This is a genomic window from Nocardia sp. NRRL S-836 (assembly GCF_001279525.1).
Lineage (GTDB): Bacteria > Actinomycetota > Actinomycetes > Mycobacteriales > Pseudonocardiaceae > Lentzea.
In genome coordinates this window covers 57,672-115,342 of record NZ_LGDY01000047.1, presented here as the reverse complement: position 1 = coordinate 115,342, position 57,671 = coordinate 57,672, and the positions used below count along the sequence as shown (strand labels likewise).

The 57,671-nt window shown below is 66.2% G+C and carries 41 protein-coding genes and 1 pseudogene (1 of these 42 only partly in view); 15 read left to right on the top strand and 27 right to left on the bottom strand.

Annotation, left to right across the window (positions count from 1 at the left end; translation table 11 throughout):
- Window positions 1-638 precede the first annotated feature (638 nt).
- Window positions 639-2,375: a hypothetical protein gene (locus ADL03_RS06700; RefSeq protein WP_053732480.1), complete on the bottom strand. Its 1,737-nt coding sequence runs from the start codon at window positions 2,373-2,375 to the stop codon at window positions 639-641.
- Window positions 2,376-2,680: 305 nt separating this feature from the next.
- Here ADL03_RS06700 and ADL03_RS06695 point away from each other — a divergent pair, with 305 nt between their 5' ends.
- Both ADL03_RS06695 and ADL03_RS06690 read left to right on the top strand, forming a co-directional pair.
- Window positions 2,681-3,694 (top strand): hypothetical protein, encoded by a 1,014-nt coding sequence (locus ADL03_RS06695; protein WP_157528185.1) that lies wholly within the window; start codon window positions 2,681-2,683, stop codon window positions 3,692-3,694.
- 164 nt (window positions 3,695-3,858) lie between these two features.
- Window positions 3,859-4,041 (top strand): hypothetical protein, encoded by a 183-nt coding sequence (locus tag ADL03_RS06690; protein ID WP_053732478.1) that lies wholly within the window; start codon window positions 3,859-3,861, stop codon window positions 4,039-4,041.
- Window positions 4,042-4,552: 511 nt separating this feature from the next.
- Here ADL03_RS06690 and ADL03_RS06685 read toward each other — a convergent pair.
- The 3 genes from ADL03_RS06685 to ADL03_RS06675 form a co-directional block, all read right to left on the bottom strand.
- Window positions 4,553-4,888, bottom strand: a complete 336-nt coding sequence (locus ADL03_RS06685; RefSeq protein WP_053732477.1) for a hypothetical protein — start codon at window positions 4,886-4,888, stop codon at window positions 4,553-4,555.
- Window positions 4,889-4,998: 110 nt separating this feature from the next.
- Window positions 4,999-6,123: a pentapeptide repeat-containing protein gene (locus ADL03_RS06680; protein WP_053732476.1), complete on the bottom strand. Its 1,125-nt coding sequence runs from the start codon at window positions 6,121-6,123 to the stop codon at window positions 4,999-5,001.
- Window positions 6,124-6,427: 304 nt separating this feature from the next.
- Window positions 6,428-7,975 carry a M3 family metallopeptidase gene (locus tag ADL03_RS06675; RefSeq protein ID WP_053732475.1) on the bottom strand — a complete coding sequence of 516 codons (1,548 nt, stop codon included), beginning with the start codon at window positions 7,973-7,975 and terminating at the stop codon, window positions 6,428-6,430.
- A gap of 275 nt (window positions 7,976-8,250) precedes the next feature.
- Here ADL03_RS06675 and ADL03_RS46660 point away from each other — a divergent pair, with 275 nt between their 5' ends.
- From ADL03_RS46660 to ADL03_RS06660, 3 genes are all read left to right on the top strand, one after another.
- A complete protein-coding gene (locus ADL03_RS46660) occupies window positions 8,251-9,531 on the top strand; it encodes a triacylglycerol lipase (protein ID WP_157528179.1) in 1,281 nt (426 codons plus the stop codon).
- 1,154 nt (window positions 9,532-10,685) lie between these two features.
- Window positions 10,686-11,243, top strand: a complete 558-nt coding sequence (locus tag ADL03_RS06665; protein WP_157528176.1) for a hypothetical protein — start codon at window positions 10,686-10,688, stop codon at window positions 11,241-11,243.
- Window positions 11,244-11,302: 59 nt separating this feature from the next.
- Window positions 11,303-11,764 (top strand): hypothetical protein, encoded by a 462-nt coding sequence (locus ADL03_RS06660; RefSeq protein WP_053732472.1) that lies wholly within the window; start codon window positions 11,303-11,305, stop codon window positions 11,762-11,764.
- Between the two features lie 109 nt (window positions 11,765-11,873).
- Here ADL03_RS06660 and ADL03_RS06655 read toward each other — a convergent pair whose 3' ends face one another.
- From ADL03_RS06655 to ADL03_RS06645, 3 genes are all read right to left on the bottom strand, one after another.
- Window positions 11,874-13,382, bottom strand: coding sequence for a hypothetical protein (locus ADL03_RS06655; protein WP_157528173.1), 1,509 nt, complete (start codon window positions 13,380-13,382; stop codon window positions 11,874-11,876).
- Window positions 13,383-13,715: 333 nt separating this feature from the next.
- Window positions 13,716-14,126: a hypothetical protein gene (locus ADL03_RS06650; protein ID WP_053732470.1), complete on the bottom strand. Its 411-nt coding sequence runs from the start codon at window positions 14,124-14,126 to the stop codon at window positions 13,716-13,718.
- Window positions 14,127-14,342: 216 nt separating this feature from the next.
- Window positions 14,343-14,699, bottom strand: coding sequence for a peptide deformylase (locus tag ADL03_RS06645; protein WP_053732469.1), 357 nt, complete (start codon window positions 14,697-14,699; stop codon window positions 14,343-14,345).
- Window positions 14,700-14,795: 96 nt separating this feature from the next.
- Here ADL03_RS06645 and ADL03_RS45115 point away from each other — a divergent pair, with 96 nt between their 5' ends.
- Window positions 14,796-15,350: a hypothetical protein gene (locus tag ADL03_RS45115; RefSeq protein WP_082372935.1), complete on the top strand. Its 555-nt coding sequence runs from the start codon at window positions 14,796-14,798 to the stop codon at window positions 15,348-15,350.
- 103 nt (window positions 15,351-15,453) lie between these two features.
- On the opposite strand, the gene ADL03_RS46655 is transcribed toward ADL03_RS45115, so the two are convergent.
- The gene (locus ADL03_RS46655; RefSeq protein ID WP_157528170.1) at window positions 15,454-15,606 is read right to left on the bottom strand and encodes a hypothetical protein; all 153 of its coding nucleotides are present in this window, start codon (window positions 15,604-15,606) and stop codon (window positions 15,454-15,456) included.
- Window positions 15,607-15,644: 38 nt separating this feature from the next.
- The gene (locus tag ADL03_RS48200) at window positions 15,645-16,271 is read right to left on the bottom strand and encodes an RHS repeat domain-containing protein (RefSeq protein WP_082372943.1); all 627 of its coding nucleotides are present in this window, start codon (window positions 16,269-16,271) and stop codon (window positions 15,645-15,647) included.
- A 1,100-nt stretch (window positions 16,272-17,371) separates the two neighbouring features.
- Between ADL03_RS48200 and ADL03_RS06635 the strand changes: the two genes are divergently transcribed.
- Together ADL03_RS06635 and ADL03_RS06630 are read left to right on the top strand one after the other, a co-directional pair.
- On the top strand, window positions 17,372-17,572 hold the full coding sequence (locus ADL03_RS06635; RefSeq protein WP_053732467.1) for a hypothetical protein: 201 nt from the start codon (window positions 17,372-17,374) through the stop codon (window positions 17,570-17,572).
- 135 nt (window positions 17,573-17,707) lie between these two features.
- Window positions 17,708-19,177, top strand: coding sequence for a hypothetical protein (locus ADL03_RS06630; protein WP_053732466.1), 1,470 nt, complete (start codon window positions 17,708-17,710; stop codon window positions 19,175-19,177).
- Window positions 19,178-19,739: 562 nt separating this feature from the next.
- On the opposite strand, the gene ADL03_RS06625 is transcribed toward ADL03_RS06630, so the two are convergent.
- Both ADL03_RS06625 and ADL03_RS06620 read right to left on the bottom strand, forming a co-directional pair.
- Window positions 19,740-21,251 (bottom strand): hypothetical protein, encoded by a 1,512-nt coding sequence (locus tag ADL03_RS06625; RefSeq protein ID WP_157528167.1) that lies wholly within the window; start codon window positions 21,249-21,251, stop codon window positions 19,740-19,742.
- Between the two features lie 887 nt (window positions 21,252-22,138).
- Window positions 22,139-24,994 carry an NACHT domain-containing NTPase gene (locus ADL03_RS06620; RefSeq protein ID WP_053732464.1) on the bottom strand — a complete coding sequence of 952 codons (2,856 nt, stop codon included), beginning with the start codon at window positions 24,992-24,994 and terminating at the stop codon, window positions 22,139-22,141.
- Window positions 24,995-25,522: 528 nt separating this feature from the next.
- Between ADL03_RS06620 and ADL03_RS06615 the strand changes: the two genes are divergently transcribed.
- The gene (locus ADL03_RS06615; RefSeq protein WP_053732463.1) at window positions 25,523-26,539 is read left to right on the top strand and encodes a hypothetical protein; all 1,017 of its coding nucleotides are present in this window, start codon (window positions 25,523-25,525) and stop codon (window positions 26,537-26,539) included.
- A 427-nt stretch (window positions 26,540-26,966) separates the two neighbouring features.
- Here ADL03_RS06615 and ADL03_RS06610 read toward each other — a convergent pair whose 3' ends face one another.
- Window positions 26,967-27,653 (bottom strand): tetratricopeptide repeat protein, encoded by a 687-nt coding sequence (locus ADL03_RS06610; RefSeq protein WP_053732462.1) that lies wholly within the window; start codon window positions 27,651-27,653, stop codon window positions 26,967-26,969.
- Window positions 27,654-27,892: 239 nt separating this feature from the next.
- The gene (locus ADL03_RS46645; protein ID WP_157528164.1) at window positions 27,893-28,048 is read right to left on the bottom strand and encodes a hypothetical protein; all 156 of its coding nucleotides are present in this window, start codon (window positions 28,046-28,048) and stop codon (window positions 27,893-27,895) included.
- A gap of 596 nt (window positions 28,049-28,644) precedes the next feature.
- Between ADL03_RS46645 and ADL03_RS06605 the strand changes: the two genes are divergently transcribed.
- Both ADL03_RS06605 and ADL03_RS46640 read left to right on the top strand, forming a co-directional pair.
- A complete protein-coding gene (locus ADL03_RS06605; protein WP_053732461.1) occupies window positions 28,645-28,836 on the top strand; it encodes a hypothetical protein in 192 nt (63 codons plus the stop codon).
- A 320-nt stretch (window positions 28,837-29,156) separates the two neighbouring features.
- The gene (locus tag ADL03_RS46640) at window positions 29,157-30,056 is read left to right on the top strand and encodes a hypothetical protein (RefSeq protein WP_157528161.1); all 900 of its coding nucleotides are present in this window, start codon (window positions 29,157-29,159) and stop codon (window positions 30,054-30,056) included.
- A 272-nt stretch (window positions 30,057-30,328) separates the two neighbouring features.
- On the opposite strand, the gene ADL03_RS06600 is transcribed toward ADL03_RS46640, so the two are convergent.
- The 3 genes from ADL03_RS06600 to ADL03_RS06590 all read right to left on the bottom strand — a co-directional run bounded on the left by ADL03_RS06600 (window position 30,329) and on the right by ADL03_RS06590 (window position 32,143).
- On the bottom strand, window positions 30,329-31,282 hold the full coding sequence (locus ADL03_RS06600; protein ID WP_157528158.1) for a hypothetical protein: 954 nt from the start codon (window positions 31,280-31,282) through the stop codon (window positions 30,329-30,331).
- A 122-nt stretch (window positions 31,283-31,404) separates the two neighbouring features.
- On the bottom strand, window positions 31,405-31,596 hold the full coding sequence (locus tag ADL03_RS06595; RefSeq protein WP_053732459.1) for a hypothetical protein: 192 nt from the start codon (window positions 31,594-31,596) through the stop codon (window positions 31,405-31,407).
- A gap of 346 nt (window positions 31,597-31,942) precedes the next feature.
- The gene (locus ADL03_RS06590) at window positions 31,943-32,143 is read right to left on the bottom strand and encodes a hypothetical protein (protein WP_053732458.1); all 201 of its coding nucleotides are present in this window, start codon (window positions 32,141-32,143) and stop codon (window positions 31,943-31,945) included.
- Window positions 32,144-32,386: 243 nt separating this feature from the next.
- On the opposite strand from ADL03_RS06590, the gene ADL03_RS06585 reads away from it, so the two are divergent.
- The gene (locus ADL03_RS06585) at window positions 32,387-34,903 is read left to right on the top strand and encodes a hypothetical protein (protein ID WP_053732457.1); all 2,517 of its coding nucleotides are present in this window, start codon (window positions 32,387-32,389) and stop codon (window positions 34,901-34,903) included.
- A 181-nt stretch (window positions 34,904-35,084) separates the two neighbouring features.
- Here ADL03_RS06585 and ADL03_RS50705 read toward each other — a convergent pair.
- Window positions 35,085-35,279: pseudogene (locus ADL03_RS50705) on the bottom strand (IS481 family transposase); the annotation flags it as partial.
- A 268-nt stretch (window positions 35,280-35,547) separates the two neighbouring features.
- Between ADL03_RS50705 and ADL03_RS06575 the strand changes: the two are divergent.
- Both ADL03_RS06575 and ADL03_RS06570 read left to right on the top strand, forming a co-directional pair.
- Window positions 35,548-36,288: a DddA-like double-stranded DNA deaminase toxin gene (locus ADL03_RS06575; protein ID WP_157528156.1), complete on the top strand. Its 741-nt coding sequence runs from the start codon at window positions 35,548-35,550 to the stop codon at window positions 36,286-36,288.
- A complete protein-coding gene (locus tag ADL03_RS06570) occupies window positions 36,285-36,908 on the top strand; it encodes an Imm1 family immunity protein (RefSeq protein ID WP_053732454.1) in 624 nt (207 codons plus the stop codon). The genes ADL03_RS06575 and ADL03_RS06570 overlap by 4 nt, the downstream gene beginning before the upstream one ends.
- Window positions 36,909-37,071: 163 nt before the next feature.
- On the opposite strand, the gene ADL03_RS06565 is transcribed toward ADL03_RS06570, so the two are convergent.
- Window positions 37,072-38,811 (bottom strand): hypothetical protein, encoded by a 1,740-nt coding sequence (locus ADL03_RS06565; RefSeq protein WP_053732453.1) that lies wholly within the window; start codon window positions 38,809-38,811, stop codon window positions 37,072-37,074.
- 2,202 nt (window positions 38,812-41,013) lie between these two features.
- Here ADL03_RS06565 and ADL03_RS06560 point away from each other — a divergent pair.
- On the top strand, window positions 41,014-42,495 hold the full coding sequence (locus tag ADL03_RS06560) for a pentapeptide repeat-containing protein (protein WP_157528153.1): 1,482 nt from the start codon (window positions 41,014-41,016) through the stop codon (window positions 42,493-42,495).
- Between the two features lie 342 nt (window positions 42,496-42,837).
- On the opposite strand, the gene ADL03_RS06555 is transcribed toward ADL03_RS06560, so the two are convergent.
- The 9 genes from ADL03_RS06555 to ADL03_RS06525 all read right to left on the bottom strand — a co-directional run.
- Window positions 42,838-43,227 carry an OB-fold nucleic acid binding domain-containing protein gene (locus tag ADL03_RS06555; RefSeq protein WP_053732451.1) on the bottom strand — a complete coding sequence of 130 codons (390 nt, stop codon included), beginning with the start codon at window positions 43,225-43,227 and terminating at the stop codon, window positions 42,838-42,840.
- Entirely contained in the window at window positions 43,224-43,562 is a 339-nt protein-coding gene (locus tag ADL03_RS46635; RefSeq protein WP_157528150.1) for a hypothetical protein, read from the bottom strand. Before ADL03_RS46635 ends, ADL03_RS06555 begins: the two co-directional genes overlap by 4 nt.
- Window positions 43,563-43,975: 413 nt before the next feature.
- Window positions 43,976-46,198, bottom strand: a complete 2,223-nt coding sequence (locus tag ADL03_RS06545; protein ID WP_053732449.1) for a tetratricopeptide repeat protein — start codon at window positions 46,196-46,198, stop codon at window positions 43,976-43,978.
- Between the two features lie 334 nt (window positions 46,199-46,532).
- Window positions 46,533-48,341, bottom strand: coding sequence for a pentapeptide repeat-containing protein (locus ADL03_RS06540; RefSeq protein ID WP_053732448.1), 1,809 nt, complete (start codon window positions 48,339-48,341; stop codon window positions 46,533-46,535).
- A 983-nt stretch (window positions 48,342-49,324) separates the two neighbouring features.
- On the bottom strand, window positions 49,325-51,733 hold the full coding sequence (locus ADL03_RS06535; protein ID WP_082372932.1) for a caspase family protein: 2,409 nt from the start codon (window positions 51,731-51,733) through the stop codon (window positions 49,325-49,327).
- Window positions 51,723-52,856, bottom strand: coding sequence for a hypothetical protein (locus ADL03_RS46630; RefSeq protein ID WP_157528147.1), 1,134 nt, complete (start codon window positions 52,854-52,856; stop codon window positions 51,723-51,725). Before ADL03_RS46630 ends, ADL03_RS06535 begins: the two co-directional genes overlap by 11 nt.
- Complete coding sequence (locus ADL03_RS45110) at window positions 52,853-53,659, bottom strand: hypothetical protein (protein ID WP_197288151.1); 807 nt, start codon at window positions 53,657-53,659, stop codon at window positions 52,853-52,855. Before ADL03_RS45110 ends, ADL03_RS46630 begins: the two co-directional genes overlap by 4 nt.
- A gap of 1,212 nt (window positions 53,660-54,871) precedes the next feature.
- The gene (locus tag ADL03_RS50700) at window positions 54,872-55,075 is read right to left on the bottom strand and encodes a transposase (RefSeq protein WP_197288150.1); all 204 of its coding nucleotides are present in this window, start codon (window positions 55,073-55,075) and stop codon (window positions 54,872-54,874) included.
- 132 nt (window positions 55,076-55,207) lie between these two features.
- On the bottom strand, window positions 55,208-57,671 hold the 3' portion of the coding sequence (locus ADL03_RS06525; protein WP_053732445.1) for a tetratricopeptide repeat protein. It continues 374 nt past the right edge of the window; 2,464 of the gene's 2,838 nt are visible here — the last part of the coding sequence; its start codon lies off the right edge, out of view; the stop codon is at window positions 55,208-55,210.

Sequence of the window (57,671 nt, the reverse complement as noted above, 5' to 3'; positions counted from 1 at the left end):
ACCATCAGCACGACCAGCCCATCGCGGGGCTGGCAGTGGTTGACGCTGTGGCCGAAGGTGAAGATCCCGGTGCAGGTGATCGCCGGTCAGCTCATCGGCTGGGCGCTGCGCAAATGGCTCGGATAGGTGGCCCGTTTCGGCGCGGCTGGAATTGCTTCAGCCGTGGGACGGGACACGTCACCGCGGTAGCGCGGCGCACCGATCGAACCGGAGGACCATTGCGGTAGGCCTGAGCCGTGGGGGTGCTCGTACGTGCGGCATCCTCACGCCGTACTCGGCGGCCGTGGTTGTCAACGTGGGCTGATGGCCAAGTTCAAGAACGCGATCGCGGCCGCAGCGGCGCCGGCTCCGACGAAAGTGCCTGGGCGATGTGCTGCCCCGCCCCACGTGGTGAGCGCGATCGCGGCGTCGCCCGCCAGGAGGGCGAGCAGAGGATGAGCGATCATCGTCCTATGTGGATGAGATGGGCCCACGACACCCCAACTGCAGGTGCGACAGGACGGTGACCCAGTTCGGTATCGACCCGAACAGCGCCGTGCCGGTCTGCGTGAGCACTCTTTGCGTGGTCAACACAGCGACCATGGATCTGCCTTGCTGTCGAGCATGAGCATCAACCAGGGCTCAGCGGGTGTTTTCCGTCAAAGATGGATCAATCTGGAGGACTCGGCTGTCGTGCTCGTCTCCGAACGCGTGCGTTTGGTGAAGTCCGGCGATCGCAAATACGCCGTGCTGAAGGCCAAGACCGAGGACCAGGAAGTCGCCGCTCCTATCAGCACTGCTCCCGCCGGTTGGACCCCTTGGTAGAGGGCGAACACAACAATGAGGATCGACATGAGCACTTGAACGATGCCCATCGCAGGAAGCAATGCACTCCTGCGTCGAGATATTCTCACGTCACACGAATGAGCGCCTGCGCTTGTGAGAACGTTTTCTCGCGGCATGACGAGCACGGTGCCCACCGCTGGAGATTCCCGCGGTGGGCCAAACCGCACTGCGGAGTCCTCGCTGCTGGTCGCGTCGTGTCCGGAACTCACGGCGGCTTGATCGAGTTCTGCTTCGTCGCCGGCCAGGTCGAACTCGCATGCTTGCGCGTTTGCGGCAGTGCAGATCGCAAGCCAATGCTCGTGCAGATCCGCTTTCTGAGCGCTTGACAGGGTCCGAACAACGGTGACGGAGGTCCCCGTCAGGTCGGGAATGAGCCCGTCTTCACGGAGCAGCGCAACCAGATCCTGCGGCGCGACTGCCGTCATCGGCGGTACTGCTTGGATCTCCGTCTCGTCGGGCAGCACGACGACATGGTCCGGACGGCGGACAGTGCCGAACCCGGTAAGGCCCTCGACCAATTCCACCCAGCGCGCAACAGGGTCGCTGCATGACGGGTACTCGGCGCTTACCGGATTCCTGCCCAACGCCTCCACCTGACGCTCGAACTGCATGAGCGCGGCACCAAGCCATTCAGCCGGTTCCGCTGGCGGCAGGTCGCCTTGCCTCACCGGTGGCATCAGCTGGATCGGATCCGTCAGCACTCCGCCGGACGGGGAGACCGCCATCGCCGTGCACGCCTCCTGGGCCATGCCGTGACTCATCGCCTTCTCGAACAACACTCGGCGGGCCCGCAGCAGAGTCATCGCTGTGCAGGTCTTGCCGGACTGCTGTGCGCCCACCAGGACGACGATTGAGCGGTCGCGGTGCGCACCGTCCACGAATCGGGGCGTGCAGTAGTCGTCGTCCTCGATCAGCGCGGCTGCTGCCCGCTCGGCGTCCCACGCGTTCGTCAAAGTTCCAGCGACAGCGGATTCGGCGCGCGCAGGTTCCTGCTCACCGAAGAAGAAGACCTCCAGAGCATCCGCGGTGGCGAGGTCGAGCAGCTTCCTTGCGGCAGTTGTCACCTCGTCCAGCTTGGCGATCATCACCGCGCGCTCGACGGTCTGACTTACCGCAGTGGCGAGTTCGACTTGAGCAGCCAGCTCAACGCTCTCGCCCACCAGGAATGTGCCGGCTTCGACGAGCAGCCGGGCCACGGCGTCCCGACTCAAGCGTGACGCGGCCGCCAGCGTTGTCCGGAGTTCGAGAGTGAACTCCGGCGTGAAGAAGTCGCCGGGTACGGCTCCCGGCAGCAGGCTCGACCTGAGTGAAGGTGTTGGCCACGAGGCACGATCGATGTCGATCAACGTGTTGATGAGCTCGGACCAGCGGCGCGTCGGAGGCTCGGATGCCGGAGAGTACCCGGAGCTGGTGTAGTCGATTCCCAGGCGGAAATGGACGTCGTTGAGGGCGAGCAGCGCAGCGCGACTGTAGATGGCGATGCTCTGGTGCGCCGCACGGGCAAGGCCCGTCTCGATGGAGCCCATGAGTGTCACAGTCAGATCGGCCACGCAGCACACTATTCATCCTTCACACGCGCGAGCGCAATCCGGGGTGCGTTAATGTGCGTTCGGGATACGTTAACGAGAGCACGCGGCAGCACACATGCATAGAATCTCCTTGTCGTCAAGGTTCGATACGTTAATCTGCTCGACGTGAGCATCGGATTCGTTGATCGGCAAGTCGAACGGTCCCGAACGCACAGATCTTGCCTGCCGTCAAGGTCTATTACGTTAATGTGCTGCTGACGCCCCAGCGGGTTCGTCAATGAATGACCTCGCGGAGGAGGCTCGGTGATTGGCCCTACACTTTCCGCATGAGCGGCAGCGGTGAAACGCCCACCACTGGAAATGCGCAGCAACCGACCTACCCCGGCGCGGTGACCTACACGAGGGTGCCCTGGCTCCTCGTCTACACCCATGGACCGGGCTCGGAGGAGGTCGCCGACCAGCTCAGCGAGCAGTGCGCCGGCCGAGGCGTCGACCTCGTCGACGTCCGGCCCGTGGACGAGATCCGCTCAAACGACGACGTCGACGGGTACGCCGTCGCCGTCTTCGTGGTGTCCGCGCGGAGCGCCACCAGCCGGGACGCGAAGACAAAACGGCTCGTCGAGGACGCCATGGACCTGTACCGACGTCGCCGCCTCGACGGTCTCAGCGACGTGATCGCGGGCCGGCAGCGGTACGCGTGGGCGGGCGTGATCCTCCTGGTGGTGCTCGATGACCCGACAGCCACCGAGCCGGGGACCGCGCTGACGGCGCTGATGGACAAGGCGTGCGACGTACGCCACATCCGGGCTGGAGACGCCGAGCTCCCCGACCTGTTCGAGGTTTTCGAGGGCAAGGCGGAGGTGCCGCCTCATGCGTCACCCACGCTGCGCCAGATCGACCACGTCGAGGCGCTGTGGGCCGAGGCGCGCGCGTGGGGCGTCGCGACACCGGAGGAGGTGCACCACATCATCCGCCTGATCGACAAGAGGCGCCTCTACTACCGCTCCAAGAAGCACCACGCGGTCGGAGCCCAGCACCCCGACCACCCTGACCGGGGAGCGCTGGACCTGGCGCTCGACCACGTCGACGTCTGGGACGTGTGCCCCGAGGGCATGTCAGAGGCCGACTACGAGCACCGCAAGAGCAACTTCGTCATCACGGGCAGCCGCGCGGTGCGCAAGACCATCGAGCACGTGCAGGCGCAGTACCCGAACTTCAGCCGTCCCGCCGGGCGCGCGGGCACGAAGTACAACCGGCCCGCCTTCCGTGCCATCTACGTCACGTTGCGCGCGCTCCAGCGGCGGCTCGATGCCCGCGACGCCGCTACGCGCGCCGATTAACGTTCCGCCGGGCCCGTTGACGAATCTGTTGACAAACTGGACTGCGTGAATTAACGAGATGGTGAACACTCCGCCCGGCGACGTTGATAAATCCATTGACGCGCCGCCGCTGCGTTCACTTTCGGGATTGTTCACGTGTCGATCGCGCGTGTTAGTAATTGGGTATGACGAAGTGGAACAAGCGCGAGATCGCCCTTTCGATCACGGCGATCGTGCTTTTCGTGGCGACGCTGGTGTTCACCATCATACAGCCGCTGTCCGCACTGGCGATCCCGCCGGTGCTTTACGCCATCGCGAAGCTCATTCAGGCGATCCGGGGCGACGGCGGCAAGGGCACGCCCGCCTGACCTCCAGGGTCACGACCCCTTCAACGCAAAAGCCGCGTGCCTCTCTTCGACGAGCGGCACGCGGCTTTTGCGTGCCCGGCTCCGCCCGCCGACGCCGCGTCTACATCCGATCGATGACCAGTGGCTCTACCCTGCGTCGCTTACCAAACCTGGCGGTCGCGAGGGCCTTGAGCTGCTCGGTGCCGAGCTCGGCGCGGCGGGCCAGGTTGGCGAGGTCGACGAACGGACCGTCGTGGGCGCGGGCGTCGACGATGCGCTAGGACAGCGCCGAGGACATCGGCGGGACGCTGAGCCCGCCGGAGAAGCGTCGAGCCCGACCCGGCCAGCGCCGGCGGGGTCGCCGTGCGCCTCGGGCTCGACGTTGTCCGCATCATCACCACTGACACCGCCCGCGCGATCGTGGTCGTCACCGCGTCGGTCGTGGCGGGCACGGTGGTACCGAACCGGCCTACAGCAGGCTTTCGCCTGCGGGCAGCCGCGCCCGCGGGCCACGTGGTGCACGCGCCAAGCCCTACTTGCCGATCATGTCGTCGCTGTCGTCGTCCCAGATCGACCTGCTGAGGCGCGTTTCCAGTATCTCCACGACCTCATCCAGCCCCGGTGTCCGGGTCGGACGGGGGAGAGCTGCCGCTGGCTCATCCAGACCGGGCCCCGTAGGCAGGTATTCCTCGTCGGAGGCGGTGAAGCCGAGCCGCAGCAGAAGGGGTGCCGGATGGAGATATCCGCCCACCAGTGGGAGGTACCCGGCGGGGTCGGTGCTGCCGTGCGCAAGAACTTCGCGCAGGACCGTGCCGACGGCGCGGGTGGGGCCGTTGAGGCCGAAGTTGGCGAAGAACGCGACTGGCAACCAAACGGTGTTCGGACTGCGCGCAATTCTCAGGAGCGAACGATGCGGTGCCAGGTGCCCTCTCGGTCATCGATCGGTCCGTGGTCGTCGGATATTGCCCAGCCAGCGGGCTAGGCCGAGTTCCCGACCGGATGCTGCACGACTGCCTGTTCGAGCTGGGCGATCTTGTTGAACGTCGCCCCACCGAACCAGGTGATCTTGCCGAACGCCGTCCCGTCGAACCGGGCTTTCCCGGTGAACGTCGCCCGATCGAACCGGGCGGCCCCGGTGAACGTCACCCCGCGGAACCCGGCGGTCTCGGTGAACGTCGCCCCGTCGAACCCGACGGTCTCGGTGAACGTCGCCCGATCGAACCGGGCGGTCTCGGTGAACGTCGCCCCGTCGAACCAGGCTTCGCGAACGTGGCAGCCGTTGAGGTCGAAGTCGATGAGGGTGGCTCCGGTGAGGTTGAGATCGGTGTCTGGCCAGAAGGTCTGGACCGGGTCGTCGCGGCTCGGGCCGGGCTTGAGGTGGAGGGCGAGGATGTGTTGGGCGGTGAGGCGGACCTCGCGCTCTTGCAGGCTCGTGTCGTGACGGGTGCGGGTGGCCTCGTCGGCGTCGTTGGCAGGCCGGTCGCCGGGCAGGATGTAGGGCATACGCAGATAGGCGCACAGCACGTTGACCACGGTGGGGCGTTGGTGGGGGTTGTCCTGGGCGAGGCGTTCCAGGGCGTACAGGCCGGCCAGGCGAACCGGGGCCTTGTCCGACCCGAGCTGTTCGGAGGCCTTGGTGTAGAGCTCGGTGACTCGTCGGTCAGCGGCGTCTTTCTCGGTAGCCGCGGCGACGCGCTCGGCGTGCAGGCGGGTGTGGTCGGCGACGTCGCGTTGGAGTTCGTAAGCACGGGCGACATCGGCCTGGTCGCGTTCTTTCTGGACCAAGCCGACCTCGGTGGCGTGCTGGCGGCGCCAGGCCAGGTAGAGAGCGAAGATTCCGCCGCCGCCGATGCCGATGCTCAGCCCGGTGCGCAGGGCATCGAACCGGGCGGTCACGAGGGCCTGGCCGCTCAGACCGGCGGTCCCAGGCCACCACAATGCCAGCACCACCGCGGCGGTGAACACGAAGATTCCTGCGGCGACCAGCGCGATCGTGCGCGTCGGCATCGGCTGCAGCGGTTGCCGTGTCGAGGACGGTGCGGGCACCGGCAACGCTCCGGGCACCGGCGGCCGGGGTGGCAGGGCGGGAGGTTCGTCGCTCACAGGGTGATCATCGCTGCCAGGGCTGCGCATGTGACGCCCGCACTCGAACACGCGACAGGCCCGGTCGCTCGGGACCGGGCCTGTGCTGCGGAAACCTAGTCGGCAACCCCGAGGGTCGCCAGGAACGGGGCCGGGTCCGGGACGGGGAACCGGTCGGCTCCAAGAGCGTCCAGCGCCATGGTTTCCTTCAGCCAGGGAACACATTCATCCCATTTGAGGAACTGGGCGGCGAGGACGTCGGACCACACGTAGGCGTAGTAGGTCGCGTTGTAGTCACCGGTCAGGGAGTGGCGGAAGAAGCTGCTCAGGTAGCGGGGCGGGAGGCTGTCGGCCAGGCCGGCGGCGGCCAGGACCCGCTGCCGAACTCGTCCACGCTGCCGGTCTCGTCGTCCGGGCCGATGCTGTGCCAGGCAAGATCCAGCAACGCGGTGGCGACGTCTTGGACCATCCGGTAGCCGACACCGTGGCGCGTCGGGATGAGCTCGGTGATCCCGAGGCCGATGGGGATCGGCTCGCCGGTGAGGTGGTGGCGGGCGTAGTGGGTCAGGACGTGGGGGTGTAGCGCCCACATCTCGTGAATGACCGCGGGTGCTTCCACGATGTCGTGGGGAAGGTGAGCGAATCCGCTGTGGGAGGGGTAGCGGACATCGGAGACCATCGCGTGCACGACGTGGCCGATCTCGTGGAACACGGTCACGGCCTGGTCCACGGTGAGCACGACGTCGCCGCCGCCGGGCGGTATCGGGGGCAGGTTCAGGGACATGCACACCAGGGCACGCCGGCCGAGCAGCTGGGACTGGGCGGTGATCTCGGTGGTCCATGCCCCGGCTCGTTTGCCGTCTCGCTGGTGCAGGTCGACCAGGACCATGCCGAGGTGCCGACCGTCCTCGGCAACCGCTTCCCACACGCGCGCACTGGGGACGTGGACGGGAAGGTCGGTGCGCTCGGTGAGGTGCACTGCGTGCAGGTGCTGCACCAGTTTCCGCGCACCGGTCAGGACCGCGGCGAGTGGCAGGTACTCGCGGGCATCACCGGAGTGCCGGTCGGGACGACGGTGGCGTTGCCGGGCCTGCTGGGCCAGGTAGAGCCGGTCGGCGGCGATGCGGCTGTCGGTGAGGACGGCGTCCTCCTCGGCGGCTTTGCCCGCGGCCAGGGGCGCCAGCGCGTGCAGCAGGGCGGTGACGGTCTCGGCTGATCCGGCGGTCTGCCGCGACAGCACCGCCTCGGCGTGGTGAGCGAAGCCCCGCAGCCGGGCGCGGGTCGCCCGCAGCCGGTACAGCTGCACCAGCAGCTCGCGGGTGTCGTTGTCGCCGCCTCGTGAGCACCGCGAGATCGACGCCTCGTGGACGCGGTGCCGCAGGCCTCGGTGCGCGAGTCGGGCCAGGATCGGCTGCACGGTGGGCGCGGCCAGTGTCAGTACCCAGCCGGGAAGGCCACGGTCGGTGGCGGCCGCGGCCGCCACGGCGATCTCGTCGTCGTCCAGGCCTGCGAGTTCGGCGCGGTCGGTGACGTGCACGGCCGCGGCGTGCAACCCGGCCGACATCCGGGCGTCCAGGGCGCGTTCGAGCTCGGCCTCACGGACGTCGAGCACCCGCAGTTCGTGCTGCGCCGCGGGGTCGAGGTGCGCGCCTGCGTCGACGAAGCGGTCATGGATCCGGGTCAGCAGCGCGGTGTCGTGCTGGTCGAGGTCGAGCTTGTCGCGTCGGTCGTGCACGACAACCACGCGCTGATAGAGCTGGGGATCCACCCACGCGGCGGTGTCCTCCGCGGCGAGCAGCGGCGTGATCACCGCGGCCAGTTCCCGACGGGCCGGGGTGATCACGGTCTGCAGCAGCTTCTCTGCACTGATCAAGCCGACACACCGGAGCGGGCTGTGGGCTGCTGCACCGCTCGCAGCCCTCAGGTGGTCGGCGATGCAGCCTCGGAGCGTTCCTACCGCACCTCGGATCTGCTCATCACCTGTGATGTGTTCCGGAACCTCCGGTCATGCCGATGAGCAGACAGGTCAGTATCCCGTCGATGCATGGAAGACCCAAACGCTAAAGATCCACTCCCAGTAACATTCGCGCCAGTAGTCCGATCTACACCTAGGATGGACACCTTTGCAATGACGACAGGAAGTGCGCCATGGCCGGAGTTGTGGTCGTATTCGTACATGGTTTGTTTTCCAGTCCGGCGGTGTGGACGCCTCTCGCCTCCCTGATCGCACTGGATCCAGATCTCGATGACATAGATGTGAAGTACTTTCAGTATGATTCACCCGTGATTAGGCGGTGGCCGACAAGGCGAATACCGAGCATCGACACGCTCGGACTAAGGTTGCGAACCTGGCTATCCAACAATGTGTCCGAGGGCAGTCAAGTCGTGCTTATTTCACACAGCATGGGCGGCCTGGTCGTACAAAACTACTTGGCTAGCGAAGTCGCAGAAGGTAGAGCGAAAGATCTCCAGCGAATATCTTCGGTTGCCATGATCTCTTGCCCGAACGAGGGTTCGGAATTTCTCTCCCTTTTAAGGAAGATGATTCCGCTTTGGAGGCAGCCGCAGGAGCGCTCGCTACGCCCTCTTGAAAAAGAGATAGACAAAACCAGAAGAATAGTCCTTCAGTACGTGGCGTACACACATAAGCTAACGGACAACTCGTGCCCGATTCCAATCTGGGTTTACACGGCAGAGTCAGACGGTATAGTGACACGCAAGTCGGCGCTGAGCATGTTTGATAGTGGCTATTATGGCGCGCTTCCCGGAGACCATAGCAGCGTCATTCAAGTGACAGATCAGACGCATGAAACGTATCGCGCGATCAAGTCAAGGCTGGTAGAGGCTCTTGCATTCGCGACGGCGGCAGATCTCGGAATGTACGCGCGGATGACGCCGGAGCAGATACTTAACGCTCTTCGCGGCCTGCGTGAACGCTGGCAAATAGCGCCCGAGATCAAGTTGTTTCTCGGCTGCGAGTACACCGATCTTCGGCATGCAGTCGACCAGCTCAATCTTCGACCTCAACTTTCAAAGGAAGACTACGAATGGCTATTGCTAGGTGCCCTTCACGATGGCTACCTACCGCAGTCGCTTGTGCCGGAACCAAACAATGCTGCAACACTCACGGCAGCAGAGTTTTGGCTGCGCCGAACGAGTCCCAGGTTTCCGCGGTATCGCGCCGCATTGCTCCTGGAGAGAAGTAGTCTCATCGAGAGGTCGTCCGTCGCTCGGAGCGCAATTTTAGAATCACACGCACTAAACGGCGAAGCCCTTTTGGGGGCTATTGAAACGAGGACGGTAATCGGCCTTATCAACAACGCCATTCGACAACCCGAACTCATGCCAGACTTGAATCTGAAGGCTGAGCGCGACGATCGCGAGCGTCGCAGGTTGAACGACTTTTGGCATGCACTGAATGGCCAGTAGTTGACGCAGTCGCGACTGTGTCGTGTTGATGCGCTCTAACAAACATCGTTATTAAATCAGCTGGGATGCCCCGTGACCGCACTATGCAGTACGCTCACCCAGCGGCCTTGATCAACCTCCCGACCGCCTAACACGACCCGAACGGTCCACAAACCGACCGCACTCTCATTCGGCGAGGCGCGTCCTCTAGATTTGATGTCCAGGAAGGTTGGTCGCGCTCGGTGAGCACTAAGCCGCGCGAACTCGACGAAGACACCCTGACCCGGCGCCGTCGCGTCCTCGGCGTAGACCACCCAACGCCCTGCGCACAGCGCGCAACCTCGTTGCATGCACTCGTCCCGTGCCCGCATACGTGCCCGTTGGATCTGCGCGTACTCCGCCGGGGTCAGTTCGAAGCCTTGCAATGGCAGCGCTACTTGTCCTACGAGCACCGGTGGCTGCTCCTCCGCGCGGCATACGGTTGTGATCAGGAAGAGCAATACCGGCAATGATCTGACGAGCATCGGGCTCCCCAACGAGCGGGTGGCGGGCCCCCGACGAGAACCCGCCACCGTGCCGGCCTCAGATGTAGACCTTGCTGGTGTTGAACACGTAGCCGCTGACGCGGTCAGCCTCCTTCTGGCGAACGCCCAGTTCACCTGACTGAACGGCGCAGCCGAGGTGAACGCCGACGCGCTGCCTACGGGACCGTGGATGACGTGAGCCATCCGTCGCCGTACTTGCCGCACCTGACTACGCAGGTCAGAACCGACTGCGGATTTCGGTATTGCGTAAACGTGAAAGCCCCGCACGGGATCCCAGTGACCGGAAGACTTTCCACGGAAGGCTTTCCACAGAAGGGGGTCTACAGGTTGACCCAAGCGGAGCAGCCCACCCGGTCCTCGCACACCCGGAACTTGGTGATCCGGGATCCGTTTCCCGACCACGGCCCCCAGTTTCCGTCTGCGCCGTTTCCGTCCCACACCGAGTAGTGCCCGCCGTTGAGGGTGTACACGTCTGCGTAGACCCCGTTGTTGTCGTACTCGCCGTCGTAGGCTCGGGCCTGCGTGTCACTGGCTTCCGCCTTGTCAGAACCATGTGAGATCGTGGCGGCGGATGCTGACGTGGAAACCGTGACAACCACTAGCGCAGCCACCCCCAACGCAGTCCCCAGCTTGACCCGTCCGGCGCTGTTCGACGCCCTGACCGTGGCGGTGTGCGTGCTGTCACTGGTGCCACTGCTCTCATTGGCGCGTAAGGAACTGTGCGCCGAGCGCCACGTCACTCCAGCTATGGAGACGAGGTACTTCATGCTGTCCCGGCTCTTTGAGGGTGCTGGTGCAGGCGACGTCCTCGTCAACGCCGACGAGGGTGTCGCGATCATGCTGGTGGGCAACCGCGGCAAGGACGGGGTCGCACGACGGTCGGTCCTGCGGTTCGACCACGCGGAGTTCGACGCGGCCGGACTGGGTGGGACGGCGACGCCGGTGGTGTTCGAGCAGTTCTTCCTCGATCCGGCCCGCCCCGTGGTGCGACACCGGGTCAGCGTGCTCGCCATCAGCCGCACGGAGGGCGGCACAGTCTGCATCGCCGCCATGCCGGCGCGGCGGCGCAAGCGCCGCGACGTCGCGAAGACGGACCGGATGGTGGACCGCCTGGCGGCCGACATCCCGCCGGTGACCGACCTGGACGTACTGATCGACCAGGTCCAGTCGAGCACCGCCCGCGCCTAGACCCTCAAGCGCTGTGTACGGTCGACGGGAGATCAACACGAACGCTGGGGGGCGTCGTCATGTACGAAGATCGGGATCAGCTGCTGCGCATCGCACGGGACGTGGTGGTAACGGCGATGGAGGTTCCGGTCGGTGAGGACCGGATGCTCGTGGCGCTGGAGGCGATCGTGCGGCAGGTCGGTCCGTCGCGGATCGATGCGTTCTGGGTGGCGCTGATCGAGCACAGCATGGAGGCCGTACGGCCGTTCCTCGCCGTCTACGGCGACGAGCTGCTCGCGGCGCAGAAGCACGACGACGACCCGGAAGAGCCCGCGTCGCTGGGTCGGCCGGTGGACATGCTCAACGGGGCGCTCGCCTACGCCACCAAGGGAGACTACGAAGCGGTCGAGGGCGTGATCGAGTGGATGCTCGCACTTGAGGAACACGAGCGGAACACCGCGCTGGCCAACATCGTCCACGCGGCACTGACGCTCGGCCAGATGATGCGATCCCACCACTCAGGCCAGGCGTCTGCCAGTTGACGGCCCGACCCGAGGGCATGAGTGAGCACAGTCGTGGACGAGCGGCGTGATCTGCCACCTGACCGGAAACCGCCGTGTCCCCCCGATCGGGGTAACGCCGTCACCGAGATCATCGCTGCGGTGTTCGCGGAGCTTCGCCGGAACGTCCCCACAGAGCGGCGATCCGGACCAGCAGGGCCCGGTCCAGCACGGCCACCGTAGCCGTCCGGTCTTGGCCCAGCCGGTGGGCCGCCGCGAGCCTCTCCAGATCGCCCATGGCCGCCTGGACCGCCCGTGAAGCTGGGTGTCCCTTGTCGCGAAACTGCCCGCCGCCCCAGGGCAACGCCGTTGCCATCGCGTCTCGAAGTGTCTTGCGAGAAACCAAGTCCGTGGTCTGTGGAGCGAGTTGGAGCAGCAGCGCGGCGACGACGCCCGCGTACTCGTTGAGCTCGAACACGTCGCCGTCGATGTCGATCTCACGCAGGTCCACAAGTGACCTCGTATGTGTAGGTGAGCTGGTCGTGGACGGTGCGGGTGCGGGTGCCTGCAGCGAGCAGTGCGCGGACGCGCGCCACCAGCTCGACATCGGTGGTGACCGCCTCGGTGGCGACATAGTCGTCCTGGAAGCCGGGGTGGTGCCACACCACACGGCCGTCGGCGGTGAGCACCACCGTGCCGACGCTGAACGATGAGACGCCCGGCGTTCCGGGTCGAGTATCCTGGCGGGCCGGCCCTCGACGTGACGGCCGAGCCTCCCCAACTCGGCGAACACCGCGGCGATTTCCAGGGCGTCAGCGCGAACAGCAGCGGCCTCGGCGTCGGCGCGGACCTCCTGCGCGGTCGGCTCGACGATCTCCAGCGTGTACCGGAAGTTCCAGTGCGCCTGATCGGGTGCGTCCCGGTGCCAGTCGAGGTCGCAGGCGTCGTGCTCACTGGTGAACCAGATCTTCCGGCCGACGATCAGGCCGCGACGTCCGTCGCGCAATGTGCGTACGGTGCCGATCCTGCACGCCGCGCTGTTCGCGGTGACCGTGTTCATGTAGGCCGTGCTGACCTCGTGCTGCTGCACGGTGTCGCCGGTGAGGATGCGGCCGCTGTCGGCAATGACCCGGGCGGTGGCTGCTGCTTGTGCCTCGGCTGCCGCGCGGGTCTGCTCCTGCGCCTCGAGGCGCCGCTGCTCGGCCTGCTCGGCCTCGGTGCGTTCCTGTTCGACCCGCTGTTGCTCCACCCACGCGTCCAGCTCGTGCTGCAGAGCGGCGCGGCTTTCCTCACTGGGCAGCGCGAAGCCGTATCTGGCCTGATCCCAAACTGCTCCGAGCTCGCCGGCGCGCTCGAAGAACACGGCGGCGCGGTGCTTACGTGGCACCAGCACCCATCGCCCGGCGTCGAGCACCTGCTGCCTGGCCTCGACGCTGATCCTGTGACGTTCCTGGTCGGCAGTGACCAGTTCCCGTACCCGGTCACGCTTGGCCGGTGTGCCGACCCAGCGGGCGCGCTGGTCCCAGTCCCATCTCGCGCCGAGCGCGATCAGCTCCTGGTCGAGCTGGGAGCCCTTGGGGCAGCGCACGTACGTGCGCCGGCCGATGAGCCACGCGTGGTCGAGCGGAACATCGTCGTGCAGCGGTTTCTCAGTGGACACAGCGGAGGTACTCCTCATGGTCATGGCGGCCGCGCTCGACGCAGGCCTGCCCCGCATGTGCGGGGAGCGATCGGAAACGGATGTCCGTCCGAACACCGATGCGTAACGGAGAACGAGAACACCCCGCTGAAGCGGGGAAAGCAGACGCGCGTGGCGATACACGCGGCGCGCTGTCGACCATCTGTGCAACACCCCCGCGGCAGCGGGGAAGAGCGCCCAGCTTAGCACCAGTCAGTGCGAGCGCGACGCACTGGAGCCTGTCGAGCAGGGCAAGGTCGAGCGGGACTCCGTCCGCCGAGATGAACGCGACGCGGCGATCATCGCGGTGATGCCCTACGCCCACGCACGGGTCGAGGAGTGCGAAGTGCTCGACCTCGACGACGTGGCCATCACCTCGCGCACCGGCGCCATTCGCCTGCGCGGCACCGGGAGACGAGGTCCACGACGTCCCGTTGTCCGCGATCGCCCGGCCTCGGCGTGGTCGCCCAGGCTGAGGTAGCCGGACGCGGCGCGCAGGTGCGCCATCGCCGTGGCCAGCGGACCGGTCGGCTTGGCCGCGCCACCGGGCAGCGCCGTTACCGGGTGGCGGGTTTCGCCTGTACCGGGGGACACGGTGGCGGTGAAGGTGGTCAGCACCGCGTCGGCCGCCTCGTCGGCCCGCTGGTCCGGCGCGGCCACCGCGGTGTCGGCCGCGGCTGCCAGCATCGCGATCGAGTCGGCGTCCTTGGGCGGTTCGGTGGTCACGGTCAGCTACGCCAGTTGAGCGCCGGTGACTCGTGGCATGCCTGGTCTCGGGCGGGCACCGGCGTTGCCGGGTTGAGGATCGTTCGTGACAACTGCGTCGTCCCGGACGACGGAATCGCCGGTGCCCACGCTGATCGTCGACGCGGCGCGGTGTGACGGCGACCGCCTGACCGGTGGACCGGTCGTGCGTGTGGCGGTGTGCCTGCGCGAGTTCGGTCAGTATTTCCAGGTCGTGCCGGTGCCGCGGTACTGCTCGACCGGGATCGGGGTGACGCCGGCGCGCATCCGGTCGGTGTAGAGCAGGCCGTGCAGGTGGTCGACCTCGTGGCGCACGAGGCGTGCGACACCGCGGTGGAAGACGGTGATCTTAGTGTCGCCGTCGACGGTGGTGTGCTCGACGTGGATGATGTGCGCGCAGGGGACCTGGCCGCGGACGTCGAAGAACGACAGGCACCCTTCGTAGTGCTCGTCGACCTCGCCGGCGGACTCGATGATGGTGGGGTTGAGCAGGGTGATCGTCTCGCCGTCAGGGGTGCGCACGATCGCGGCGGCCCGGTCGACGCCGATCGCCATTTTGTACCGACCCAAAAGAACAGTCGGCGGTACGCCAGAATGGCCATCGAGAGCTGTGATCGTTCGCGGCGGTCGATCTTGGAAGAGGGGAAACCGGTGAGGGTCAAGGACGTCTACCTGCTTGCGTTGCACGAACCGTATGTGTCACCGCAACATCCTGTGCCGATCAACGCAACGATCGTGCATGCGTTGACCTTGCTGCACCCGGCGGTGCCACAGCCCGACGGTGGCAGGATCTACCGATGCCTCACCGAGTTTCCTGGTCGCACATCCGGCTGCCTCGTTCCGTTGTCGACATTGACCTTCGAGCTCGATGGCGGACGCCTCTGGTCGCAGGTCGGTGATTGGGAAACCACCGTGGACGCGGTGGTCGGTCTCGCCCGCAGCCAAGGCTGCGATGCGATGCCACTGGGGCTGCCTCAGCTGACGGCTCTGCTCGTAGGCAGCGGACCGAACACTGTTCACGAGCTGTACCACCCTGACGGCTCACGTTCCCAGGCAGGACCAGACGACCGCCAGCAGCACTTGGACGAGCTGACCGGACATATTCGCCAGTTCGTCGCGGAAGGTCCCTTCTGGCCGGGTGAACCGCTCGTCTCGCCTCCAGCCGAACCGCGGGCAATGCCATACCTGCCCTACAGCGGCAGATAGGCGGCAATGGGACGATTCGTCTTGCGCGAAGTGCGGCCGAGTTCGGCGAGCACGATGAGGTTGGCACGGTTGTCGTAGCCATCGGCGGGAACCTCGAGGACGCTTACGTGGCCCGGCATTGGGTATTGGACAACATCACGGCCGGGTCGAAGGCGACTTCGACCGGCTCGGTGACAGTCGCCGTGCCCGCGACCAGTACGGCCGGGCCGATCGGCGGGGTGATCCGCGGGTGGGCCTGCTCGTCGAGCGAGTCCACCCGCGGCACCTTAACCGCCCTGGATCAGCGCAGCGCGGTTAGTGGGGCGGCTTCATGAACCACCCCCTGAGGAAGCCGCCGACGAAGGTGCCGATCGTGCCGAGCAGGCCGCCGTTCCCGGGTTGCATCCGGTAAGTGCCCTGGGCAAGGCCGTTGGTCAGCCTCAACCGCCAGTTGTGCCGCCAGGATGCCACCTCGAGAACGCCTCGCCAGAACAGCTTGATCGTCGTCTTGCGCAGCCACACCGCCCCGTTGCCGATGCCGCGGATGACCGTCTTGGTGGCCCTGGCCACGGGACCGATCATTCTGCGGATCCAGCCCCACCGCTTGCCATCGAGGTCCTGCTTGTTGAGCGGGTCAGCGACGACGTAGTCGTAGTCGTTGGCGGAGCCGCCCTCGATCGGGTCCACCGACAGGAACCGGCCGAGCAGTGGCAGGTAGGGCCGGGCGCCCATCTGCACCAGGGCCAGCGCACCGGCGTGTTCGTAGGGGCGTTGGTGCTGGCCCAGCCACCCGTTGTCCAGCTGGCCCGGCTGGTTGTCGGGAACGTTGTCCGGGGCGGCGGTGCCGTCGGCTGCCAGCGGTTCGCCGAACGGGCTGTACTCATGCACCTGACCGGTTCGCTTGCCGGCCGCATCCGTTTGCAGGAACAGGTTTCCGCGCACGGAAGCGTGGTCCCAGCTCGGCTGTCCGCCGGGCTTCACAGTGTGGATAACGCCACCGGGTAACAAGAACGTCCTGGTGAGAATCGCGCCGCTCGCATCGAGTGCAAGATCGGACGTGTCACCCTCCGCGGTGTACCCGTAGCGTACGACCGCCTGTTGATCACTTGAGCTCGCGGTCCGCCGGATGATCCGGTCGGTCGCGTCGTTACGACAGGAGGACTGGCAAAGGCACTTCGGCGATCTGGCGTTTCAACCAACTTGCTGAGCCACGCGGTCCTGACCGGGCTCGCCGAGGTCAGCCGGATGGTGCAGGTGGACACGAAGCCGGTCGCCGACAGTGGCTAGGTTCTGTGCTCTTGCGGTCACCCTCGCCACCGACCAGGCGTTCGGCGGCCGGGAGCTGGGGTTGAACGCGCCGGGACCGACTGGTCGGCTTCGCCGCCCCGTGCGGCCGCAGTCGTGCTCCATGCCAGTGTCGGCACGGCAGGTGGTGAGCACTTGACAGTCCAAAATTCAGGGCTGTAGCCGTGCCCACGGCGTCTTGAGCCGTCCGGTGCTGACCGAGATCCGTTGTGGAGACGAGTCCGGCAGTTGCGGCGGGCCGAACCATTGGCCAGTGCCGCTGGTTTCGTCGAGCGGGTTCTGCTGCGAAGTCGGCGCCTGTGTTGCCAGCGGCCGCAGGCCCGGGACAGACCTGATTGCGCACCCGACAGAAATCAGGTGCGGATAGTTGGAGGAACCAAAACTGAGGCTGCCCAACCGATGACGCGGGCACGCTCGGCCGGTGTGAACTCATGCTCGGTGCGGGTCTGAACGTCGTCGGCGGTGGCCAAGTACAGACATGCCGCCATTGCGCAACCTCAAGGCCTGATTTCAGCCGCAGTTGTCCACAGACGGCGAGTTGTCCACAGGTTCCCGCAACACGCGAGACGTGAGCCACTGGCAGGCCTCAGGCTTGCCGCTGTTGAAGGGCGGTTCGCGTGTGACGCTGTCGTCTGGCACCATTGGGCGTGGGAGTCACGGAATCGCACTATCGCACTTAATTCCGTGTGGCTCGCCCCCTTCAACACCTGTTGCGTTGGATTGAAGGGAATTTGCCCATGTGGGCCTGGTTGATCGGCGGTTACGCCGTGGTGCTCGCGTTGCTCATCGGATTCGCCGGATTCGTGGCGTCCTGGGTGGACGACGAGAAGAAGCGGGCCGACGCGTTCAAGGTCGTTAAGCTGCTGGTAGTGGCCGTCACCGGCTCGGGTGGCCTGTTCGCCGCGGCGATGGCCTTGCATCAGGCAGGCTTGCTGTGACGACCGCCAGCAGTGGGTGAGCTCGGCGTCTGGTCCTTGGCCGGTCGGCCGCCGATCGGGGCGCACGCCAAGTTCTGCGGGCAGTCCAAGCTAGTCATTCGGGCTGAAATGGGAAGTGCGGGCACAATCGTCGTTGTGCCACACGACTACGTGCCCGAGTCGCAGACCGTTTCCGAAGGCGGCCAGGAGTACGCCGCCGAGCCGGACGTGGTGCCGTCCACCACCACGACCAACAACGCCGCGGATGTGTACGGCAACCTGGTGCAGGCCGGGAACATCCACGGTGGCGTCCACCTGTACTTGTCCGACAAGCTGGCTGCCGCGGACGCGGCCATCCAGGCCCCCCGCGCGGAGGAGCCGAGGTACACCGTCGGCGGCGGAGGTCCTGTGTGGGGCCGGATATTCCAGCAGGCCGTCCGCGACCTCGCCGAGCATGGTGTGACGCTCGGCGACCCGGTATCCGATGCCGACCCGATCGGCCCCGGCGTGGCGCAGCATTTCCGGGCGCCGGGGCACCAGGCGGGCTGGGTGCTGTGCGCCCAGCCCCGGCACCAGCCCGTCGCGGTCGCCGAAGAGATCTGGCAGGCGCTGTGCGAGCAGGGCAGCGGTGCTCCGGACGGCGACGCGGTGGGCGCGCTCGGATTCCCCGCCGGAGTCGCCGCGGTCACCAACGTCGTCGACAGGGATGTCCCGGCGGTGCCCTTGACCGGCGGCCGCTGGGGCCGCGGTCGGCTGGTGCGCGACCCTGTCTCCGGCGGTCGGGGCTGGCAGTGGGCACCCGACCCAGTCGCCAGCACGACGACGTCGGCGGCGACGCGCAACTGGACCGGCTCGCCGACCCCGCCACAGCTGCGGGCGCGGGTGCTGGCGATCCTGCCGTTCGCCGACGCCGACTCCGCCAGGATCACCCCCGACCGGATGGCCGCGGTGCTCCCCAGTCTCGCTTTCAGCGCGCTGGCCGGGTTCACCACGAACCTGTCGCGCCGGCGCGGCGGCGAGTTGCCCGCGGGCGTGTGGCGGCCGGGCGCCAACGGCAACGCCAGCGACCGGCTCAGCCACACCTGCAAAATCACCGGGCCGGACGGGGAGCTCGCGCTGTCAGCCGAGGTGATGATGACGCTGCCGCCGACGTCGCGCAGTTCCGCGGTCGTCACCTGCGCCGAGGTGCGCGTCGAGAACTTCGACGCCTGGGCGAAGGCCCTGCGCGATCCCGTGTCGGATCTGCTCTGGTCGGTGGACGACCTGGTCGAGTTCTTCGTCGCGGCCTGGGACACCGCGACCGAGCTGCTGCCCCAGCTGATCGACGGCGTCGAGAACGGCTCGTCGACGCGGGTCCGGTGGGGCGGAGTTCCGCAGGTCGAGCTGTCGATCGGCGCCGAGTCGCGACATGACCAGCCGACCGGAGAACAGCTGGTACTGGCCGACGTCCTCGACCTAGACCCGTTGGGGCCGAGCGATCGCCGTGATCAGCTGACCGGGCTGTTCGTCTCGGTGCCCTCGGTGCCGGGGCTGGAGGCGGACTCGCGGCGTCGCGTGCTCCGGTCGGTGCTGGTCGAGATGGCGCACCGCTTCGGCTTCATGCAGGTCCGGGAAGACACCTTCTGACCCGCGACGCCGGCCAGGACGGCGGCCCGGCCGTTAGCGCGATCGAGCCGTCAGCGCGGCGTTTGCAAGCCATCCCGGACCGGGTCGAGAGCGATGCAGAGGATGAGGCCAAGGAGCGACGGCGTCTCGGCGCCGATCGGATGGTCACCGAGGAAACGGAGCAGGACACCTGACGCAAGGGCGTGCAGACCGGTCACCCAGGTGTTGCAGCTCGACTTCGATGCCGATGAACGCCGCGAAGTCCTCGCCCGCCACCAGGCCTGCGCCGTTCGCGGGGGCGTCCGGCGTGCCGACGTCCAGATCCACAGGCACCCTCGCTGCAAGCGCCCACGACCATCGGCACACCGGCAGTGGACTGACCCTGCCGGCGCTGACGGCGTTGTTCGTGCGGTCGGACTCGGTCGTCACGATAATGACCTTGTACCCGCGGCCCGACTGGGTTGGGTTCCGCGGTGTCTGGTGCGGCGTACGGGCGGTCGTCAGGTCGCCGGGTTAGGTTGCGGTGAGCAGCCGCGCGACTCGCTGCGCACTAGCCTGCAGCCCCCCGTTCTTGAAGAACTGGTCATGCACTGGTGGTAAGCCATCGTGCCCAGGCCTTCGCATCGGTGCCCACCTCGGCTGGAATGCCCAGCATCGCGAGCGCGCCGGGGTAGAGCGCCTCGTAGTAGGTGTTGGCTGCGACCGCGAGTTCGGGTGCGCGGATCAGCCACGGTGCGGGCAATCTGGTGCAGGTCAACGTGCGGTTGAACAGGTCCGGAGTGTCGTCGAATTCGCCCTCGACGATGCCGCGTCGGATAAGGCCCTCGATCAAGTCCTGGCGCTGCTGTACCCACTTCTCGCTCCTGCGAGTCTTGGCCCATTGAGATTCCACCGAGAACATGCTCAGTGACCGCCATGCCGGCGGTGGTGTCTGGTAGGTGACGGTAGTGGCGAGCCAGGGCAGATCGAGCATGCGGGCGATGTGAACGCGATGGTTGCCGTTGGCGGACACCGTGTAGACCGGCCCGGCCCATGCCAGCGTGTGCGTCAGGTTGATCTCGTCGGTGAACAGTTCGGTGGTGAACGCGTCGAGGTCGGTCGCATCGGCGAGGCCTTGGGCGATCTGATGCGGCACGTACGGGCGATGGCCCCCGAAATCACCCCAGGTCCGGTGGTCTGTGGAGACGACCAGCCGGGTCGGAACCCACAGCGTGGTCTTGAAGTATCCGCGGTGGTCTCTGTTCACGGCATTCGGCGCGTCGAACAGGATGCGCGCGTGCTGCAGTTGCGGGGCGGTGTCGTTGAGCAGGCGGGCCCGTTCCTTGAGGTAGGCGTCGATGTCTGTCTCGCGCAATACCTCCGCGGCGCGCGCACAGGCGTCCACGTGCTCTTGGTAGGCCGCCCCGCGGTGCAGCAAAAGTTCCCGCACACGCTGACCTTCCACCGACGTGTCCGCCTCAGAGGACGGCTCGGCCAGCTGCACCGGGCTCGGTACTGGGGGATCGATGACCACGACGGGCGGGCGGTGGTGCGTGAACCCGGTGACGGTGGCGATGGCGGACTGCGGTGTGGGCGCGTATCCCCATCCGCGGTGAGGCCCGGCGTCGTTTCCGCCGGAGGTCAGCGCGGCGACGAATCCGCCGTGGGAGTAGTAGCGCACGGTCCACACCGGCGTGTTAGGTGCCGGTGCGGGAAGGGGAGCCAGCTCGGCGTCAACGACCGCGGCACGATGGCGGTTGAGCGCCAAGGAGATCTTTTCCGGGCTGTCACCACGGCCGAGCGCGACGGCAGGCGTGTTGTTGGCCATGACCAGTAAGTCGTACGTGTCGGACATCGAGCTGGCAAGCGCCCTGGCTTCCTGGGAGAGCCCGGTCAGGTCAAGACCGATGCGGGGACCGTCGAGCAGTTCCCCCGCGTGCACAACTCGGTGCTGGGCCGCGAGCAGACGCACGAACACATGATCGAGATCGACGTCGCCTCTCAGGTCGATGTCGTCATCGCGTGCCGCAGGTCGCTCGTGTGAGAGGAGCAACTCGCGGTCGAGCAGTTCGTCGATGAGGCCCTCACGGTCAGACGAGCTCACCCAGCCGGCCATGACCGGTACCGCACGTAGGACGAAGGCGGTCCGGATGCGACCAAAATGAGGGAGTCGCGCGGCGCCTTGCTGTGTCTGGCATCGCGCGCCCTGTTCCCCGGCGCAGGTCGGGCATCGCTGATCGAAGAGCCACACATCAGCACCGTAGGGCAGCGGGTCTGGGGGAGCCAGGCCTGGCTGGGGGGTCTCATCTAATACGGACGAGTCGCGCTGAAATCGCGTCGAAGTCAGACCAGCTGGCCGTCAACGGCAGACCTCTTGCGGCGAGTCACCACATTCCAGTCGAGTCGAACATATGTGCCGCCGCCGTCGGGCACGCGGCCGAGTTTCTTGACGTCGACGTGCAGCGGGTCGCTGGGCCGAGGTCGTTCGTAGCGGATGCCAGTGTGGTGGAGAAGGATCAGTAGGCCAGTGATCGGATTGGCGGGAGGGCCGCGGTCATGCGCGGTCCAGTGATATCGATCGTGATCACCTGCGGTGGTGGGAGAGTAGCGGTGCCCGCGGCCTCGGCGACGTGCCTTGTGTGCACTGCGCTGTCGGCTGCCGTGGCGCGTGATCCGCTCCCTGGAGGAAGCTCACAGCCGCGAAGTCCTCCACCAGTCCGGCGCTCCTACCAATTCCGCCACGACATCGTCCAGATCCAGATCTACCTCACCACTGCCCCCTCCGCCGGTCCCGGCCACCGCGCGGCGGGCGGGCCCGGCGAGCCGTCCACACAACCATCGCAATCCTCCTCATCGCAGCCACGGCGATGTTCACCGAGTTATCGCTGCGCGAGGCGGTGAAGCCATCCACCCACCGTCATGACGAGTGAGGCCACAACACGTACTGGAGCACATCGATGAGAAGAACGATGGCGCGGCGATATGCGCATCGGGCAGCCGGCGTCAACGTAGGTGAGAGTGTGGCTGAGTCAGTCCGATGATGGCAGTGTCGTCGACCGGCTGGCGGGTGTACCAGTGGTGCAGAATCTGGTGGACCTCGGCCGCGTACGGCCACAGGTGAGGCTCGAGACCGTTCACGAGCTCGATGAGCGACTGCTGCAGTTCAGGGTCGTGAAAGTCGGTGTGCGGTGACATTGTCAGTGTCACAAAACCCGCGGCGATTTCCAGTGGCCGTCGCCGGGCGGTGGGCAGGCCCGCCTCGGCGATGGCGCGGAGCAGCACGGTGTGGACCGGTTCCAGTTCGGTGTCGGTGGGTTGGACGCCCTGGGATTGCCAGATGGCGTTTTGGCTGTGTGCTCGCAGCTGGTCGACGGTGTCTCGCAGCGACGGCGGAATGCTGTTGCGGATTTTGTTCAGCCGGCCGCGAGCGCTGATCGATGCGTTGCCGGAGTGTTGTGCCCAGGCGGCCAGGGCGTCCAATGCGGTGACAGTGTTCTTCCCGCGACTGCTGATGCGGGTGTCAATGGCGGTCAATACCTGGTGGATTAGTTCGGGGTGGTGCCCGGTGATGCGGTGCACGACTGCCATCAGACGATTGACGGTATCGCCGGGGTAGGTGTCGAGCAGTCGCAGGGCGCGGGTGAGCAGTAGTCGTGTGTAGCGGGGTTGCTGCGCGGCGATGTCCTCATCGAGCATGTCGAGCGCGAGTCGGGCTCCAGGCATCAGCCAGCCTGCCAGGGGGTCAACGGTGTCAAGTTCCTCCAGCATGAGGATCATGTCGTTGCGCAGCGGCTCGTGGTCAGCGAAGACCCTGCTGGCGGCGAACAGCCATGTATTGCGCCAGTGTGCCGACGCGGCCAGGTGTTTGAGAGCCCGCATCAGCTCGGCGTCTCCTGCGGTGAACAGAGCGCGGGCTGCCATGAGTTCCTGCAGGCTGCGCACCTCGAATCCGATGCTGGCCTGCGACATACCCACCAGTAGCACCAAGCGGTCGGTGGCCAGTACCAGCAGCCTGCCGGCCATCCGCGCGGCTTGTTGCTCGCCGTATTCCTCCTCGACGAGCCGATCGTGGATCAGGCGTCGGAGGTCGGCTTCGGGCAGTTGTGCTTCGGCCTCGCCAGCGTGTTCGGCTCGGATCTGCAGCAGTAGTCCGGCGCGTTCGTGGATGCGGTCGATGTTGCGGCGCTGGGCGTCCATCAACCGGGAATCAGGCGTGTCTTTGCCGATCTCACGTTCGTAGAGCGTGGTGTAGTAGGCCTCGAACAGGCCATACCGGTCCTGAGGTGCGCGGGCGCGTCGTTCCAGCAACAGGGTCATGATCGTGACCTGCAGTGGGGTGCGCATCAGTCGCGCGGTGAGAGGTTCAGCGGCAGCCGTGCGCAGCCGCCGCACGAGCAAGTCGTGCATGTCCGGGTCGTCGGTGTACTGCAACTGCGCGAGGTGTTCGGCATAGTCCAGAGAGCGGTCAGCCTGCATCGGCCGCAACGTGAGCTGCCTGTAGTAGGCCGGGCTCAGTTCGCCACGGTAGCCCTGCGGCCTGGTGGTGGCGACTACCAGGAGATCGGCTTCCGCCTGGGCGGCGTCGACGAGGAAGTCGCGGACCGCGGCAAGCGTGGCCTCGCGGATATCGGGGTCGGCGACCTCGTCCAGGCCGTCGAGCACTACCAGCCAGGGCCATTCCCGCAGCCACGCTCGGGTCATCAACCCGTTGATCGGTCCGGTCGCGCGTGCCTGATCGGTGATGTAGTCCAGCAAACTGATCGAGCGTCGTTTCGCTAGCGCGTCGGCGAACTGACTCAACGCGATCCGAACCGGCCAACGCCTGCATCGAGGCGTTGGGACGTTCAGCGTGCGCAGGTGCCGCTGATAGCGGTTCAACATCTCCGGCACGTCCGGGCCCAGGGTGTGCGAAGGCCGGTCGGTCAGCAACGCCACCCGATACACCTGGCACAGCAACTGCCCCAGAGTGGTTTTGCCTTGACCGGGACCGCCAACGACCGTCAAGTGCGGCAGCGCGGCAGAGGCAGGCCGACCTCGTCGGATGCGGTCGCCGTGTCCGACGATGTGCGCCACGACGCCTTCGACGGCTTCGGAATGACCTCTGCTGTCCGGCCCTGGCTCGAGTTCGGCAGGCAGGTCGATGGCGACGTTGCTCAGTTGTAGCTTGCGGTTGGTCGACGCTCCTGCCTGCCCGAGCCGTACCCACTGCTGCGCCATCAACTCCTTGGCCGCTTGACCAGTCAGCAAGGTGGGAAAATCGGTGGACGGGACCTGCTCGGCCGTCAGTGCAACCAACGCCCGCTGGGCATCAGACAACACGTCACCCGTAAGGGTGAAGCCAGCGTACGTGCGCCGCACTCCGTCGTGGACATCGAGCAGGCGGCAGATTCGATCGTGGTGCCACACAGCCCACCCCTCGAGCTGTAAGCCCTTTTCCGTGACGTAGTGGCGAATGAGCTCGTCGACCTTGTCGATCCCACCGCGGCCAGGATCGGGTGATAGCACGACGTTGGTGCTGAGGATCAGGTATTGCGGGAGGCGTCCCCGCATGACACGTCCGGAGTCCTTTTTGATCCAGCCGTTGAGTTCCTTACGGACTTCGTTAAGGAACCACTCGGTGTCCGGTCCGGTCTGGGCGGCGGTGCGGCGGAATTTGGCCTGCAGCACCCCGTAACCGTTCCACGGCCCAGTGTCAGGCTCGGGCTGCGGATATCGCATCAGCCCTTCAAAGGTGGCTTCGCGACCACCGTCAGGTCCGGAACCGAACACGGACACCGCGCCACCTAGTACGGCAATGGCGAGCGCCTGCGACATCTCCTCAAATTCCTGGGTGCCCAAACGGGTCAAGTCGTACCGCACACACGTGCCCTTCCTTCCCAAGTGCGCGCCCGACGGATCCGCCGAACCACCATGCACCCTACTTCGTGAGCGGTGTGTGTCAGCCCCGACGCACGACGATGAAGTCACCTGTACGTGGATGTGCTACGCGATATCAACTGGGTGCCGAGCGCACCGGGCGAACACTGCACCGGCAGCACCGTGGTCGGTCACCGACCTCCTCCGCGCCGTCGAGCAGGCCGGTGGGCGCCGAGAAGGCCGCAGGCAGCGCGTCGGCGACATCGCTGAGCCGGTGGCGCGGGTGCGCGAGGCAGCATGATCATGTCTTGGGCCTGTTCGATCACCGGCCGCCGGTCCAACACTCCAAGCAGTTGCTCGACTGCGGGGGTGGGACACCAGCCCGTCGTGGGTGTTCACCGGTTAGGTCCGCCTGAAAACCATGCCAGCGAACCTGTAGTCAGCTGTCACCATAGGTTCGCGTCGACCAGCAACGCGACCATTGCTCTGCCGCGCGCAGAGCGCGACCGAAAGTGCGCTCCAGGAAGCATCATGGACATTAGAGCGATCTTTGAGCTGCCAGTGCACATCTGGGTGATGTGCGACGCGTTGGAGAAGACCTACTCCACGGGGTACGGCGAACTCCGGTTCAACGTCGTGATGCCGGACGGCCGGTCACCTGTCGGCGGTCCTCCTAACGTGCCAGGGATCGTGTCACGCGATGAGTTGGTCGGCGAGCAGGTCGTGTGGGCGCAGGAGTACGGCGCGTTCATCCCCGAGTCGCTTCGGCCAGCCACCGCCCTGCATCGGGTGGCCATGACCGAAGTCGAAGGCCCGATCTATGAACACCGGTCGTGGTGTACCCCCGAACACCAGCTCGCCGAGCGTGTCGGCGGATGGTTCGACGACGTGCGCACCTGGGTTGAAGTCGTGACCGGCCAGGACCTCGACCCCCTTCACCGCGTCTACGACGTGGAGTCGGTCGGTGCAGGGCTCACGTTCATCGAGCCGCCCCACGATCAGGCTCTCGGCCTCATCATCACTACACCTCACGTTCTTCCTCTTCGAGCACAGGAATGGGCTGGCATCCTCAGGCTCGTTCGTGACGGTAAGAAGCCGCCCCTTGAGGAGATGCTGAGCCGTGATGCGCGAGCCGCGTACAGGCGCAACGCCAACAGGCGCGCGATCATCGAAGCCGCTACCGCGCTGGAGATCGTCCTCGGTCGTCACGTCCGCGAACGGGCTGATCAACTGCCTGAGAGGCAGCGGAATCGCATCAATGGACCGACGATGTTCGGCACTTACATCTCGGTCGCCGAAGAATCCGGCCTTCAGTTCGCTGTCCCGATCGATCGGCTGCGCTGGCTGAACAACCTCCGTAACGACGCTGCCCATCGCGGCGAGGCACCAGACCGTTTGCAAGCTGGCGAGGCAGTGCAGTTGATGATCAATTTCCTGGGCGCTCACGGGCGACTTCGGCGGACGGGCGAACGCGGGCCTGACGGCGGGGAGTTTGTCCTGGTCGATTCCGGAAGCGGCGACATCGATGATGGCCAGCCTGAGGGCTGAGCTTGGTCGGTTAACCAGCGCTGCGGGGCAACGCGGCCATCGGGTGCCGAGCCAGCCACCGGGAAGGTGCTGGAAACAGAAATCGTGTCGCCACCAGGTTAGGTAGCCCGGGGCGTGCGGCCGGGCCTTGCCTTCCGCCGTACGCCCGAACAGCTGGTCGTGGCTGTCCCTCCCCAGCGCCGCTTGTGATGGCGCTGTCCTTGTGCGAGGGGGAGCCCGCGGACCGGCGTGCTGTTCGAACCGTTCGGCTACCTCTGAACCGCGCCACTACCTCCGCCAACTAGGTCCGAACACCGCCACCTTCATCCGAACAGGACAAAAACGTGTCCGTTCTGAGCGAACCTGGCGGAGCATCAGCTCGCCGACCTGCGGCCCGCCAGGTGGATCTGGACATCGATCCCTGCCGTTGTCCGGACTAGTTGGCGGTTTAGAAGCCTTGGGAGAGTGGAGCGGCATCGTGGGTGTCGAGGTCGTCGAGCTGTTGTTGGACGCGGTCGGCGGCGGCGTCGCGGCCTTGGTCCCGGTACAGCTCTAGCGCCTCCCGCCACACCGTGCGGGCCCGCTCGTGCCGGCCGAGGGCGGCGTGGGGGTGTCCCATGTGGTCGAGGGTGTCCGCGACCGCGTAGGCGTCGCCGAGGTCGCGGTTCAGGGTGAGGGCGTGGTGGTAGTGGTCGAGGGCCTGGTGGGCATGCTCCAAGGCCTGCCGGTCATTCCCCCGCTGTTCCCAGGCGAGCGCGAGTGCCCGGTGGGTAAGGGCCTGTTCGGTGGGGTCGTGGTGGTGCAGGGCCAGGTCAAGGGCCTGGTTCAGGTGGGTGGTGGCCTGTTCGTGCCGGCCCAGCCGGGAGTAGGCGTTGCCGAGGTGTCGATGGGTGCGGCTGTGGGTGGCGGGGTCGGGTAGGTGCTCGGCGGCCTCCAGTGCGGCCTGCCACGTGGTGATCGCGTTGTTCCGGTGTCCTCGCCGCTGGTGGAAGGTGGTCAGGTTCCAGGCCAGGTGCCAGACGGTGTGGTGGTGGCCGAGGGTGGCGGCGGTGCGTTGGGTGGCCAGCAGGGTGGCGTGCTCGGCGGCCAGCCAGGCGAGCGCCGCGTCGGTGTCGGGCAGTGGGTGCGAGTGCACGCCGGGCGCGGGTGGCTCGGCCGACAGCAACGCGCGGTGGGGGCCAGGAGGCGGGCGGCGGTGTAGGCGGTGTGCAGGTGGAAGTCCACCACGCGCGTCAGGGCCGCTTTCCGCACGCGCTCGGGCAGGGTGGTGTGGGCGGCGTACGCGCGCGTCGTCGCGTCCGGCCGGCGCGCGTACTGCTGTGCCGCGGCCTTGAGGTCGGCGAACCGCTGCTGCAGCTCGGTGTCTGTTCACCTCTACCGAGGAGTTTGCGAAGCTTGGGGATGCGGCAGCGTGTGTCGTGTGGACTCGACGTCCGCGTCGGTGCTCTCGTCGGTCAGTGTCGCGTTGCCCGTGCCGGACTCCGTGGCGTCCGGCGTCGTCTCGGTCGTCACGAGGTTCTCGTTGGTCATCGCGAAGTTCTCGGAGGTGGTCGTAGAGAGGTCGTCGACGCCGGTGCTGCTCGCCGTTGTCCTACCTGTGATGACCGGCGAGATTGGTCAGCAGGGTGACGGGCTGCGGGGTCATCGAGGCGCTGAGCGAATTCGGCGGTCGTGGCCGAGCACCACAGCCCTAACCGGTGGCGCTGCCTTTCATACGAAGCGAACTCCCAGGCCGGGCGACACGCCTCGAACGTACGGACAAGGCCGCCGCGCTTCGAGAACCGACCGTGCACACTGGATCCAAACCCCATGTACTCGCTCAGCTTCGTGACGCCGGGCGTCAGGTGTGGCGCGGTGTGCGCCCAGGGAAGGTGAGGACAACCCGAGCTCGACCGGTGGGTGATCGCCCGCTACTGCAAGCTTCACGACCGGCGGGCCGCGCTGCTCACCGATCGAGCACGTCGGCACGGACCAGTTCCTGGCGCCGTGCTGCGGCCCCATGCCGACAGCGGCGACGACCGCGCCGCTTGGCAGCTTGCGAACTGCTGGTCAAGCGGGGGACACGTTGACGAAGCACTAGAGGTCCTGCGCCGCAAGCCGACAGCGGCGATGACCGCGCTACTTACATGTTGGCGAATCTGCTGGTCGATCAGGAACAGGCCGACGAAGCACTACGGGTCCTGCGCGCCCACGGCAACCGCGGCGGCAGAATCACCGCATATCGGTTGGCGTGGCTGCTGGCTGAGCGGGAGCGGTTGCAGGAGTTGCGCACCCGTGCTGACAACAGCGACGAGATCACAGCTACCCGAATGGCGTAGCGCGTCATCAACATGGGCACGTCGATGACGCCCCAAGAATTACGCAGCCTTGCCGCCTATGGCTACTCCGGCGTTGCCGCCATGTTTGTGCACCTGCTGCTGCCCAGGGGCGTGAGGCGGAACTGGAGCTTGAGGTGGCGGCCGGTACGAACGAGCGGCTGCAGCTCTGCGCCACTTACGGTTGCGCATCGGGCCGCAAGCAGGACCTCACCATGGTGACGTCTTCGTCGCCTTTGGCCTGGGTCGGGCAGGGACAGTAACGATACCGGGCTCTCTGCGATTGCTCTGTTGATACCGGCGAAAAGGATCGGAGGCCCCTGATGCGAAGAAAGGCCACGGAGTGGTTGCGTGAAAATGGCGCGCTCTCTGTGACGGTTGCAGGAGTCAGCCTCTACGTCGCTCTGCGGCTGCCAGCGGCGATATTCTACTCCCGACTGGGTGTGAACCCTGAGATTGCCGGTATTACGTATATAAACTTGCTGGCGGGGTCGACGCTTGGGGTTGTTGTCATGGTCCTCGCGATTGCTGTTTTGTTCTACCTAGCGTTGTCAGTACTTAGTCTCGCCGTCTTGTATGTCAAACTACTGCCGCTCGCGGCTGTGATGTTGTTCAAAAACTCGCGAGCAAAGACGCGAAACATGTCAAACGATGAGAGATTCGATCTCGCTCACAGCACTTTCATTGTGCTGTGGAAGGCCGCTTCGGGAGCATTTGATCGATTCGGACTGACTGTCGACAGGGTTGGAGTTCTGATGCGGCGGTATCGAAGTTTGATGGAGCTGGGGGTCAGGGCTCTCGACGAGCAGGTGGAGGCGGATGTCATTAGAAGGCGTTTGGCGAAAGCGGTAGCCCTTCCGAATGTCGCCCGGATACCGCTTCATATCGTTTCGCGCTGGGTTGGTCGTCGCCGAGTTTCGGTGGCGATATCGTTGTTTGCTGTCGCAGCCTTTTTGGTCCTTCCGATGCTTTCCTTTCTATGGGTGAATGAAGTGCGACAAGGTCGGCAAGATTTGGGTAGTCGGTACGCTCTTTTCGCCTATGCCGCCCATCCTGTGCAGGTAGATGTCGCATCGAAGGAGGCGCCCCAAGGGTTGCAGATGTGGGTCGGGAAGGAGCTCTTTCTGATTGGGCAAAACGCGCAGCAGGTGGTCCTTTACTCACCTAAGGAAAATAAGACCGTGTTGTTGCCGTTGCAGGCGGTCCAGATCTTCTCACGCTAGTATGGTGACCATTGATCGCCCAGTGCGCTGCGCTGACCGACGAGGACAACCTGCCGCAGCGGTGATGGACGGCGGGGACTTAGCGGGATCCGCGCAGGTCAGAATTATATTCTCCTGATTTTCGTGGATGCTACGCCGACCCTGCGGTTTGCCGGTGGTTGCGACAGGCCGGGCGGGAGCTTTGGGGACGTCAGCGGGGATGCGGGCGCTGTGTCGACTGCGGCGGCGCCCGTCCGACCAGCTCGGTGGCGGGCGACGCGGTCGGGCTGGGTTCAGCCTGGCAGCGTGGAGTCAAACGTCAGGCCAGGCATGTCCATGCCGGTCTCGCGACGAAATACGTCCTGCGCGGTCGGGGCGCCGAGTACCTGGTCGATGACGTCGAGCGCCGGCCGGGACAGTGCGTCATTGTTGATCTTGAAGCGTGCGGGTGCGACCTCTCGGTTGGCCCACCGCTTGGCCGGATCGCCGACCTTGCCGGTGCGATACTGGCGGCGGGGGTCGGGCATCCGGTCGATCAGCCGGTACCTGTGCAGCAGGTCGGTGGCCCGCCAGGTGGCGCGCGCGATTCGGAAGACCTTCTCACGCGTCTCGGCGGTCACGAACACCCCCTGCTCGAGGTGGCGTGAGGGAAACCGCCAGCGCAGGAACGACAGCAGCAGGTAGGTCGCCAGTTCGGTGTCGGTGAGCGCGAACACCCACAGCTCGGTGAAGAACTGCCGCGGGATGCGGATCCCAGCCTCCGGCACGAGGTACGGCGGGTGCTCATCGGCGGTGCTGGCCTCCGACAGCAACTCGAACGCGTCGTAGTCACGCCGCCCGCCGGGGTGACGCGGGATGGAGACCAGGTGCTGACCCTCCAGGGCGCGCAGCGCTTCGGTGATCTGCCGGACGCGCAGGTCCTGCGCGGTTCTGCCGGTGCCGCGCGTGGGCGAGGTCTCCGAGAGGACCAGTTCCCGCCAGGTCCGGTAGTTCTCGCCGGCGGGCCCGACGATCGTCCGCACATTGCGCACGCGTTCGCCGGGCTCGGCGCGGCACTGCGCGTCGAACAGCAGCAACAGCAGCAGGCGCAGCTGCAGGCCGCGGGACTTGATCAGCCTGGGCAGCGCCGGGCCGTAGGGATGATCAGGACGGGTGCCGATGAACTCGCCGCGCACGACGATGAACTCCGGCCGGCGGCCGGGCTCGTCGCGGTCGCGGTGGCCGCCGAACTCCCAGAGCTCACTCAACCGGCTGTGCACCCCGGCCGAGAGCGGTTCGCCGCCTCCGTCGCGCGCCTCGCGTAGCGCCCGTACACGCGCCAAGCGGGCCGCGAGCTGCCGTTGAGCGAACCCGACGTCTCCCGCGGCGGTCACCGTTTGCCCCGCAGCACGAGCACGAACTGGGTGAGATGCGTCAGCACCTGCAGGCAGTGCCTGCGCGTGGACGGCTTGCGGGCCGCGAGCGCGATCAACGCCACCAGCACGACGCCCAACGTCACCACGCTCACCGACAGCGCGAGCACGGCCAGCGCCCAGCTCCCGAACTCGAATCCAACGCCCATGTCTCCGCTCCTGACCTTCGAGCACAGGCCTGGCGGCCGGGCTCCGTCCTACCGTCATGCGGGCGGTCCTCGCGGCGCCCGAGCAGCTCGGTGAACTGTGCTGCCATCACCAGAATCGCTGATCAATTCCGCTTTGTCGCGTATGATCATCTTGGCCGGAAAACCTCTGAACAGCCACAAAGTGCTATTACTCGCTACGCTTGTGTGGCTGTTGAGAGGTCGTCGCCGAGAGGTGCAAATTCGTCGGCACGTCCCTGGCTGAGACCCCGCGAGGAGCTCGCTGCGGAACCCGACGCGGTTCTTCGCGCGCTCGGGCGGGGGCAGCCGCGCCCGTATCGTCCTGCGGTCATAGCAGCCCGGCTTGGTGCAGGCGGATCACTGCGGCGAGCACTCCGCTGCCACCGAGGATCGCGCCAAGCAGGATCTTGAGTAGGCTCACAGCGCGCTGGGCGCGCTCGTGATCGGTGGCCGCGAGCGCGACTGTAGCGGCGGCGCCGGCCGCGGTGAGCAGCATCAGCGCGATGAGGGTGATCAGCGGCGTCCACATGATCGAGTTCCTGTTCTCCGGAGGGGACGCGAGCCGGACCGATCGATGCTCGCCACGCACAGCCGACCAGCCCGAGGTGGCGTCCGGCATGGGCGCCGTACGGACCCGGACAGCGCCCGCGAGGGCAGGTCGGCGCAACGCCCGGTGGCCTGGGACCGAAGCACAGAGCGGGGCCGTGAGTACGGTGTCCGACAGCTGTCCGGCGAGCTCCACCGGACGCTCGGCAGGACAGAGAGGGCGGGTGTGGATCCGGCGGACATCACCACCCTGGATCAGTTGGCCGGCGCGCTCGATCAGCTTCGCCGCGACCGGTCGTTGTCGCTGCGCGGTTTGATGAACGCCGCGGCGAAGCTGCCGACGCGCCACGGACGGCAGCCATCTCTGCCGCACTCGACCGCAGGCGATCTGCTCAACGCCAAGTCTGTGCCCGAGGCGGAGACGCTGGAGACGTTCCTGGCGGCGTGCGGGATCCACGGCGAGGAGGCGCAGCGGCCGTGGCTGCAGGCGCTCGAGCGGGTCGCCCGCCAGCACCAGCGGCGCCCGCCGGGCGCGGTGCGGGTCCGCGACGCGCGGCCGCGGCTGGTGGGAGTGCACGCCGCGATTCAGGTCGATCCGGCGGCCGGGCCCGGCCCGATCAGGCCCGGTCTCGATGATGAGCTGCCGCCGTACGTGCCGCGGGATTTCGACGCCGATCTGCGCACGACGCTGACCGTCACCGGACAGCAAGGCGGGTTCGTGCTGCTAGTTGGCGAGTCCTCGGTGGGCAAGACCCGCGCGCTGTTCGAGGCGGTGCGGGCGGTGCTGCCGGACTGGTGGCTGCTGCATCCCGGCGACGCTCAGGGGCTGCGGGAGTTCGCCACGCATCCGGCCGAGCGGACGGTGGTGTGGCTCGACGAGCTGCAGGACTACCTCGACTTCGCCGGGGGCGTGCCGGCGGGACTGGTCCGCGACCTGATCGAGGCGGGGGTGGTGCTGGCCGCGACGTGCTGGCCCGAGGAACGCAGCAAACGCGTGGCACTGCCAGGCCGTGATCGGCCGGACCCGTATGCCAACGACCGGCGGCTGCTTGGCCTGGCCGACGTGCTCGACGTGTCCGGTGCGTTCAGCGCCGACGAGCGGCGCCGCGCGGAGGATCTCGCCGGTACCGATCGCCGGATCCGGGTCGCGCTCGACACCCCGGATGCCGGCTTCACCCAGGTGATGGCCGCCGGCCCGGAACTGATCCGCCACTGGAAACAGGCACCCGCCTACGCCAAAGCGGTCATCACCGCCGCACTGGACGCCCGCCGGGTCGGCGCTCACGCACCCCTGACCCGCGAGTACCTTACTGACGCCGTACCCGGCTACCTCAGCGAGCGGCAGGTGGCCACCGCACCCGCGGACTGGCTCGACGGCGCCCTGGACCACGCGACTACGTTGCTGCACGGCGCCACCGCCGCCCTCATCCCCGTCGCCGCCGAGATGGGACGCATCGCCGGCTACCGGGTCGCCGACTACCTGCACCAGCACGCCTTGCGCGTCCGCCGCACCGAAGATCTCCCCGACACCGCCTGGCACGCTCTGATCCGCCACCACCATCCCGACGACACCGACCGTCTCGCCCACAACGCCGCACGCCGCGGCCGCGAACACGTAGCCGTCAGCCTCTACCAACAGCTCATCGACAGCGGTAGCGACGAGGCCGCTTTCGAGTTGGCGACAATGCTGTTCGCCCAGGGGCAGACGGAGGTGTTGCGTGCCGTCGCCACCAGCGGCGACCAGTACACCGTCTTCTGGTTGGTGGACCTGATGGTCCAGCAGGCGCCGGTGAACGCGTTGCGTTTCCGCGCCGACCTCGGCGACCGGGATGCCTCCGAGCAATTGGTGGAGCTGTTGGTCAAGCAGGGGGCGGTGGAAGTGGAGGTGTTGCGTGCCCGCGCCAACCTCGGCGACCAGTACGCCGAATTGCGGTTGAGGCACCTGCTGGCCGCACAAGGGCAGGTTGAGACCACTTCCGAACTGCTGCGCCCTCGTGCCGACCCGTACACCGATCCGGGACACAGGCAGGTGGAGGTGTTGCGTGCCCGCGCCGCCAGCGGCGACCGGCCCTCCGTCTTCCGGTTGGTGGACCTGATGGTCGAAGGCGGGCAGGTCGAGACCGCCATCGAACTGCTGCGCCCCCCTGCCGACCGCGGCGACCAGGACGCCGCCATCCGGATGGTGGACCTGCTGGCCAGACAGGGCCAGCTCGAGGAGCTGCGTGCCCGCGCCGACAACGGCGATCGGTACGCCGCCGTCCGGATGGTGGATGTGCTGGCCAGGCAGGGTCAGCTGGAGGAGTTGCGTGCCCGCGCCGCCAGCGGCGACGAGCTCGCCGCCATCCGGATGGTGGACCTGCTGGTCGAACAGGGACAGGTGGAGGTGTTGCGTGCCCGCGTCGACAGCGGCGATCGGTACGCCCTCTTCCGATTGGTGAATTTGCTGGCCAATGGAGGGCAGGCCGAGGCCGCCATCGAACTGCTGCGGCCCCGCGTCGACAGGGGTGACCGGGTCGCCGCCGCTCCGATGGCACACCTTCTGGCCCGACAAGGGCAGGTGAAGGAGCTACGCACCCGCGCCGACAGCGGCGACGGGTACGCCGCCGCCCGTTTGGTGGAGCTTCTGGCCGAATCGGGGCAGACCAACGAACTGGAGCGGGAGGTGGCGGCGGGAACGGAAGGGGCGGTCACCGCCCTGCACCGTGCCCGCTCGCATGCGTCGAACGTGCGACCTATCGAGTGATGCGTAGACCGCGCACTGGGACAGGGACCCAAGAGAAGCCCCTCTCACTCGACCCCGGACACCCCGCTGATCGTGCGCGTGGCGAGGTTGATCAACTGTGCGGGGCGACGTGCTCGACGCGCTGCCATTGCCCGGTGTAGCCGAACGTGGCGCCGACAGCGCCGGTGAGCTGAACATATGTGCCGCCGCCGTCGGGCACGCGGTCGAGTTTCCTGACGTCGACGTGCAGCAGGTCGCCGGGCCGAGGTCGTTCGTAGCGGATGCCGGTGTGGTGGCGAAGGATCGGCAAGCCGGTGATCGGATCGGCCGCGGCCAGTGCGGGCTCACCGCGGCGGTGCAGGATCCGTCCGATCGTGGAGGCCGGCAGCCCGAGCAGGCCGCACAGGTGCACCGCAACCTCGCCGTACCTCCCACCGCACGGCGAGGATGCGGTCCTCGACCTCGACCTCGACCATGCCGCCCGAGCACAGCTAGGTCAGCGGCGGTCACGCAGGCGCCTTGGACGGTGACGAGGTGAAGTCTGGGGTCCGAGCAGCACGGTCATATCCATGCGGCTGTGCTGTGGCTCAGCTGATTGCCGGTACCCCGTGCCAGGATCGGGCCACGTCGGGGAAGGGGCCGGTGTGGTTACGTTCGCGGAGGTCGTGGCGCAGCTGGACCGAGTGGGGGAGAAGGCTGGCCAGGCCATCGCGATGTTGCAGCAGGTCTGCGAGTTGGCCGGTGATGCTCAGGCCCTGGTCAAGTCTGCGTCCGCGGGCACGGCTGAGGATGATGCCGCGGTGGTGCTCGCTCAGCTTGAGCAGGTGCGGTCGGGCGCGCAGAAGCTGATCAATGTGCTTCGGACAGCGCTCGAGGGAGTTGCCCGGATACGTGGTGCATTCGCGTCGACCGACCCGCCGAACTCCGGTGGGAGCGGCGGGGGTGGTACTGACACCAGTGGACGCGGTGGCGGCGGAGCTGGTGCGGGCGCCGGGAGCCGGGGTGGTGGCCTGGGCAAGAGCCATGCTTGGGTTGCCTGGGCGCGATCGCAGCTGCCGGACTACAAGACCAGCGGCATCTGGCGGGATGCCGACGGGCAGTCAGACGTGGTGCAGAGCGGCAGGGAAGCCGACGGCGAACACGACCGCATCAACGACCATCTGGCCGTCCAGGGTGTGCTGTGGCCTGGCCAGAAGGCGGAGGTGACCAAACACGTCGAGGCCAAGGTCGCCTGGCGGATGCGCCAGTCGGGCATCAACCTGGTCGAACTGGTCGTGAACAAGGAGGTGTGCGAAGGCATGCTGGGCTGCCGAGCGACGCTGCCGTACATCCTTCAACCAGGTCAGAGGCTGATCGTGCACGATCCGGTAGGTTCGCACGTGTTCCAGGGAAGGGATGCGCGGTGAGTTACACGCTGGACTTCTACTTCTACAACGGCGCGAACCGCGCCACGGAGCCGGTCGAGGTCCGTACCGAATCCGACCTCGAGCGGGCACTGGCCGCGATCCTTGAGGAACGACAGCCACACCCGACGCAGATCGCGGCGCGAGAGCTGCCGAGGTTCGGCCCCGCGAAGATCCCTGACCGGATGTTCAAACTGGACGTCTCACCGACCGGTGAGCATGTCGCGCTGCACTACTTCGGACCGCAGGACGCGCAACGGGCGGTGCGCATGGTCAAGCACTGGGTGAGGGAGAACCTGCCGGAGGAGTCGCGCCCGACGGGCCTTCAAATCGAGCTGATGGTCATGCGTAACGTCGGCCAGGCGCCGTCGTTCGATGTGGACGTCAGCTTCCCGGAAGAACGCGGCCTTGACGTCACGCTCGAACGTCGGGCATGGGTGACCTGCTCCGAGAACGTCGCACCTGCGGACGTGCCGACTCTGTACGTGGACGCGGCTAACGACACCGAGTTTCCGCGCAACGCGATTATTCCGGTAGAGCTGGCGCGGGCCGCACTGCTCGAGTTCGCGCAGACCGGCGTACGGCCGGAATCCGTGCAGTGGCAACCATTCGAGACCTACTGACGGACGTCATAAGCCGCTGAGCACAGCGCGCGGGCGTTCTGGAGCACCACCGGCATCCGGCGGCTCGCCGGCGCTGTGCGACACACGGGTGCGTTCGGCGGGCGTGGACTGCTGCTCGGTGCGAGCGGACAGTCCACACGTGGCCCGTGATCGTAACCTCAGCTCAGCCCCACAACGTCCGGTAGATCTCTCGTCGTGCCTCCTCGCGGACGCGGTCGTCAAGCTGGGTGTCGTCGGCGATCGCCCGGTACGCATCTGCCTGGCCGGCGTCGGTTGTGGGGAGGAGCTCGGCCGCGGCCAGACGGTAGGTCACCGGCAGAGTGGACCGCACCACCTTGCGCAGTCGGCGCCCCGAGTCTCCGAAGTACAGCAGCTTGTCGAAGGACGGCTCCACCGCGTCACCACATTCCTCCCGCAAGAGGATCTCCAAGAGCGCGTTCTTCTTGTCAGGCAACGAGAATCTTGCCTTGATCGCGGCTCTCACGCGGACGGGCAGGGCGACGCCGCGGTCGTGAACGATCTCCTCGCAGGCGCGGTAGCAGGCTTCGTGATCGTTCGAGCGCAACGCCTTCAGCCTTATTCCGGCGTCGATGTGGCTTTGGTCCGCAATCCGTTCGAACGCGTTGTGGCCGCGTGCGGGATGGGACAGGTGGAGGAGCCGTGCGACCTCCAACTTACTGCCGGAGCCGAATGACCTGTCGTCGATGAGTCGGTCGTACACGTCGAGAGCCTCGGGACCGGGCAGCTCCTTCGCCATGGTGAGCCGGAAGTTGTCGGCTTCCCGGGAGTCCAGAGCGGCGCTGACGAGGGCCGCCACACCGCAGGACTCCGAGATCATCCGCAGATACCTGATGCTTGTCAGCCCACGTTGACACTCGATCACGTCCTCCAGCACCTCCATCGAGCGCTGAGGTTGCTCGACGTGGTTGCGCAGCGCCGCGAGCACACGGCTGCGCTCGGGCACGTCGCGACGCCTTGCCGTATCCAACAGGATCGCCGGGTCGTGGCCAGCCTGGTCGACGAGATACACAGCGAACTCGTGTTGTTGCTCACCAGGGCTCTTCTCGCTGGAGTGCAGTGCTTTGCGGCTCCACAGCGCGAACCCGGCAGCCGGGTCGTGCGCAGTCGTGATGCTGATCGCGGACGCCTGGAGCTCCGGAACGGTGGCAAGTTCGGTGAAGATCCGGATGTTCAGCTCCGGGTCCGTCTCGTGGAGGGCCTTTGCCACCCCAGTCCGGTCGATCTTCCGGATGTCTGGACTGGACAGATAAGCGAGGATGTCCCTGAGACTGGCATGTGCGTCCATGCCGATCAGGTAGCGAACGGCCTCGAACAACCGGTTCGCGTCGAACTTCTCCTTCTGTGCGATCATCGACCTGAGCACGTCCGCGGTGGCGACATGGTCAATCTCGTGCAGCCACTGGACGTGCTGGAGCCACTCCTTGCCGGTAGAAGGCACCCGGACGATCCGCGAGAGCACCCGAACGGTCCGCCGCAGGACCTTGTCGTCGACGTTCGCGCCGTGCCGGACCAGCGCCGGGACGAACCCCAGGTGCCAGGCCCGCAACAGTGGCCATGTCGTCCTGTTCAGCTGTCTGCGGATATCTGTACCCGACTGGATGAGCTGGGCTGCCAGGAACACCTTCATGCCATGGTCTGGCCACTCGCGCTGGCCCGGTTCCAGCAGCTTCACCGGATCGGGATGGGTGGCCAGAACGTGGCACGCGGCCAGGTACTCCTCGATCGTGCGGTGCCGGAACACCAGGCCTTTGCCGCGAGACACGACCAGTCCACTCATCAGCAATGTCTCGGCGACTGCCTCGCGCGCCGCGTCCGCGTGACGGGTCACGGCACATTCCAGGACGTCCGGACGAGGGCTCATCGTGACCAGGTCGTGCGCCACCGCGCGGCACCAGCCACAACAGGCCGCCGACCAATGTGACGAACACGGCCAGTACCAGCAGGAATCGCGCGGTATCAGGCCAGCTAGTCAGCATTCGACCAGTCACGCTGATCAGTGTCGAGTGCTGTTCGGCGCACGTCGGTGCTTGGTCGTCGCACAACGCCTTGCGTGGGGATGGCGTCGTTCGCCGTGCTCGTCTTATCGTCACTTGCACGTCCTTCCCGTCAACGGATTCGGTTCGAGCGCGCGAGACGGCTGCCAGCCTGCACAGCAACAGCCGCCTCGCGAGAACTGCTGGATCACCGCGGCGGTGAGGCGATGGACACCGGGCTGCTGGACGCACGTTCGACGTCCGCGTGATCCGCAACGGGCGGCCCCCACTTCGGGTGCCGCCCGGTCGCATGTCCGTACCTGCGGCGCGGTACCTCGAACCCTATGGCGATGTAAGCCGACCACTGGCCGATCACACGACGAGAAACGAACGCGGTGCGCCAGGCGGTAAGTGGATGATCGGTCAGGCCTATCCTTATTCGGGATATCAACATCGCCAAGCATGAAATCCGCAGGTCAGCCTACGTGCGTTACTGCACGCCGCGCCGGGAATCCTTGCCGGCCACTTTCGATAGCGCAGTCCGACTATGCGGCCATTCGGGTGATCCCGGTCGCCATCATCTTGCCAGAAAAGCGCAGGTCAACCGGGGTGTAATATCAAGAGCGTTCAGTGCATCACCCGCTAGGGGGTATAGAAGGGGCCGAAATCTGCACCGAGAGTGTGGGGATTGCGAGGCCTGGACTCGTGCGGCTCGTTCACGCGACGAACGCTGTCGTGCTCTTCTCGTAGTGCGGACCGCTGATGAACCAGGGGGACATGATAAGCCCTGGTCAGTGGCTTGCAGTGAGTGAAAGGGCCTGTTGCTTGGGTGTGGTTGGGCGTCGATCCGCTCGGCCTGATCTTCGATCCCGGTGTTCCGGCTCGTCGTCTGCCACCTCGACGCGTCCGGCCATGGAGGCGGCTCAGGATTCAGTGCGGCCGCAGTCGCCGAAGAACAGGCATTCGATGAGTTCACGGGGGGCCACGGTCTCGAGCCTGCTGCTCGAGCTGATCGAGCAGTATGGCGAGCCGGTCCCATTCACCCTCGCTCGCCTCGATCAGCACACTCGTGATGGCCGTCGAGATCGGTGGTGAGCCCGCGGTCATCGGTGACGGCGGCTCCGCCGAACCGGAGCCGGATGCGCCGCTGCGAGGACGCGAAGCTCGTCGAGCAGCTGGCGCGAGACGGTTTCAAAGGACCGAAGTAGGAGATGCTTGCCGGTGAGCTTGTCGCGTATGCACTGCCAATCCTGCGATCGTGGTTGCGCCGAGGCGTGATCCTCCAGTACTGCATTCAACGCGGCCGGCCCGTCACCGTGTCTGCACATGATCGCGAGTTGCTCGCAAGAGACCGCGACGAGCGGATTGCTCTGGCGGGCGAGACCACTGCCAGGGCGCTACATGTGTGGCGCGAACTCGCCGTGGTGCAACGGACGCGTCTCGGTGCGCAGCTGGAATCGCTTCAGCCGTGGGACGGGACACGGCACCGCGGTAGCGCGGCGCACCGATCAAACCGGACAGTCATCACGATAGGCCCGAGCCGTAGGGGGTGCTGCACGTGCGGCACCCCACCACATACTCGGCGGCGTGGCGCCGGCTCCGATGAGCAACGTCCTGGGCGATGCGCAGGGCGCTGCCGCTGTTGACTGGCGGGTCGTAGCAAAAGTTGGCTACAGACGTCTTGCAGGAGGAATGAGTTGGCGGAGCTCTGCGCGGTCCGACCCTTCGATCCGCAGCTGACGGGGTACGTGCCTTATACTGCGGCGCTGTTCGACCGGTCGGTGCCGACAGCGCTTCACCTGGCGGTGCTCGTCCGGCTGCACGTCAATCACGGGATGAGCGCGAAGCTGACCAGCTTGCCGAAAAGCTCGCCTCCCCCGGCTGGTGCACCGCTCAAGACTTCACGCAGGTCACCCACGACCTCATCGACCGCGGACTGGCCGAGGGTGTCATGTTGCGGGTAAATCCTTTGCTGCACACCGGGGGCGGGTGCAAACGCTGCGCCTTTGTCCCACAGCGATGTGCATGATCACTCTCAGTCTAATGTCACTTCCTTAGGTGCCGTGGGCACGCCCGCGTTGCAGACCGCGACTTTTCGACGACGTAGAGGCATGACCGTCTCCGAACCTGAACGTTCCCGCTGGTATCACCTGCTGACTTGGCGCCGCTCGTCCCAGCGGCGGCCGAATCCGAACGATCGGCTCGTCGCCCGTCGGGATCGCGACTGGGTGTCGTGGCGGGTGCCAGGGCCGTCGTGGCACGTCGCGGCTCTGGGACTGGTCATCTTGGTGCTCGCGGTTGGTGGGACTTTGTGGTTCACACTGGATTGGCTGGAACGCGCCGCCGCGCTGAGGACGGACCCGAACGCGGCGATCAGCGGCAAAGACGTCGTGACCGCAAAGCTGGACGCGGTGAAGATCGCGTTAAGCGCGGTCGCAGGCGGGGTCGCGCTTTTCGCTCTGTACCTCGCGGTGCGCCGCCAGATGACCGCCGAGCGCGACCTGCGCGCCCAGCTGCACGCGCAAGCGCACACCGAGGACGATGCGAGGGCCCGCCGGGTCACCGAGCTCTACACCAAAGCCGTGGAGCAACTCGGCTCAACGACGGTGGCGGTGCGGCTCGGCGGGCTCTACGCGTTGGAACGCCTCGGCCAGGACAACCCCGACCAGCGTCCTACGATCGCCAACATCTGGTGCGCCTACCTACGCCAGCCCTACAGCCCGCCATCGGCAACAACATCGCCACGAGCAACCCTGGTGGCCGCACGTCACCCTGCAGGTGTGCCCCGCCCGCTTCTGCGCAACTCCATCCGACGCATCGGCATACGGCCTCCAGGCGTTGCTACCACCGCCACACCACCCGACCCTTTGGCCGCGCACTTCGAGGCAGGCCTGGAACTCGACGTCCGACTCACCGTGCAGAGCCTCCTCCTCAAGCACCTACGCCCACGTCCGGATGACGACGGTGAGTCTCGTGACTTCTGGCCTGAAATTCCCGAGCTCAACCTCACCGGAGCAACCCTGATCGACTTCGACTTGGGCGGTTGCCGCATACCGAACATTCGTGCAAAACGTGTGTTGTTCATTCGTAATGCCTGGTTCGAAGGCGCAGTCTTCAAAGGTGGCGCCACGTTCGATGACGCGACCTTTACCGGCTACGCCTCTTTTGAGGGCGTGACTTTCGAATCCTGGGCAAGATTTCACGGTGCGGAGTTCGCCTATGAAGCCAAGTTTGGCGACACGGCATTCGAAGGCTCGACCATGTTTCTTGGCGCGAAATTCATCGCCAAGGCGAGTTTCCGGGGCGCGACGTTCCGCAGGCATGCGGGGTTCGATGGTGCGACATTCAACGATGACGCCAATTTCGACGGCGCTAAGTTCTTTGACACGAGCGGGTTCCTTGCGACTTTTACATCACAACCAGCTACGTGCCATGGGACTCTGGTCTCTGCGTTTGGTCTGGACCCGTCTCGGAACACGTGGCCGAGAGGCTGGACCATGACTAAGGACGACGCCTTTTGGGGGCGATTGGTCCCTGTTCCTGAAGTCATTCACTGGGAGCACTTTTGGTTGAACTGGTTATGGCGTGATTGATTCGACGGAATTCGGTAAGGCAGGTGACCGCTGCGCTGTCCAGTCACCTACACCGCTCTAGTAGGTCAGGGAACTGTCGAGGCTCATCCAGCGCGATCAATTCCGGAACCGGATCGGCGGTCGCTTCAGGTTTCGCGGCGAAACCTGTCACGTGTACGGAGCCGCGCCATCGCCATCGGCGCGGCAGCCTCGATGGCTGAGCCGCCGTGACCGACTCCACCCTGATGGCCGGGTCTCATATCGGCTGCACAAGTGCAGATCAGGTGCGGTCTTTTTTGAGGAAGTGCAGCGAGGGTTGAGACCTGCAAGGCCAGTGAGCCTGCTGAGCACTATGCTTCACCGTCAGCCCGCGAAGGTGAACTGGTCGATCCAGTCGGCGAGCATGTTGATCGAGCCGCGGTCACGCTCGAGGATTCCGCGGACGAGCAGGGCGGAGCTGCGCTGGGCGATCTTGCCGTAGCGGTTCCACGCGCCGGGGCTGACGATGACGCTGAGCATGCCGGTCTCGTCCTCGAGGTTCAGGAACGTCACTCCACCGGCGGCCGGTGGGCGCTGGCGGTGGGTGAGGGCGCCGCCGACGAGCACGTGGGTGCCGTGCGGAACATGGGCGAGGGCGGCGACGGGAAGTGCGTCGAGGGTAGCGAGGTGGTCGCGGACGAGCTCGATGGCATGGGTGCCCAGGCTGATGCCGGTACCCCACAGGTCCGCACACACCAGGTCCCAGGTGCTCATGCCGGGCAACGTGGGAGCGGTGTCGCCGATCGTGCTGGTGTGCGGGAGCTGCCCTGGGCTTTTCCGGGCGGGCGGTGGCCGGGATTGTCTTGAGCGACCCTTTCCAGGGCGTAAAGCCCGCCGTGACGCACGGCGGCCTTGTCCGACCCGAGCTGTTCGACGGCCTTGACATACAGCTCGGTCAAGCGCCGCTCGGTGGCGTCGTGCTCTGTGGCCTGCTGGCGGCGTAGTGCCAGTGCCAGGATGATCAGCGCGCCGATCCCGGCGGCGACGGCCAGCCCGGTGCGCACGGTGTCGAGCCGGTCGGGCGCGGTGTTGGGGCCAGCTCGGTGCACAGCACCACCATCGCAGCCGCCGCGCTGACTAACACCGGCAGCACCATCACCAGGACCGGGCGCCACCAGCTCGCCCCTTCGCGTCTTCTGCTCGTCAGACAATCATCGCGCGCCATGTCTCTGACCAGGGCCGAACGCCCGTACTTGGCGCGCCTGGTGGACGGCTCCGAGCTGGCGCCCGACGAGCTTCAGATCGAGCACGCCGAGCATTGCTCCCGGCTGATCTTGGTGACGCAGGCACCGGCCGCCGTATACCCCCCGAACTCTGCCACTACCTCCGCCAACTAGGTCCGAACCGCCACCTCCGTGCGAACAGGACATTGTCCGTTCCACACGAATCTGGCGGAGCATCAGCTCGCTGACCTGCGGCCCGCAAGGTAGACCGGCGCGTCCATCCCTGCCGTTGTCCGGATCTAGTTGGCCGTTTCGACGCCCTGGGATGGTGGGTCGGCATCATGGGTGTCGAGGTCGTCGAGTTGTTGTTGGACGCGTTCGGCGTCATCGTCGCGGCCTTGGTCCCGGTACAGCTCCAGTGCCTCCCGCCATACCGTGCGGGCCCGCTCGTGTTGTCCGAGGGCGGCGTGAGGGTGTCCCACGTGTTCGAGGGTGTCCGCGACCAGGTAGGCGTCGCCGAGGCCGCGGCGCAGGGTGAGGGCGTGGTGGTAGTGGCCGAGGGCCTGCTGGTGGTCGCCGGTGTGGTGGGCGATGTAGCCCAGGCTGTCCAGAGCGCCCGCCTCGCCACCGGGGCTGTGGTGGTGTCGGTGCAGGGTGAGGGCGGCCTGGCAGTGCTCGCGGGCGGTGTCGAACCGGCCCAGGCGCGCGGCGTACCAGCCCACCTCGTTGAGCGCGTCGGCTTCCAACACCGGCAGGTCGAGGGCGCGGCCGAGGCAGAGGGCGTGGTGGGCGTGCTCCAGGGCCTGCCGATCGTCCCCCCGTCGTCCCCAGACGGCCGCGAGCACCCGGTGGGTGAGGGTCTGGTCGGCGGGATTGTGGTGGCGCAGGGCCAGGTCGAGGGCCTGTTCCAGGTGGGTGGTGGCCTGTTCGTGTCGGTCCAGCCGGGAGCAGGCGAGGCCGAGGAGCCGGTGAGTGCGGCCGCGGGTGGCGGCGTCGGGCAGGTGGTCCGCAGCGTCCAGTGCGACCTGCCACATGGTGACCTCATCGCGCAGGTGTCCTCGCCGCTGGTGAAAGCTGGTCAGGTTCCAGGCCAGGTGCCAGACGGTGTGGTGGTGGCCGAGGGCGGCGGCGCTGCGCTGGGTGGCCAGCAGGGTGGCATGCTCGGCCTCCAGCCAGGACGCCGCCGCGGCGGCGTCGGGCAGCGGGTGCGGGTGCACGCCGGGCGCGGGCGGCTCGGGCCGCACGAGCGTGTCGTGGGGGTGCAGGAGGCGATCTGCGGCGTGGGCGGTGTGCAGGTGGAAATCTTCCAGGCGCGTCAGGGCCGCTTCCCGCATGTGTGCGGACAGGGTGGTGTAGGCGGTGTCCGCGGCGTAGCGGCGGACCAGGTCGTGCATCACGTACCGGCCGCCCGGCCGCCGTTCCAGCAGCGAGGCGTTCTCCAGCACGCTCAGCGTCCTGCGGGCGAGGCGGTCGGGCACACCGGTGAGAGCGGCGGCGGCTGGCGGGGTGGTGTCCGGGCCGGGGGCGATGCCCAGCAACGCGAACACCGTGCGTTGGGTGTCGATGAGGTGGCGCAGAGACCAGGACAGCACCGTGGGCAGGCTGGCGGCGGGGTCGGTGTCGTGGTCGAGCGCCTCCAGCCCGAGATCGCGCAGTTCGGCGGCGGCCTCGGCCAACGCGACATCGGGGTGGGGCTCGGCGGTGCGCGCGATGATCGACAACGCCAGCGGGTGGCCCCCGCACAAGCCGATCAACTTCTCCATCGCCTCGGGCTCGGCGGCGACACGGTCCGCGCCCAGGCGGGCGGCCAGCAGGCCGCGCGCCTCCTCCCGGGACAGGACGTCCAAGGGCAGATGTCGGGCGCCGTGCCGGTCGATCAGCGAGGCCAGCCGGTGACGACCGGTGACCAGCACCGTGCAGGACGGCGAGCCGGGCAGCAGTGGCACGACCTGCTCGCTGGTGGCGGCGTTGTCCAGCACGATGAGCATCCGCCGCCCGGCCACCAGGCTGCGGTAGAGCGCGGCTTGGGCGTCCAGGTCGGCGGGGATGCGGTTCGCCTCGACGCCCAGGGCGTCGAGGAACCCGCGCACCGCCACCGCCGGCTCCACCGGGTCGCCGGCGGGGCTGAAGCCGTGCAGGTCCACGAACAGCTGCCCGTCGGAAAACCGCTCCAGGTGCCGATACGCCCACGCCAGGGCGAGCCAGGTCTTGCCGATGCCCCCGGCCCCGCCGATCGCCGACACCACCAACACCTCTGCCGAGCGGGCCAGGGCCGCGGTCAGTTGGTCGAGCTCGGCGGCGCGGCCGACGAACCCCGAGGGGACGGCGGGCAACTGCCGCGGCACCGGCCACCCCGGAACAGCAGGGTGATGGTGGTGGACGCCGCCGGTAACCGTGTGGGCCTGCACCACGCTCGACACCGAGGTCGCGACCACCGTGTTCTGCACCTCGACGACAGGTGGCTGCTCACCCAGCGGACCCGCCTCGCCGATGTCGTCTTCGTGCTGGTCCTCGACCGTCATGCCCCACCCCCGGCACCACCGCCTGGAAGACCGACGCTATCGGACGATCACCCCGTCCAGCCTGGGATATTGAGACGTCACCACCCGAACGGACGAACACCAACCCTCGAACGCACCCGGCTGGGAGGCGATGTCGACTACTCGGGATCGAAGTCCGCAGGACCAGCCGGTCCCGCTCCAACCACAACTCGTAGCCCAGCAGACCGCCTGTCGTCGCCGTCCACCAGCGCCCGACGTGATGGCGCCGCCCCCTTGTACGACGGGAACCGCGCACCGCAGAAGCCGCTGATCTGCGGCTTCTAGACCTGGATGTGCAGCGGGCGGCCGTGCAGACCTAGGCGGAGGGGTCGGGGTTGTCGGACGGGGCTTGTTGTGGGGTGTTGCTACTGGGACGTAGGTAGGGCTTAACTTCGTATGGGGCCGTGTGGCTGAACTGCGCCTTGTTAAACCAGGCGGCGTCGAACTGAGCCTGGTCGAACCTGGCGTTGCCGTCGAACCGGGCCTCGTTGAACTCGGCGTCCCCGGCGAACCGAGCCTCGCTGAACTCGGCGACGCTGGCGAACTGAGCCACGCCGAAGTTGGCGATGCTGGAGAACCGCGCTTCGCCGAACTCGGCGACGCTGGCGAACTGGGCCCTGTAGGATCCGGCGCGGCCGGCGACTGCGCCTCGCTGAACCTGGCGTCGCCGGCGAACTGCGCCTTGTTGAACTCGGCGTGAGCAGCCGCGACAGCTCGTCGGCCCCGCCCGCCCGAGCCGCGAGCGTGATGACACGGCGGAACATCTCATCTGCTCCACCTCAGCGGATGCCAGCGGTGGCAGCACGACGGTCCGGTGCTCATCGGCCAGCACCGCCTGCACGGCGTCCGGGACCACGGCCACCGTCTGGGTACCGAGGACGACGAACACGCCGTCAGGCAGCGCCGCGGGCGCGGGCAGCTCCTCCAACATGGAACGGCTGGGCCGCTGTTCGCGGGGGACGTGGTCAAGCCCGTCGAGGACGATGACGGTCGCCTCGCCACGAGTCGCCCACCTACGTCCGGCCCGGTCGAGCAGGTCGAGCAGGACGGCCTGGCGACTGCGCAGGTCGTTGCCGACCCCGGTGCGATACAAACCGCTCTCCTCCAGCCCCAGGGACAGGTCGTGGAGGAAACTGTCGGCCTCACCCCGGCCGCTCAGGGGGTCGGGCGCGTCCGGCACGAACGCGTAGTAGCGCACCACGAGGCCCGGAAAGTTGATCGTCGCGAGCAAGGTCGACTTGCCGGAGCCGGCAGGCCCTACCAATGCCAGGTAACCGCCCCACACCTCGCCGAGTGCCGACTCCAGAGCCTCCCGAGCAGCCTCATTCCGCGCATACGCCACCGGAACCGGGAAGAGGTGCCTGTGCCGGTACTGGAGCCGGTCAGCCCAGCCGAGCCGGTCCAGCAGCTGCTCACGCGTCAGCTCGACCGGACGTGCCGGATCGGCCACGAGCTTCTGCAGCGTCGAGGCTAGATGCTCGACATCCAGGTCCACCGGTGCGGGATCGGGCCGCTGCAACGGGTTCGCGAGCTGCAACCCAAAGACCAGGTCCAGGTCACCGACGAACAAGACGAAGTCGTCGTCGGCCAGGCCGCTCAGCTCGCGCAGCGCATCCCACACCGCAGACCACTGTTCGATCTCCGGCAGCAGCGCGAGGTCGGTCCACTTGGCGACACCCGACTCGATCGCCTCTCGGGCGGGCCGGTAGGCCTGGTGGAGGAACGCGGCGAAGCTAAGCGGTCCCGGCGCGGTGGCGCTCGCGATGGGTGACTTGCCGGTCGCCTTCGCATTCGACGGGTGATTGTTGCTGCACAGGTAAATCGTGAGCGGGGCTGTCGACGTCGCGCGCAGCCGCTGCCACGCCTCGGCGAGTTTGGCGAACAGCCCCGGCTCGGCCTTCTTGTCCCTCTTTGCCTTCTCACCCACGGTCAGGTCGCTCCAGGTGAACGAGCCCGGCAACTGCGACCACTTCACCTGCAGCGCATGCCGGCGCTGGCTGGATTTGAACTGGAAGTCGTCCGCGACTCCCGCGGCAGGATCGGCCACGCGGATCCACTCAAGCGTGCGGAGCTTGGCGAGCACGACATGCGCAGCCAGCTCGAACTGTCCACCGAACCCGACCACGGCGGACCGTTCACCCTCAGCAGGCCGTGTCACATCACCCTCCGCGGGTCACCCGGGTACAACAAGTCGAAGCGAGATCATTCTCGTCGTGATGTAGTCGAACATGACCCCCGGCGCGCCGCAGTAGTACCTGGCGGTGACGCCGACTACCCGCCGAAATTACCGTCGGGCTGCTGCTGTCCGCGTCGCACACCCGCCGCAAGGCGCCGAGCACGGCGCCTGGTTCCCGGTGTGCGGCGGCTGGTGAGGTAGTGCCCGACGTCGGCCCGCTACGGCCACCGCGCTGGCATCGCCTGCGCGGACTCGCGCAGCGAGTTGTAGAAGCCGACCCTCAGCGGGTGCGCATTCTTGATCCCCAGCGCAGGCGCGGAAACTGCACCCAGCGCGGTCACCTTCCCGGTCGCCTTCTCCGTTGCTGATGCACCGTCATTGTTCCGCCGCACGGGCCGATCGCTTCGCTTCGGCACCGGACCTCGGAAACCCATGAACACACCACTTCCATTCAAGAGAAGCCCGCTCACCGACCTCGAACACCCGCTGATCGTGAGCGTGGCGGGGTTGATCAACTCTGCGGGGCGACGTGCTCGACGCGTGGTTCAACACGGTTGGCAGGTCTTCGGTAGCCTCACCGCGGCCGTACCAACGAGGCAATCCGGGTGCTGAGGTACGAAGGCGCTCGAAGGCCCGCACTCAGGAGCCGACCGTGGTGGCGCGTGACTGCGTGATGCCGTCGAGTGGGTAGGCCTACTGCAGGGTCATCGCTGCGGTGACAGCAAGACCTCGGCGGGGCGATCGTCGTTCCTGCCTGCGGCGGCGCGAGACGAGGCGGCGTCGTTGTGCCACAGCCACATGGCCGCAGTCGGTGACCTGACCGCAGTAAGGATCCAGCAACTGGACCAGTGAGGCCGCAACACACTCACCTGCTGGGTGGCCGTGCTCCCACGGTGACGCGGCGATGACGCGGTCGATGCGCCCGGCCACCGTCATGTCCTGTCGTGCGTGACCGGAGGCAGCCACCGCTGCGGTCCGGCGAACTTGGCAAGTTCTGCATCGAGCGCGGACGCCGATGCATTGAGGTGGAAGGAAAGCGCGTCGACCGGACAGACCATCAAAATATCGTTGACGCGCCTGAAACACGGTGCGAATAGCCACGACGCGGGTGCCTTCTCCTGGTTGGAAGTAAGTGAGACCTGGATTGCGTGCACCGTAGTCACCTGAGGACTGCGATGCTTCTGACGGACGACCTTCTGCATCTTCATCACTCGGACGTGTCTGATCCGCTCCCAAGGCAGCTTCGCGGTCCGCCGTCCTTTCTGGACTGCGATACCGGTGGGATCCAGCGTGAGGGTGCACCTGGAACGCACCAGGAGTAAACAGGCAGCCAAACTCGCCAGCAGCAGGAAGTTGCTGAAAAGCCAGGCTGGCACCCAAAGCGCACTGCTGTTCTGCTGGTGTTCCTGAAAGGGAAGCGCCGAGAGTAACGTCGTCGAGACGGCCGTCGCGAGCGCAGCGGCGAGTGCGGTTTGCGTAGAGGCTGTTCTGCCTCCGAAGATCGTGCCGTTCTGGTCCCGGCGAATCTCGGTGTCCAGACGGAAGCCGGGTTGCCACCGATCGCCCGCAATGGTGGTGATCGCCTTGACGATAGAGTCTTTGCTGGTACACAAAGAGAAGACGTCGCACAGCAGCTCACCGCCGCCGTCGACCGATCCGCGTCGGCGCACGTAGAGGAACTTTGGTCCGAAGCCGGGTCCGAGGCGCCCGATCGCCGTGATCAGATCGATATCGGCCCAGTCCAGTCGCAAAACGTGTGCGCCTCGGCGATACCGCAGGCCGGCTGTGCTTAGTTCCAGCGTGGCGGGTCGGCGTGCGGCGCGCAGGACGAGCACGCCGGGAAGACACCAGGGCAGTGAGATCAGTGAGAGCGGCACCACGACCCACGGGCTCGGATGCGTGGCCAGCGCTGCGAACGGGGACAGGCCGACCAGAAGCAGCAAGATCCCGAGCGCTGTCAAAAGGTGCGGTTTCGTTGCGAAGTGGGTTCCGTGCAACCTGACTGGTGTGGGAGTCGTGGGGATGTCTGGACAGCGGTGCCACATTGCGCCACCGAAGCGCTGCAAGGCGGACTCCACGTCTTCGACGTCAGCACGGAGACGGCGGATCTCGGCCATGTAGAACCCGTCTCCGTCGTCTGATGGTCGTGGGCCCGCCTTCCACCTGCTGGTGCGCACTGGGATCGCACTGCGTGACTGCCGTATCCGCAGATCGAAGCTTTCGTTCGGTCTGCGTTCCAACTCGACCTTGTCAATGTTCTCCCACTGCACCAGGTGTCGCTTTCGGCCCACCCTCAGGGACAGCACATCGTGGTTGATCGTCAACGAATATGGGACTGGCATGCGGACGTTAACGTAGAAGGCGCACAACGCCCACAGCGACAAGCATGCCGCGAATGCGCCGACTGAGACCTGTTGCAGAGGCGGCTGCGCGCGGTCCAGCAGTTCGAGAAGTCCGCCAGCGGCAGCTGCTGCGGCGAGGTATGCCAGCAGACGCCCCGGCCCTTTAGCCTCCGGGAACACGACCTGCTCGGTCTCCGCGGCCGGGGTTTGCTCCGGCTGAGGTGGGAGTTCAGTTTCGCCTGGACCCGCGGCGGCGTTGCGGACGAGGGCCATCCCGCCGACGGTGTCGACGGAACCGAGGCGGGGCTTCGGCAGCCCCTTGTTGGCCAGACGTCTTTGTACCTCGGCGAAAACCGTGTGCAGGGTTAGCAGCGCGGGTTTCTCTGATATGCCAGCGCGAAGGAGATCGACGAGTTCGCCGGTGAAGACGGTGAAGCGTTCGTGTTCGGGTGCTGCTGCAGGGTCGTACTCGCCGGCGGATCCGACCACGTAGACACCGTCGAACAAGCTCGTGGCGCGCACGAGTGGTTCGACGGGACCGAGCAGGTGTTTGATGGCTTGCCCGCTGTAACACGAGTCGAAGACCAGCACCCTGCGCTTCGCCCTGGGACGGATGGCCTTTTTCACGTCAAGGAGGTCGACGGCGGTACTTCTGAGATACGCGCTTTGCGTCTCCCGCACGGCCAAACGTAACACCGCGTCATCATCGAGAACGCCGTGTCCGACGAAGTACACGAGCAGGAAATCCTCGGCCTCGCTGGCGGCCTCTGTGATCGCTTCGAGCAGGTGGTGCACGCGGTCGGGGTTCAGGAGGATCCTGCAGTGTTCGGGAAGCAAACCGCCGAGCATTGGATCGGTGAGGACTCTTTTGAGCGCCTGGAGGTTGTTCGGCACCATCGGCAGGTCGTGCAGGTCGGCCTGGTCGTAGGTCGACATGCCGATGAGCAAGACGCGTGTGCGCTGTGGTTCCGGTAACCTGAAAGCCTGTTCACGCGCCATGATCGTCGATCAGGAGAGACCGGATGGCCACGGCTGCATCGTGGTCGGCGGAGACAACGACCGTCCTTGCTGAACCATCGGTGTTCCTAAGCGTCACCTCGACTTGGACTCTGCGACGTGCGACCCAGGCCGACAGCGCCCTCGCGAACACCCGAACAGCGAATCCACCTGGCGCAACATCAGGACCTGAAAGGGCGAAGACGAGGGCTTGCACCGCACCACCCAGATGACCGGACAGTGCGGGAGGTCGTACAAGCCTGACCTGCACATCGAGCTGATCGTAGGCGTGCAGCCAGTTGCGGAGGTTTACCAGCTCGTCCAGGCTACCTCCGCGTCCCACTCGCATCTCGATCTCCGTCACCGCAGGGCGGTTCGACGTCGTACGAGGAGCTGACGCATCGCGAATTCGAGCCTGGATCAGACGTTCCGCTTCAGCGAACGCTGGATCGCTCGTCGCGAGACGCCATACGAGCTTCGACAGCGCGCCTAGTGAGCCAGCAGGAACCCGCGTCAGCCGAATGTGTCGCAGGTTGTCCAGCAGTCCGGAAGCGCCGAGCCGCGTGATGCGCTCGTCGCCGGTTCTCAGCCCGTGGTCGAGCTGCTCCAACGGTCCGGTGAGACCGCGTACCGCCGGGGTGAGCCAGTGCCTCATCTCGACCAGTTCTCCCGGCGACGTCGGATTCTCGAGAGTGATCAACAGCGATGCGACGGCACGGTCGAGCAGCTCCCATGGCAGCACTGCGAACGCTTCGTCCGGCGGTGAACCCTCCTCGTCGAGACGCTGAAGTAGCCAGTAGCGCAGCGGAATGGATGCTTCGGCGAAGTCCGCCGGATCTGGATGCACGTGCGGCCAGTTCTCTTCGACGCGTTCGACCGCGGCGGCGATGCTTGGCGTGGCGGAGATGGGACGGCCGAAGTTGTCCAGTTCCGCCACCGTCGCGGAGCCGTTGATCAGCGCGAGCGCGTGAGCACTACCCCAGCGTACGGCTATCCGAGTCCATCCTTCGTCGAAGTAAGTGAAGGTTCGGGCGTCGTGACGGTCGTCTCCGTCGTTCACAGGCTCGAGCGCCGATCCGTCGAGATGCGAAATCCAGGCGCTGAGCGGGCGGTGCACCGCGGTCACCTGGCGCCCCCGATCAGTTTTTCGAGGAGCTCCCTGCCGGGCGCCGCGAGTCGGTCGGCGAAGGCCCGCTGATCCTCCTTTGAACCCATCACGGACTTGCGATAGCGCTCGGCGAGCGTGCGCCACTGCTTGCTGGTGAGGGTTCTGCACAGCGCAGGATCGCCATGCGAGAGCCACGAGTTGATGCCGTCGACGTTCGAAGGCCTGTCCTGCATCCAGCGCATGGCGAATTTGAGAGCGCGCACGACCACTTCTGCGCGTGCGAAGGAGTCACCAGTCTCCTTGAGGGCCACGAACTTCCGTTCAACGGCCAGGAGATCGTCGATGCCCCTACCACTTGGATCGAAGATCTCGTGATTGTAGATGTCGTAGAACAGGGCGTTGAAAGTGAAGTCACGTGCCCGAACGTCTTCGTCGAGACTACTGCCCACAGCGGGGAAGCGAAAACCCGCGGTGGACAGACCTCTGTACTCGATCAGCCGCGTCCTCGATCCTGGCGGCATAACCGCACACACCAACGATCCCGGCGTCACGCTGGTCGGGAACTCCGCCATGCGCGATGCACGCAAGGACTGGTACAGGATGTCGCTGAACCTCCCAGCTGGAACTGTTCCGGACAGGTCCAGGTCATTGACCTGCCGCACGCCCACGCCACTGACGACATCGCGCACCACACCGCCCGACAGCCAGACCCGATGGCCAGTGGCGTGCACGGAGCCGAACAGCGGCCGGGCAACCGGTTGCCACGGTGCCCCAGGGAGATCTAGCAAGGCATCCACTCGGTGCGGCACCGTCGGGTCCACAGAAACAGCGTTACGTATGCGTGCGTCGTCCAGGTCAGCTGGTGGCATGGCAGCGCGTGCCACTGCTCCTTCGGAGGTCTGTGGTACGGGTCGTTCCGGTGGTGCGTCAAGGGTCTCGTCGCCTACCAGCAACAACTTGTCGTCCAAGTGTGTCGACGGGGCGCCGTTGTCACAGGACTGCCAGGCGAAACCCGTCACAACGTCGTCGCCGAGTACATCTCCGGCCAGCAACGGGCGTACCGGTGAAAAATGACCTCTCGGTCTGTCGCTGCTTGTCATGGTGCGCTCCGAAACGGTTTTCGCGGACGTCGGCACCACGTTGACGTGTCTCGAGGAGGTGGTGACTGCGTCCGACGGGGCAAGTCGATGCACCTGCCTCTCACCACGCTGGGGTGAGCAGACCAACGTAGCAAAGCGGTGCGACGGGCACATGCTTGATCGTACGGTTGGCCTAAACGTTACGACTCACGAACTGGTGCTCGCTGCGAGGACCAGTTGTATTGCCCTGAGCGGTTCGGAACGAGGCTGGCGGGGGCTGGCCTTGAGTGCGGTGTGGCGCGGTGGATTGTAGGTGTGCAGCGATCGCGGGAACGCGTCTCGGTGTTCGGTCTCGGTGTTGCAGAGGCGGGCGTAGGCCCATTTGCCAGAGCCGGGATCGGTAGCACGCGTCGTTGTCGGTGAGCACGCGTTCGTCGGTGATGCCGTTCGCGGTGAGAAGATGTGCGCCCGTTGCCAGGACGCGGTCGCTGCTCAGTGATTCGGTGTGCAGGCCCACGGCTACGACCGGAGGTCTGTACACCGTGAGGCCATCGAGCTGACCATGCGTTACCGCTTGCCTCGATCGCGGATGGCCAGCGCGGCGAGAGCGAGTATCAGCGGCCCGAGCAGTCTCCCGCCGTTCACTGTCCACCGGCCGGCGATGGTGAGCTGCTGGTCGGTGTCGCGGAAAACCACCGACCCGAGAGCGACGCGCGCGGCGCGCGCGGCTCGGTCCAGGGTCCAGAGCCGGTCGGGCGGAGGTAGGGGTATCGGTGGTGTGCGCACCTCGACGATGAGGTCGCGAGGCGCGTTCGGGCAGTCGTCGGTGCAGGCCGTGGGCGAGGCGGAGGGAGGACTCCCACGGGGCGCTCATCGGTGCCGCTCGCCCTCGCCGAAACCGACCTGCTCCGACGATTTGGCCTTCATGGCCTCATGCCATTCGGTCAACGGCCGTCAGTGGGTAGCACCTAAGGCATTGGACAGGGCGGTGGGTAAACGGTCCCAGCCGATGCCAGTGCGAGCCGCATGGAGGATGTCCTCCAACGCGGCCCGATCAGCGGCACGCCTACGACCCGGAAGGCGGAAACGCCTCGAGTACGCCGAAATCAACGGTTCCAGCCGAACCCATAGCTTGTCGGTCAAGACCTCCTCGCGCACATCACGATCTTGGAACTTCCTGCGCCGCGGGCAAGCCGACACGCCAGCTCATTTTGAACTGATTACCAAGACCGCCGGCCAGATCCTCGACTCCGTCGCACGCCACTGCACACGAATCGAGAACTGAGGACGCTAGTTGAACGGGGTCACCTCGCCGGTAAGCCTGTTTAGGAGATCCCACTCGCTTCGGTAGGACGACTCGTACAACTCAGGGTCGCGCTGGGCGCACTCCCGCCACAATCGAACCGCGTTGCGCTGCGCTTCGATCGCATCGTCTGTCCTGCCCAGCGCCGACAGACAGGCGGCGACGGTGCCCAACGCTACCGCGTACTGGGGTGCATGGCGCTCAGGACGGGCGTCGCTCAGGCTGCGCCAGAGGGTTGCCGCTTCGTTGCAGGTGATAAGTGCTTGGTCGCGTTCTCCCGCGCTCAACAGAGTTGTTCCTTGGTTGCGCAACGCGAAGGCGAGTTCAGCTCCGTACAAGGCGGGTTCCTCTGCCCGGAGCGCCTTCCACTCCGCAATCGCTGTCGTGCCTGCGACAAGTGCGTCGTTGCGGCGGTCCGGAGACTCGGCGAGGATGATGGCAAGATAGCTCGTGGCCCGGGCCACTGCCGCCCTGTGACCACCTGGGTTGGAGCGTCGGAGCTCGCGCCAAATTGCAGCCGCCTGCTGGGCATGCGTCAACGCGTCGGTGTGCTGTCCCGCTGACGATAGGCACAACGCAAAATCGCCCACCGCGCGGGCGAGTTCTGGACGGAACCTGTGTGGTTCTTCGAGAGCGAGCTGTCTCCAGATCGTGACTGCGGCCTCAGCGGCCTCCACTGCTTCTTGGTGCTGATCGAGTTCCCAATGTGCGGTGCCGAGACCTTGAAAGGCCGCTGCTAGAGAGGACCGGTGCTCGTCGGCGCCATCCTGCACGACTGCGCTGAGTGTGTTCGCGGCCTTTTCTAATGTGTGGAGGGCGTCCCGCAACTGGTTCGCCGACCGCAGGCAGTGCGCAAGATCGACCAGTGACTGGGCGTGCTGTACTTCAAATTTTCCCGGTCTGTCGGCGGCGCGTTTCCGCCAGATGGATTCGGACTCTCGCAAGTTGGACAGCGCTTCGGTCGTTTTGTCCATGTGTTCGAGCAACATGCCCTGTTTTTGAAGTGCCCGTGCGAGGTCTTGTTGGCGATGTGTGGGGCCATCGGACGCGAGCGTTCGGAGAATATCAGTGGACTCCTGCGCCCATGTCAACGCGTTGTCGAGATTGCCCGCTGCCACCGAACTGTCGCAGCATTGGGTGAGGTACATAGCGTAGGTCGACTGCCTGTGCACGGGTCCGCTTTTCGCAAGCTCTCTGCCAAGAGCGGCAGCCTCCACCGCGGCGACCAGGGACTCATCGGCGCGGTCGACCTTCAGCAGGTCGATCGCTAGCTCGTACAGCGAGTTCGCCAGGTTGACTCGTGCTTGCTGTTCGACGCCTTCCGTGGTCAGCGCTCGATCGCGATTGACGAGCATCAACCCGACTGCGCATCGCACCTGCGGAAATCGTTCAGGAATGCGATAGCCGATCAAAACTTTGAGCTCGTTCGGGTCGATTTGGGTCACGACGTCGCCGAGTGCGTGGTCCAGCTCACGGTCCGCCGAACACGTTGAGATGACGGTGCGGATGCCCGCCACGAGCTCATTCCCCTGTTGCAACAGACAGTTGATGAGCATCGGCAGCGCATCGGGGTAGTTAGTGTAAGCACGGACCAGCGCAGGAAATGCCGATGCGCCATCATCGAGGAGCGACGGGCATCGCGTGAGCACGTCGACGACGAGTCGATCTCCGATAAGGTGCGGCGCGAGGTCGAGGCGATGGTCGGGGCTGCTGAGGTAACGGCTCCTCGCCCACCTCGCCAGAGCGAAACGAGATTCCTGCGAACTGTCCTCCGCGAATTGCGGCAGTCGACGCAGCAGCCCTGCAGCGGTGTGCGTGTTCTGAGCCGGCAGCAAAGATAATGTGGTGACCACCTCGCCGAGCACGCTCAAGTCGCAGCCGATCGGAAGACCGGCGAGATCAGTCCTCCAAGACTCCTGTTCGATCTCGGCGAGTTCGGTGCTCAGCTGCCGCATGGTGGACGCGTGAGCACCGGACCGGTTCAACGCGGCGACCAGCGCGCGTACGTGCAAGGTCAGCATCGAATCGCTGCTGTTAAAGGACGTCTCGACAGGAAGGTTCGGAGGCGGGATCTCAAGTGTGCGCGCATAACTACGAGCTGCTTCGCCAAACCACCGTTGCCAGTCGCTGAACTCGCCCACAGGCTTCAACGACGTCACCTGCGACAGATAAGCAGCGATCGCGTGATGCTGTCGAGCCAACAGCTCAGCGTCCTGGGTGAGCACCAGCAACCTCACGCTTCGCGGGTGTAGAATCGCCTGCGACACAAGTGTGTCCAGTTCAGCAATCTGCTCGGCGTCGTCAACGATCACTAGGGTTGGCTCGAGGCATGCAGTGATCCTTTCGACGAGGCCGTCCGCACTCAGCAGCCAGCCCGACGCCCACTCGTCCGGAAGATCCTCAGCGACTGCCCGCGCCAGCCGGCTCTTACCCACGCCGGTCGGGCCCGAG

Bases quoted from the DNA above. Each gene is read 5' to 3' on its own strand.
- ADL03_RS06695 (WP_157528185.1), top strand. From the start codon at position 2,681: ATGAGCGGCAGCGGTGAAACGCCCACCACTGGAAATGCGCAGCAACCG.
- ADL03_RS06690 (WP_053732478.1), top strand. From the start codon at position 3,859: ATGACGAAGTGGAACAAGCGCGAGATCGCCCTTTCGATCACGGCGATC.
- ADL03_RS46660 (WP_157528179.1), top strand. From the start codon at position 8,251: ATGGCCGGAGTTGTGGTCGTATTCGTACATGGTTTGTTTTCCAGTCCG.
- ADL03_RS06660 (WP_053732472.1), top strand. From the start codon at position 11,303: ATGTACGAAGATCGGGATCAGCTGCTGCGCATCGCACGGGACGTGGTG.
- ADL03_RS06645 (WP_053732469.1), bottom strand. From the start codon at position 14,699: ATGGCGATCGGCGTCGACCGGGCCGCCGCGATCGTGCGCACCCCTGAC.
- ADL03_RS06635 (WP_053732467.1), top strand. From the start codon at position 17,372: ATGTGGGCCTGGTTGATCGGCGGTTACGCCGTGGTGCTCGCGTTGCTC.
- ADL03_RS06625 (WP_157528167.1), bottom strand. From the start codon at position 21,251: ATGGCCGGCTGGGTGAGCTCGTCTGACCGTGAGGGCCTCATCGACGAA.
- ADL03_RS06615 (WP_053732463.1), top strand. From the start codon at position 25,523: ATGGACATTAGAGCGATCTTTGAGCTGCCAGTGCACATCTGGGTGATG.
- ADL03_RS46645 (WP_157528164.1), bottom strand. From the start codon at position 28,048: ATGACCAACGAGAACCTCGTGACGACCGAGACGACGCCGGACGCCACG.
- ADL03_RS06605 (WP_053732461.1), top strand. From the start codon at position 28,645: ATGTTGGCGAATCTGCTGGTCGATCAGGAACAGGCCGACGAAGCACTA.
- ADL03_RS46640 (WP_157528161.1), top strand. From the start codon at position 29,157: ATGCGAAGAAAGGCCACGGAGTGGTTGCGTGAAAATGGCGCGCTCTCT.
- ADL03_RS06595 (WP_053732459.1), bottom strand. From the start codon at position 31,596: ATGGGCGTTGGATTCGAGTTCGGGAGCTGGGCGCTGGCCGTGCTCGCG.
- ADL03_RS06590 (WP_053732458.1), bottom strand. From the start codon at position 32,143: ATGTGGACGCCGCTGATCACCCTCATCGCGCTGATGCTGCTCACCGCG.
- ADL03_RS06560 (WP_157528153.1), top strand. From the start codon at position 41,014: ATGACCGTCTCCGAACCTGAACGTTCCCGCTGGTATCACCTGCTGACT.
- ADL03_RS06555 (WP_053732451.1), bottom strand. From the start codon at position 43,227: ATGAGCACCTGGGACCTGGTGTGTGCGGACCTGTGGGGTACCGGCATC.
- ADL03_RS06545 (WP_053732449.1), bottom strand. From the start codon at position 46,198: ATGACGGTCGAGGACCAGCACGAAGACGACATCGGCGAGGCGGGTCCG.
- ADL03_RS06535 (WP_082372932.1), bottom strand. From the start codon at position 51,733: ATGGCGCGTGAACAGGCTTTCAGGTTACCGGAACCACAGCGCACACGC.